Source organism: Kitasatospora sp. NPDC053308, assembly GCF_055585785.1.
Window position 1 is genome coordinate 1 of the sequence record NZ_JBVJJY010000020.1, and the last position, 56,422, is coordinate 56,422.

Below are 56,422 nucleotides of genomic sequence, written 5' to 3' on the forward strand. Positions count from 1 at the left end.
GCGGAGGCCGAGGTCATGACGGCTTCGGTGCGCAGGGGGTTGATCTCGGAGACGGCGCCGACGAGCGTGGTCTTGCCGACACCGAAGCCGCCCGCCACGACGATCTTGGCCGACGTCGTGGCGCGGGCGGGTCCGTTAGAGCTTGCGAAGTCCACTGAGGACCCTTTCGAGCAGCGTGACATCGGGCGTTCCGCCCGACTCGCCCGCGGCGGCGGGCTGGTGGATGGCGACGAGACCGGCTTCGGCGAGGTCGGCGACGAGGATGCGGGCGACCCCGAGCGGCACACCGGCCAGCGCGGAGATCTCCGCGATGGACTTGACCTCACGGCAGAGGTTGACGATCCGGGCGTGCTCGGGCAGCAGCCCGCCGGTGCGCTCGGCGGAGCCGGTGGTGGAGATCAGGGCCTCGATGGCGAGCTGGTAGCGGGGACGGGTCCGGCCACCGGTCATCGCGTACGGGCGGACCAGCGGCTGCTGCTCGTAGCCGTCGGACTGCTGCCCGCCGTAGCCGCTGCCGTACCCGTTGCCGTACGGGCCGGCGGGTGTCGAGGGCGGGGTCATGGGTCCTCCTTGTGCTGCAGCCTTGAGCAGCCGGTTCCAGCTGGGGCGGTGCCAGCTGAGGCGGGATCAGCTGCCTGAGGGTAGCTGAGGGTGAGACGCCGGGACCGGTCGGGTCGGACCCGGCGGGGAGGTGGGACGGGTTGGGTTGGTCCGTGCGGGCCCAGGTCAGTGCAGGAGACTGCCCTGGAGTTCCGCGCGAAGTGCGGGGGTGAGGACGGCGCCGGCGCGGTCGACGAGCAGGGCCATCTCGTAGCCGACCAGGCCGATGTCGGAGTCGGGGGCGGCCAGGACGGCGAGGGCGGAGCCGTCGCTGATGGCCATGAGGAACAGGAAGCCCCGCTCCATCTCGACGACGGTCTGGTTGACCTCGCCGCCCTCGAAGATCCGGCTGGCGCCGGAGGTGAGGGAGGTGAGGCCGGAGGCGACGGCGGCGAGCTGGTCGGCGCGGTCCCGGGGGAAGCCCTCGGACATGCACAGGAGGAGGCCGTCCGCGGAGACCACCACGGTGTGGGACACCCCGGGGGTGTTGTCCACGAAGTTGGTGATCAGCCAGTTCAGGTTCTGTGCGGCCTGGCTCATCTGGTTCAACTCAACGCTCCTGGTGTTCTGCGCCGTTGCCGTCGCTCCGGCCACCGAAACTATCGAATCCGGGCTGCTGGGCACCATGCTGGAAGCCCGGCAGGTTGGCGGCCTGCTCGGCCCCGGCCCGCCGGCCCTGCTGGATGCCGCGGCGCAGGTTGGTCAGCCGACCGCGGACCTCCTCGGGGGCCCGGGAGACCTGGGGACCGGTCAGCGGGGAGGCCTCGGCGGTGCCGGAGACCAGGTTCGCCTGCGGGGTCCGCCGGGGCAGGCCCGACATGGTGACACCGCTGGTCGAGGGCTCGCGCACCTGCTCGGCGCGGCGCCAGCGCTCGTCGTTCGCGGACGGGCGCCAGGGCGCCTCGCCGCCCGGCTGCGGCTGGTGCTGCGGGGCCTGCGGCTGCGGCTGGTGCTGCTGCGGAGCCTGCTGGTGCGGGGCCTGCTGCTGCGGGGCCTGCGGGGCCTGGCCCTGCTGGAACTCCGGCGCGGAGGTGCCGGGCCGGCGTGGCTGGTACGCCTGCGGCCGGCCGTCGGCCTGCGGGTGCCAGGCCTGCTGGTCGGCGGCCGCCGACGGGCCGGTCGGCAGCGCCATCGGCTCCTGGTGCGTCAGCGGCTGCGGCTGCTGCGGGGCCTGCTCCTGGCGCACCGGCTCCGGCCGCGCCGGGTTCGGCACGTTCGGCAGCACCGGCTCGACCAGGCCGAGGCCCAGCGGGTCGCGCGGGTCGATCTGGCTGGCCTCGAAGCGCGGCCGGGCGAACTGCTGGGTGCTCTCCACCGGCGCGGGCTCGGCCGACGGCAGCGGCTGGGGCTGGGCCTGCTGGGCGTGCTGCTGGGCCTGCTGCGGCGGCAGCTGCGGCTGGCGGTCGCGCTGCGGCGCGTCCGGGCCGGGACGCTGCGGACGGCGCTGGGCCTGACCGGCCGGGCCACCCGGGGCACCGGGGCCCTGGCGGCCGGGGGCGCGCTGCGGCAGCCCGTCCTGCGGACGGCTGCCCGGACGGGCACCCTGCTGCGGGGCGCCCGGACCACCGGGACGGCCGTGCTGGGGCTGCTCGCCGGTCCGGGGGCCCGGACCGCCGTCGAACTCGCCACCGGGGCGCGGCCGGTCCTGGCCGGGCTGCTGCTGGCCGGGCCGGGGCTGGCCGGGCTGCTGCGGGGCCTGCTGGCGGCCGCGGCGGGGCAGGCCGTTCGGGCCGCCCTGCGGCGGTCCGGCCTGCGGCGGGCCCTGGCGGCCGGGCGTGCGCTGCGGCAGGCCGCCCTGCGGGGCCTGCTGCGGAGCCTGCTGCTGGGGGGCCTGCTGCTGGCGCTGCGGGGCCTGCTGCGGCTGCGCGGGCTGTCGGCCCTGGGCCTGGCCCTGCGGGACCGGGTTCTCCTGGAGCGACCTGCCGACCTGGCGGGTCGGCAGACCGCCGGCGCGGCCGCCGGGAGCGCCCGGACCGGCCTGCGCGCCCGGCCCGGCCGGACCGCCCTGGCCCAGCTGCGGGCGGCCGCCCTGCGGGGCACCGCCGGCCGGGCCCTGGCCGAGCGCGGCCGGACCGCCCTGGCGGCCGGGCGCCACCTGGCGCTGCTGACGCGGCGTCGGGGCGGCCCCGCGCTGCTGCTTGCCCTGCGCGGCGCCGGGGCGGCCGGCGCCGCGGCGGTCGCCGGAGTTGGTGACGTCCACCGGGAGCATGACCAGCGCGGTGGTGCCGCCGGAGTCGCTGGGGCGCAGCTGGATGCGGATGCCGTGGCGCAGCGACAGACGACCGACCACGAAGAGGCCCATGCGGCGGGAGACCGAGACGTCCACCGTCGGCGGGTTGGCGAGGCGCTCGTTGATCTCGGCCAGGTCGTCGGGGCTCAGACCGATGCCGGTGTCGTGGATCTCGACCAGCACGCGGCCGTCCGGCAGCGCGTGGCCGGTGACCCGGACGCGGGTCTGCGGGCTGGAGAACGAGGTCGCGTTCTCCAGCAGCTCGGCGAGCAGGTGGACGAGGTCGTTGACGACGCGGCCGGCGACCTCGGCCGACGGCACGGCGGCGAGCTCGATGCGCTCGTACTGCTCCACCTCGGAGGCGGCGGCGCGGAGCACGTCGACCAGCGGGACGGGCCTGGTCCAGCGGCGGCCCGGGTCCTCACCGGCGAGGACGAGGAGGTTCTCGCCGTTGCGGCGCATGCGGGTCGCGAGGTGGTCCAGCTTGAAGAGGTTGGCCAGCTGGTCCGGGTCCGCCTCGCGGCTCTCCAGCTCGGAGATGAGCGACAGCTGGCGCTGGATGAGGCCCTGGCTGCGGCGCGAGAGGTTGGTGAACATCGCGTTGATGTTGCCTCGCAGGAGGGCCTGCTCGGCGGCGAGGCGGACGGCCTCGCTGTGCACCATGTCGAAGGCGTGCGCCACGTGGCCGATCTCGTCGGCGGAGTCGACGGCGACCGGCTCGACCGTGGTGTCGACGTCGTGCGGGTCGCTCTCGGAGAGGGTCTTGACCAGCTCGGGCAGACGGCGCTCGGCGACGTCCTCGGCCGCGGCCTGCAGACGGGTCAGCGAGCGCACCATCGAGCGGGCGATCAGACCGGCGCCACCGAGGGCGACGAGCAGCACCAGGGCGACCGCGACACCGATGATCAGGGCGTCCGTGTCGGCCTGGGACTGGAGGTCCTGGGCCTTGCCGTCGAGGTTCTCGATCAGCTTGGACTCGATCCGCTTCTCGGCGCTGATCTTGGCGCTGGCCTTCTCGTACCAGTCCTTGTAGCTGACCGGCTCGGTCTGGTGGATGCCGCCCTGGGTGAGGATCGTCTGCGCGTAGCGGTCGGCGTCGGCGACCACGCCGTTGTAGCTCAGCTGGCTGCGCAGGTTGTCCAGGTCGTGCGCGGTGTAGATGTTGTTGAAGCTGGCGATCGCGTTGTCGTACGACAGGCGCAGGCGGATGCCGAAGGACTCGTCGCTCAGGCTGAGGTCGGGGGCCTTGGGGTTGGCGAGCGCGGCGCTGATCAGGGCCCGCTGCTGCGAGGTTGCGTTCTTGGCGAGCGAGAACTGCTGCAGCGCGCGGGTGGAGACGACCAGGTCCTTGTTGTTCGAGGCGAGCGCGATGTCCTGGGTGATGGACAGCAGGTCGCGGATGATCACGTCGTAGGCGGTGATCGTCGACTGGATGTTCTGGTTGTTCTGGTACGGCGCGCCGCGGGTGTCCGCGACGGAGTTCAGGTCGCGGCGGATCTGCAGCAGCAGGGCCTTCCCGCCGGACAGTTCGAGGTTCTCGAACCTGTCGGAGGACGCGGTGAAGGTGCGGCTGAGGTCGTCCGTGGCCTTGCGGGCGGCGACGATGTCGTCGTCCAGCTGGCCGTTCGGATCGTGGGTGATCGGGCCGGCGCTGATGTCGCGCTCGGTCTGCAGCGCGTCGGCGAGGTTGGTCGCCTTCTTGGCCAGGTCGGACAGGTTGGCCATCTGCGCGAGTTGCTGCGAGTTCTCCATCGAGGTCTGGATGCGCAGGCCACCGAGGACCAGCGAGACCAGGACGGGGAGGGCGAGCAGGGCGATCAGACGGGTGCGGATGCGCCAGTTGCGCATCGCGAGCCGGTTCAGACCGGTGGCCCGGCGCCGGGTCAGGGAGGTCCGGAGCTTGTCCCGGGCGGACTTCCGCTCCTGGCCGTCCTCCTCCGGTCGGCCGACGGCCTCGGGCGTCACCGGCTCGGCCGGGCCGCCGGGCGTCGCCGCCTGCTGGGGGCCTGTCACGGGCTCGCGCGACTCCGGGTTCCCCGCGGCGCCGCTACCCCTTTTGAAACGTCCCTGCACTGGCGTCGCAACCTCTGGACCGGGCGTCCCGCCGCGTCGCCGCGGCCTGGACGGTGTCGAGTTTCCATCCGCTCCCCGGCCGGTCCGGGAGAGCGGGTCACCGGGGTGGACCACTCCCTACCCACGGTCCGTCGCATTCCAGCACAGCCGGGGAATCCCAACAAGGGCCGCAGGACGCGGGCGCCCGGCGCTACCGACCGCGTGCGGGATCTCACTGACTGTGCGGTAACCGGACCGGAATACCGCCTTTTTCGGACACTCGCCGGATACATGCCAACCGGACCCTAGATCGACAAGAGTCACAGACCGTCCGGAATGACCGTTACCGGCCGAATGTCGGAAAATTCCGATGCGGCGATATGTCGGATATCCGTGTTTTGCTCGGGATTTTGTGAGCAAAATCACAGACTAATGTGTAGCTTTGGTCACGGTCTCTGTGGAAAGAGATCTCGTAATCTGGCTGTCTCCGGAGCACGGCCGCGATCAGCCTGCCCAGAACCCCTCCGAATCAATCGGAATCACTCAGGCCGGTGCCGATCCGCCGCGGATCCGCCCGGCCACGACCACGAGGTGCTCTCGATGTCCCAGGCGAAGAAGGCCACCAAGTCCACGCTGTCCTGCCGCCCGACGGCGAACCCGCGCCGGACGACGCTGGCCTCGGTCGAGGACTTCAGCAAGATCCCCGGCGCCCGCAAGCCCGAGGACGTCGTGACCTACGGCACCGAGCTGCCGGCCGTCACGGCCAACCCGCGCCGCACCCAGCTGATGGTCGCCCCGGTCGTCGTGGTGCGGGACTGACCCCCGGCGCGTTCCCGTCGAGGGCGCCGTCGTCACCCGGTGACGACGGCGCCCTCGTGCTGTCGCCCCGACCGGGCCGAGCGCTGTCGCCCCGACCGTGCTGAACAGGGGCAAAGCGGTCGGCCGAGGCCCCACGCGATAGCCTGGAGGCCGATTGACGGGGCCGCGCCCACCCGTGGCGAGGGCCCACCAGCGCCCGGGCGCGCCCCGGGCGGCCGACGAAGCGAGGGGTAGCCCAGCCGTGCGCATTGCCAGGTTTTCCGTCCGGGAAGGGAGCCCTGCCGCCGGCAGCGTCTCCTTCGGTGTGGTGGAGGGCGACCCTTCCCAGCCCGACTCGCTGGTCGTCCACGCGCTGGCCGGCCACCCGTTCGGCCAGCCCCAGCCCACCGGCGAGAGCTACCGGCTCCAGGACGTGCGGCTGCTCAGCCCGATGCTCCCGAACAAGATCGTGGCGGTCGGCCGCAACTACGCGGCGCACGCGCAGGAGCTGGGCAACGAGGTCCCGGACGTCCCGCTGACCTTCTTCAAGCCGTCCACCGCGGTGATCGGCCCGACCGAGAACATCGCGTACCCGCCGTTCTCCTCGGACGTCCAGCACGAGGCCGAACTGGCCGTGGTGATCGGCCGGATGTGCCGCGAGGTGCCGCTGGACCGGGTGCCCGAGGTGATCCTCGGCTACACCTGCGCCAACGACGTCACCGCGCGGGACGTCCAGCAGCGCGAGGGCCAGTGGGCCCGGGCCAAGGGCTTCGACACCTCCTGCCCGCTCGGCCCGTGGATCGAGACCGACCTCGACCCGAGCGACCTCGCCGTCACCTGCACGGTCAACGGCGAGCTCCGCCAGACCGGCCGCACCTCCCTGATGGTCCGCTCGGTCGCCGAGCTGATCGTCCACATCTCCGAGGCCATGACGCTGCTGCCCGGCGACGTCATCCTCACCGGCACGCCCGCAGGGGTGGGCCCGCTCAACGTCGGCGACGAGGTCGCCGTCTCCATCGAAGGCATCGGCACTCTCACCAACAAGGTGATCAAGCGTGGCTAACACTGACCCGGCCGTCCGGGTTCGCTTCTGTCCGTCCCCCACCGGCAACCCCCACGTGGGCCTGGTCCGCACCGCCCTCTTCAACTGGGCCTTCGCCCGCCACAACGGCGGCACGCTGGTCTTCCGGATCGAGGACACCGACTCCGCCCGCGACTCCGAGGAGTCGTACGGCCAGCTGCTCGACGCCATGCGCTGGCTCGGCTTCGACTGGGACGAGGGCCCGGAGGTCGGCGGCCCGCACGCGCCGTACCGCCAGTCGCAGCGGATGGACATCTACGCCGACGTCGCCCGCCGCCTGCACGAGGCCGGCCACGCCTACCACTGCTACTGCAGCACCGAGGAGCTGGACGCCCGCCGCGAGGCCGCCCGCGCGGCCGGCAAGCCCTCCGGCTACGACGGCCACTGCCGCGAGCTGACCGAGGACCAGGTTGCCGTCTACAAGCTGGAGGGGCGCGAGCCCATCCTGCGCTTCCGGATGCCCGACAAGACGATCTCCTTCGACGACCTGGTGCGAGGCACGCTCACCTTCGAGCCGGAGAACGTGCCGGACTACGGCATCGTCCGGGCCAACGGCGCCCCGCTGTACACCCTGGTCAACCCGGTGGACGACGCCCTGATGGGCATCACCCACGTGCTGCGCGGCGAGGACCTGCTGTCCTCCACCCCGCGGCAGATCGCGCTGTACGCCGCGCTCGCCGAGATCGGCGTCGGCAACGGCACCACCCCGCGCTTCGGCCACCTGCCGTACGTGATGGGCGAGGGCAACAAGAAGCTCTCCAAGCGCGACCCGCAGTCCTCGCTCAACCTGTACCGCGAGCGCGGCTTCATCCCCGAGGGCCTGCTCAACTACCTGTCCCTGCTGGGCTGGTCGCTGGCCGAGGACCGCGACATCTTCGGCATGGACGAGATGGTCGCCGCCTTCGACATCGCCAAGGTGAACGCCAACCCGGCCCGCTTCGACCTCAAGAAGTGCGAGGCGATCAACGCCGAGCACGTCCGCAAGCTGGCCCCGGAGGACTTCGCCCGCCGCCTGGTGCCGTTCCTGCAGGCCGCCGAGCTGCTGCCGGCCGAGCCGACCGCCGAGCAGCTGGACGTGCTCGCCAAGGTCGCGCCGCTCACCCAGGAGCGGATGGTCGTGCTGAGCGAGATCGTCAACATGGCCGGCTTCCTGTTCGTGGCGCCGGAGAAGTTCGCCGTGGACCCGGACGACGCGGCCAAGGCGCTGACGGCGGACGCCCGCCCGGTGCTGGAGGCCAGCATCAAGGCGCTGGAGGAGCTCGCGGACTTCACCCCGGAGCCGATCCAGGCCGCGCTGCGCGAGGCGCTGGTGGACGGCCTGGGCATCAAGCCCAAGTTCGCCTTCACGCCGCTGCGGGTGGCCGTCACCGGCCGCCGGGTCTCGCCGCCGCTGTTCGAGTCCATGGAGCTGCTGGGCCGCCCGGAGACGCTGCGTCGCCTGCGGGCCGCCCTGGACGCCCTGCCGGCCGCCTGAGCGGGCCGTCGAGCAGGCCGCGGGCCCGGCTGCGTGCCGGGCCCGCGGCGTACCCGGAGGTCATCCGCCGGCCCCCCGCGCGCTGCCTGGGGTTATCGATTTTGGAGCCGGGGCCGACGTCGGGTAATGTTCTTTCTGCGCCGCCCGGGAGGGAACGGACGAGGGAGCGAAAGCCCCCCGGACCGGGACCGACCGAGAGGCGCAACGCCTGAGAAGGGCCCGCAGGGGTTCAACTCTGGTGGGGTATGGTGTAATTGGCAGCACGACTGATTCTGGTTCAGTTAGTCTAGGTTCGAGTCCTGGTACCCCAGCGCAGTACGCGAGTACGGCACACAAAAGAAGATCAAGCCCCCGTTGTGTAGCGGCCTAGCACGCTGCCCTCTCACGGCAGTAGCGCCGGTTCGAATCCGGTCGGGGGTACTGATCCCGCAAGGGATCACCTGGAAAGCCCCCGTTGTGTAGCGGCCTAGCACGCTGCCCTCTCACGGCAGTAGCGCCGGTTCGAATCCGGTCGGGGGTACTGATCCCGCAAGGGATCGCCAGGAAGCCCCCGTTGTGTAGCGGCCTAGCACGCTGCCCTCTCACGGCAGTAGCGCCGGTTCGAATCCGGTCGGGGGTACGTCAGAGCAGGAAGCCGGTGGCTGTGTTCTTCCCAGGACATGCCCATCGGCCCTTGCTTTGTGTTGGGGTATGGTGTAATTGGCAGCACGAGTGATTCTGGTTCATTTAGTCTAGGTTCGAGTCCTGGTACCCCAGCCAGAAAAGAAAGGCCCCGGTTCCCGGGGTCTTTTTCGTTTTCCCGGCCGTTATCCGCTCACCGGAACCCCGAAGGGCCCCGCTCGGAATCGAGCGGGGCCCTTCCGGTTCATCGGTGGGGGAGGGGTGGGTGGGGGATTTCGCCGGGGCAGCGGGGGTTCAGCTGCGGCGGAGGGCCTCGGTGAGCCGGTTCGCGGCCTCGATGATGGCCTGGGCGTGCAGGCGGCCGGGGTGGCGGGTCAGGCGCTCGATCGGGCCGGACACCGACACGGCGGCCACCACGCGGTTGGAGGGGCCGCGGACGGGAGCGGAGACGGACGCGACGCCCGGCTCGCGCTCGCCGATCGACTGGGCCCAGCCGCGCCGCCGGACGCCGCTCAGCGCGGTGGCGGTGAAGCGGGCGCCCTGCAGGCCGCGGTGGAGCCGCTCGGGCTCCTCCCAGGCCAGCAGGACCTGGGCGGCCGAGCCGGCCTTCATCGGCAGGGTGCTGCCGACCGGGACGGTGTCCCGCAGGCCGGAGAGCCGCTCGGCGGCGGCTACGCAGATCCGCATCTCGCCCTGGCGGCGGTAGAGCTGTGCGCTCTCGCCGGTGACGTCGCGCAGGTGGGTCAGGACCGGGCCCGCGGTGGCGAGCAGCCGGTCCTCGCCCGCCGCGGCGGAGAGTTCGGACAGGCGGGGACCGAGGATGAAGCGTCCCTGCATGTCCCTGGTGACCAGACGGTGGTGTTCGAGTGCGACGGCGAGTCTGTGGGCCGTGGGGCGCGCCAGACCGGTGGCGGCGACCAGCCCCGCCAACGTGGCGGGGCCCGACTCCAGTGCGCTGAGCACCAGAGCGGCCTTGTCGAGAACGCCGACGCCGCTAGTGTTGTCCATGCCCTAAGACTGCAGTCTCATTCCGCGAGACGCAAGTTCAATCTTCCGAGAAAAGCGCCACTCTGGATGCAGCAGCCCGGGAGACATCCAGGATGTGGCCTCGTCCGAGTGTCCGCATCGTGGACAGCGATCCGGCGTGCAGGTCGCGCGGACGCGCCCCGCCCGCAGGGCGGCGCACGTATTCGACCTCGACGACACGAGAAGGCCGGCAACGCGGCCGGCTGGAGGGAATCCGATGGGACGGACACTCGCAGAGAAGGTCTGGGACGACCACGTCGTGCGGCGCGCGGAGGGCGAGCCCGACCTCCTGTTCATCGACCTGCACCTGCTCCACGAGGTCACCAGCCCGCAGGCCTTCGACGGGCTGCGACTGGCCGGCCGCAAGGTCCGCCGCACCGATCTGACGATCGCCACCGAGGACCACAACACCCCCACCCTGGACATCGACAAGCCGATCGCCGACCCGGTCTCCAAGGTGCAGCTGGAGACCCTGCGCAGGAACGCCGCCGAGTTCGGCGTCCGGATCCACTCGCTCGGCGACGTCGAGCAGGGCGTCGTGCACGTCGTCGGCCCGCAGCTCGGCCTCACCCAGCCCGGCATGACCGTGGTCTGCGGCGACTCCCACACCTCCACCCACGGCGCCTTCGGCGCGCTGGCGTTCGGCATCGGCACCAGCCAGGTCGAGCACGTGCTGGCCACCCAGACCCTGCCGCTGGCGCCGTTCCGGACCATGGCGGTCACCGTCGAGGGCGAACTGCCCGAGGGCGTCACCGCCAAGGACCTGATCCTGGCCGTCATCGCCAGGATCGGCACCGGCGGCGGCCAGGGCTACGTCCTGGAGTACCGCGGCTCGGCGATCCGGAGCCTGTCCATGGAGGCCCGGATGACCATCTGCAACATGTCGATCGAGGCCGGCGCCCGGGCCGGCATGATCGCCCCGGACGAGACCACCTTCGCGTACCTCAAGGGCCGCCCGCACGCCCCGAAGGGCGAGGACTGGGACGCCGCCGTCGCGTACTGGAGCACCCTGGGCACCGACGAGGACGCGGTCTTCGACCACGAGATCTTCATCGACGCGAGCGAGCTGAGCCCGTTCGTCACCTGGGGCACCAACCCCGGACAGGGCGCCCCGCTCGGCTCGAACGTGCCGGACCCGGCCTCCTTCGCCGACCCGCAGGAGCGCCTGGCCGCCGAGAACGCCCTCGCGTACATGGGCCTGGAGGCCGGCACCCCGCTGCGCGAGGTGAAGGTCGACGCCGTCTTCGTCGGCTCCTGCACCAACGGCCGGATCGAGGACCTGCGGGCCGCCGCCGCCCTGCTGGAGGGCCGCCGGATCGCCGACGGCGTACGGATGCTGGTGGTGCCCGGCTCGGTCCGGGTCGCCCTGCAGGCCGTCGAGGAGGGCCTGGACAAGGTGTTCACCGCGGCCGGCGCCGAATGGCGCCACGCCGGCTGCTCGATGTGCCTGGGCATGAACCCCGACCAGCTGGCCCCCGGCGAGCGCTGCGCCTCCACCTCGAACCGCAACTTCGAGGGCCGGCAGGGCAAGGGCGGCCGCACCCACCTGGTCTCGCCGCAGGTCGCCGCCGCGACCGCCGTCCTGGGCCGCCTCGCCGCCCCCGCCGACCTGAACCCCGCCGCCCCGGCGGACACCGACGTTGCCGTGGAGGCCTGAGCCATGGAGAAGTTCACCACCCACACCGGCCGGGCCGTCCCGCTGCGCCGCAGCAACGTGGACACCGACCAGATCATCCCGGCCCACTGGCTCAAGAAGGTCACCCGATCCGGTTTCGAGGACGGGTTGTTCGAGGCCTGGCGCAAGGACGAGTCGTTCATCCTCAACCGGCCCGAGCGGCAGGGCGCCACCGTCCTGGTCGCCGGCCCGGAGTTCGGCACCGGCTCCTCCCGCGAGCACGCCGTCTGGGCGCTGCAGAACTACGGCTTCCACGCGGTCATCTCGTCCCGCTTCGCCGACATCTTCCGGGGCAACTCGCTGAAGAACGGACTGCTGACGGTCGTCCTGCCGCAGGAGACCGTGGAGCGGCTCTGGGCGCTCACCGAGAGTGACCCCACGGCCGAGATCACCGTTGACCTGGAGGCGCGCGAAGTGCGGGCCGAAGGGGTCACGGCACCCTTCGAACTGGACGACAACGTGCGGTGGCGCCTGCTCAACGGCCTGGACGACATCAGCATCACGCTGCAGAACGAGGCCGACATCGCCGCCTTCGAGGCGACCCGCCCGGCGTTCAAGCCGCGTACTCTGCCGGTCGCCTGAGTTCCCCTCAGAACAAGCATTCTGACGATCCGCCGGATGGCCCGCGCTCCCCTCGGGGGGGCCGGGCCATCCGGCGTTCCGGAGCACGAGTTAGCGCCGCGGCCCGCCCCGGATTGCCCATTTGGCTTTGCGGAAGAGGGCCCCGCGCAAGTACAACTGCGGGTAGATGGCACAATCAGTACATGCACCGGCACCATGAACCTCCGTACGCGGGCGGCGAACCCGCGGCTGAGGACTCCGTGGGCCGGCCATCCGAACGCCGAATTGACGATCGGCCGGACGTCACCTCCGCGCCAGCTGAGGGGCCGGACGACCAGGAAGTCGCAGCGCTCTACGCGCTCGTGGCCGAGCGGTTGAAGCAAGCTCACGCCCGCGTGCATGCGCTGAACGTGTCTGCCGATGCAAAGACCGCTCTCACCCGTCAACTCCTCATCGTCACCGAGACCGCCAAGCGCGATCTTCCGGAGGCGGCAAGGCGGTTGAGTCGCTTTGTACATGACCTCGACGAGGGGCCCCCGCCGCTCGACTGAGGTCGCCGACGCGCAAATCCATTGCGACACTAGGGTGATTCGCGCGTTTGGTAATTGAAAGTCCGCAGATACATACCTAACGTGCGAAAAGAACGGATGGAATCATCCGGCGCCCGTTTCCGAAGGGGAAGACGTGAACAAGGCTCAGCTTGTCGAAGCGGTGGCCGAGCAGCTGGGCGGTCGCAAGGCTGCCGCAGAGGCCGTCGACGCAGTGCTCGACACCATGGTCCGTGCCGTCGTGGCCGGTGACCGGGTTTCGGTCACCGGTTTCGGCACCTTCGAGAAGGTGGAGCGCTCCGCGCGCTTCGCCCGCAACCCGCAGACCGGCGAGCGGGTCAAGGTCAAGAAGACCTCGGTGCCCCGCTTCCGCCCGGGCCAGGGCTTCAAGGACCTGGTCAGCGGCAGCAAGAAGCTGCCGAAGGAAGGCCCCTCGGTGAAGAAGGCCCCCAAGGGCTCCCTCACCCCGGGCAAGAGCGGCGTGGCCGCCACCCCGGCCGCCAAGCGCGCCGCCACCAAGCGCGCCGCCACCGCCGCTGCCGCCGCCGCTCCGGCCACCAAGAAGGCCGCCGCCAAGAAGACGGCCACCACGGCTGCCGCGAAGAAGACCACGGCCACCCCCGCGAAGAAGGCGACCGCCACCGCGAAGAAGTCCGCGGCGAAGACCACCGCCGCGAAGACCACCGCCGCCAAGAAGACCACGGCGGCCGGGAGCAAGAAGACGGCCGCCGCGAAGAAGGCGACCACCACGGCTGCCGCCAAGAAGACCACGGCGACCGCCAAGAAGGCGACCGCCACGGCCAAGAAGACGGCCCCGGCGAAGAAGACCGCCACCCGCAAGACCACCGCGCGCAAGACCACTGCCAAGTAGGTCCCGCGCGACCGTCCTCGGACGGCCTTCGGCGAAGAGCCGCGGCGCCCCTCCCCGCATTGCGGAGACCGGTCGCCGCGGCTCTTCGGATTTCCGGGCGCTTAGTCAGGATTCGAGGGCAGTCACTCGCCCGCTCGCCGATCCGAGGGGGCTCGGGGCGGGGTCGCCCGCCCGACTGTGGGCGGTGGGGCGGTCGGTCCGTGGGCGGAGGAGCCCGGCGGGGTCAGCCCTCGGCGGGGTCGGGGAAGGTCTGCAGCGTCACGAAGACCACGCGGCGGGCCTCGCCGGTGCCCTCGGTGCGGATCCGCACCCGCTGGCCGGGCCGCAGCAGCCGCAGGCCGCCGGCGTCGAAGGCGGCCGCGTCGAACGGCACCGGGGTCCCGTCGTCGAGCAGCACGGAGCCGGCCCGGGTGGCGGGGTCGAAGGTGAACGCGGTGGCCTGCATGTCAGCAGCATAGCGAGCGGGCCGGTGCGGGCCCGGGCCGCGGTCGGCCCGTGGACGGCCCCGCCACCGGGCCGCGGCCGGAGCGCCGTCAGGACTGGTTCAGGCGGGCGAACAGCGCGCTGGTGTGCGGGCCGAGGCCGAGCGCCGAGGCCGCGCCGAGGTCCGTACCGGTGTCGACGTCCCGGCGCACCGACTCGACGTCCGCGAGGCGCAGTTCGAACGCCCCGCCGGCGGCGTGCCGGGCGCGGGAGCCGTCCCCGAAGGCGGGGGAGAGCGGACGGCCGGGGGTGCAGGCGAGCAGGGTGGTGCCGAGGCCGGGGGAGTCCGGCAGGAAGGCCCGGCCGTTCGGCGGCACCGCGCCCAGCACCCGGGCCAGTTCGGTCGGGCGCAGCGCCGGGAGGTCCGCCGACAGGACGGCCAGGGGAGCCCGCGGGGCGAGCGCCCGGGCGGTCGAGGCGCCGTGCGCCAGCGCCGGGTTGAGGCCGCCACCGGGTTCGTCGGCGACCACCAGCGCGCCCAGGGCGGCCAGTCGGGCACCGGCGTCGGCGTCCCGGGTGACCACCAGGACGCGGGCGACGCCCGGGGTGGCCAGCGCCGCGGTGACGGTGTCGAGGGCGAAGGCCAGGGCCAGGGCGGCCCGGTGCGGCCCGGCGTAGGGGGCGAGTCTGCTCTTCGCCAGCGCGAGCGGCTTGAGCGGGAGCACCAGCGACCAGCCGGCGGTGGGTGCGGCGGGCGCGACGGGCCCGCTGGGGCGTACGGTGTCCTGGGTCATCGGCGTCATTGTGTCGCCGGTCCCGGAGCCCTCGCCAGGCCGTCCGAGCTGTGCGGACGTGCGTTTGATCACGCCCGCCCGGCGGGTTGGCGCGGCCGCTCGACAGCCGGTGAGCGGGCGGGCGACACTGTTCCGCGCCCCGTGGCCCGGGCACCGGTGGCACCGGTGGCCGGCACCGGGAGGCCATGAGCGCGGCACTCCGAGTGCCGCATCGGATGAGAAGGAGCTGGGGTGGCCCGCCGCTCGTACGCCAAGTTCGGCAACGCCGACTACGGCATCTGGTACCGCTTCGCGGCCGTCCTGGTGAAGCCGGTGACGACCGCCCTGGTGAAGCCCGACTGGCGGGGCTGGGAGCACATTCCGAAGGAAGGCGGCTTCATCGCCGCGGTGAACCACAATTCGATCATCGACCCGGTGATCTACGCGCACTGGCAGTACAACAGCGGCCGCCCGCCGCGCATTCTCGGCAAGTCCTCGCTGTTCTCGATTCCCTTCATCGGATTCATGCTGCGCAAGACCGGGCAGATTCCGGTGTTCCGCGAGTCGACCGACGCGGCGCAGGCGTTCCGGGCCGCGATCGACGCCGTCAACAGCGGCCAGTGCGTGCAGTTCTACCCGGAGGGCACGCTCACCCGGGACCCGGACCTGTGGCCGATGACCGGCAAGAGCGGCGTCGCCCGGGTCGCGCTGATGACCGGCGCGCCGGTCATCCCGGTCGCCCACTGGGGGGCCCACGAGATCATCCCGCCGTACGGCCGGCCCGGTTACGGGAAGGGCAAGTTCAACCTGTTCCCCCGGCACCGGGTGACCGTCGCGGCCGGCCCCGCGGTGGACCTGAGCAAGTACCGGGGCCAGGAGCTCACCGCGCAGGTGCTCGCCGACGCGACCGAGGACATCATGGCGGCGATCACCGCCGTGCTGGCCGAGGTCCGCGGCGAGCAGCCGCCGGCCGAGCGCTACGACATGCGCAAGGCCGCCCGGGAGCGCGCCGCGGCGGCGCTGGCCGAGCGCCGGCGCGCCAAGGGCGAGCAGCCGGGCACCGGCGCCGGGGAGGCGGACCGGTGACGCGCTGCGCCGTGATGGGGACCGGCTCCTGGGGCACCGCGTTCGCGATGGTGCTCGCCGACGCGGGCTGCGAGGTCGTGCTGTGGGCCCGCCGCCAGGAACTGGCGGACGCCGTCAACTCCACGCACGAGAACCCGGACTACCTGCCGGGCGTGCGGCTGCCCGACACCGTGCGAGCCACCACCGACGCCGCCGAGGCGCTGGCCGGCGCCGACTTCGCCGTCCTGGTGGTGCCCTCGCAGACGCTGCGCGACAACCTGGCCGCCTGGACGCCGCTGATCGAGCCGCAGACCGTGCTGGTGAGCCTGATGAAGGGCATCGAACTCGGCACCGCCAAGCGGATGAGCGAGGTCATCGACGAGGTCGCCAAGGTCGGACCGGAGCGCGTCGCGGTGGTCAGCGGACCCAACCTGGCCAAGGAGATCGCCAACCGGCAGCCCGCGGCCAGCGTGGTGGCCTGCACCGACGAGGCGGTCGCCAAGCGGCTCCAGGCGGCCTGCCACACGCCGTACTTCCGGCCGTACACCAACACCGACGTGGTGGGCTGCGAACTCGGCGGCGCGGTCAAGAACGTGATCGGCCTGGCGGTCGGCATGGCGGCCGGCATGGGGCTCGGCGACAACACCAAGGCCACGCTGATCACCCGGGGGCTGGCCGAGACCGCCCGGCTCGGCGAGGTGCTGGGCGCCGACCCGCACACCTTCGCGGGGCTCGCCGGGATGGGCGACCTGGTCGCCACCTGCTCCTCGCCGCTGTCCCGCAACAACACCTTCGGGATGAACCTGGGCCGGGGCATGTCGCTCGCGGAGACCATCGCGGCCACCCGGCAGACCGCGGAGGGCGTCAAGTCCTGCGAGTCGGTGCTGGACCTGGCCCGGCGCAACGGGGTCGACATGCCGATCGTCGAGGCCGTGGTGGACGTCGTGCACAACGGGCGGCCGACCCAGGAGGCGCTGCAGACGCTGATGTCGCGCTCGGCGAAGGCGGAGCGGCGGCGCTGAACGGCGGCGCCGACGGCGCCGCGAGGGTGTGGGCGCCGGGGCGGTTGACGTCCCGGAAACACGTCGCACGGTAGTCTCAAACCCGATATGAGCATCGAACAGTCCTCCCCGAACCCGTCCGCCCCGAAGCCGCGCGTCGCGCTGGTCTTCGGCGGGCGCAGCTCCGAGCACGCCATCTCGGTCTCCACCGCGGGCAGCGTGCTCAGGGCGATCGACCGCGACAAGTACGACGTGCTGCCGATCGGCATCACGCACGAGGGCCGCTGGGCGCTGACCAGCGACGAGCCGGCCCGGATGGCCATCACCGACGGCAAGCTGCCGGACGTGGCGCAGGTCGCCGAGTCCGTCGACGCGCAGGTCTCGCTGCCCGTCGCCCCGGGCAGCCGGGAGGTGCTGCTGAGCGAGCCGGGGAGCACCCCCAAGGCCCTCGGCGAGGTCGACGTGGTGTTCCCGCTGCTGCACGGCCCCTGGGGCGAGGACGGCACCCTGCAGGGCCTGCTGGAGCTCTCCGGCGTCCCGTACGTCGGCAACGGCGTGCTGGCCAGCGCGGCCGGCATGGACAAGGAGTTCGCCAAGCGGATCCTGGCCTCGCACGGGCTCGGCGTCGGCCGCTACACCGTCGTGCGGCCGCGCGACTGGGAGACCGAGGCGGGCCGCGCCGCGGTGCGCGAGCGGGCCGCCGAGCTCGGCCTGCCGCTGTTCGTGAAGCCCTGCCGCGCCGGGTCCAGCATCGGCATCACCAAGGTGAAGGACCTGGCCGACCTCGACGCCGCGATCGAGGAGGCCCGTCGGCACGACCCCAAGCTGATCATCGAGGCGGGCGTGACCGGCCGCGAGATCGAGTGCGGCGTGCTGGAGTTCGAGGACGGCCCCCGCGCCAGCGTGGCCGGTGAGGTCCTGGTCGGCGAGGGCTACGACTTCTACGACTTCGAGGCCAAGTACATCGACTCCTCGGACGTGCAGATCCCGGCGCGGCTCACCCCCGAGGAGCTCGCCGAGATCCAGCGCCAGGCGATCGCGGCCTTCGAGGCGCTCGGCTGCGAGGGCCTGGCCCGGGTGGACTTCTTCCTGCTGGAGGACGGCACCTGGATGATCAACGAGGTCAACACCATGCCCGGCTTCACCCCCATCTCGGCGTACCCGAAGATGTGGGAGGCCAGTGGGGTCCCGTACCCGGAGCTGATCGACCGGCTGCTGCAGGCGGCGCTGCGGCGCTCGACCGGGCTGCGCTAGCGGTTCGTACGGCGAGGGCGGGCCGGGACGCTCCCGGCCCGCCCTCGGTCCGTCGGTGCCGGGCGGCCGCGCCGGGGACGCCGTCAGCCGGGGACGTCGACGGTAGGGACGCCGTCAGCCGGGGATGTTGGCCTTGACCAGCGGCGTCAGTGCGGCGGCCGGGTCCAGCGGGCTGCCGTAGACACCGGGCGGGGAGATCACCTCGACGTAGGCCGCGCGCATCGTCGCGACCAGGCGGTAGCTGCCGTCGTCCCGCTTCGTCGACCACCAGGTGAGGTCGTCGACGGTGGGGGACAGGTCCTGGGCGTGCGGCCCGTTCAGCTCCTCGGGCCGGTCGATGCCGCACCGCATGACCGTCCTGGGCGAGCTGCCCCAGACGGCCACGTACGGCGAGGCGGGCGACGGGTCCTCGCGGGGGTGCCCGAGCAACTCCCGCGGCAGCGCGGCGGCCAGGGCCCGGCAGTAGTCGGCCGCCTTGCCGCTCGGCTGCGGGACCTCGATGTCCTGGTCGCCCGGCCCCCAGCTGCCGACCAGCACGACGACCGTGCACGTCAGCGCGACGGGCAGGGCCAACCAGCGGATCGGCGCCGGCAGGGCGGACAGCGCCTTGGGGACACGGAGTTCTCGGGCCACCCGGTGATGGTAGCCGGGCCCCGGGGCGAGGGCCTCGCCGACGGCGGGGCCCGGGAGACGACCTACCGCGGAGCGGGCCTCAGAGGTGGACCACCGGACAGGTCAGGGTGCGGGTGATGCCCTCGACCTTCTGGACCTGGGCGACCACCATGCGGCCCAGCTCGTCCACCGTCCCGGCCTCGGCCTTGACGATCACGTCGTAGGGGCCGGTCACGTCCTCGGCGGTGAGCACGCCGGGGATCTTGGAGATCAGCTCGGCCACCGCGGTGGCCTTTCCTACCTCGGTCTGGATCAGGATGTATGCCTGTACCACAAGGACCTCCCGGCGGCCGGTTACGGGGATCGCCGCCGTGATCGCCCAGAGAAGGCGTCGGGTGGAAACGGGGTCACCGGCAGGCTGATCACCACGCTACCGCGCAGCGGGCCGGGGAGGGGAGACTTCGGCGCCCCCGAAGGGCGTACGCTGCGCGCGGGGGAGCGCGACGGGGACCGGACCGGATGGCGGCGCCATCCGGTAGGAAAGGCGAGAGGACGGCAGATGCAGGGGACCGTGGGCGAGCTCGGCGAGTTCGGCCTCATCAGGGAGCTGACCGCCCGGGTGCCGCTCACCGATGCGGTCGACCTCGGCCCGGGTGACGACGCCGCGGTGGTGCGGGCACCGGACGGCCGGGTGGTCGCGACCACCGACGTCCTGATCGAGAACCGGCACTTCCGCCGGGACTGGTCCACCGCCTACGACGTGGGCCGCAAGGCCGCGGCCCAGAACCTGGCCGACGTGGCCGCGATGGGGGCGGTGCCGACCGCGATACTGCTCGGCCTGGTCGCCCCCGCCGACCTGCCGACCACCTGGGCGACCGAGCTGATGGACGGGCTGCGCGACGAGTGCCAGGTCGCCGGGGCGACGGTGGTCGGCGGCGACGTGGTGCGCGGCGACACCGTCACCCTGGCCATCACGGCGCTCGGGGACCTGCAGGGGCGCGCGGCGGTGACGCGCTCCGGCGCGCAGGTCGGCGACGTCGTCGCGGTGACCGGCTGGCTGGGCTGGTCGGCCGCCGGGCTGACCGTGCTGCAGCGCGGCTTCCGCTCCCCGCGCGCCTTCGTCGAGGCGCACCGCAGGCCCGAGCCGCCGTACCACGCGGGCCCGGCGGCGGCCGAGTTGGGCGCCACCTCGATGATCGACGTGAGCGACGGACTGGTCGCCGACCTCGGCCACGTCGCCCGGGCCAGCGAGGTGGACATCGACCTCAAGGCCGCCGACTTCGACGTCCCGGCGCAGATGGCGGACATCGGCCAGGCGGTCGGGGTGGACCCGTTGGTCTGGGTGCTCTCCGGCGGCGAGGACCACGCGATCGTGGCGACCTTCCCGCGCGGCGTCCAACTCCCGGCCCGCTGGCGGGTGGTGGGCGAGGTGACCGGTCGCCCGACGGGCAGCCGCAGCGGCCGGGTGACGGTCGACGGCGCGCCCTGGGACCGGGTCGGCGGCTGGGACCACTTCGCCGAGTAGGAGCTACTCGCGCGCTCGCCTCGTCGCTCGCCTCGTCGCGGGGACTCGCGCGCTCGGCACGGGGGCACCGTCTGCCGTGCGGGGTGCGGGACATGACGCTCCGGGCGTGCGGCGGACGGGCTTCGCGGGTGCGTTTTGCGTACGCTTGCCGCATCCGAGCCCGCCCGCCCCTCCCCGGCGCGGGCGGCCCGAACCACTGCGAGCGGGAGCACACCTGACATGCGCATCGGTGTACTGACCAGCGGCGGCGACTGCCCCGGTCTCAACGCGGTGATCCGCTCGGTGGTGCACCGGGGCACGGACGTCCACGGTGACGAGATCGTCGGCATCCTGGACGGCTTCCTCGGCCTGATCGAGGGCCGCACCCGGACGGTCTCGCACGACGACGTCACCGGCCTGCTCACCCTCGGCGGCACCATCCTGGGCTCGGCCCGGGTGCGGCGCGACCGGATCGAGTGGGCGGTGGAGAACGCCAAGGTGCTGGCCCGGGACATCGGCATCGACGCGTTGATCGCCATCGGCGGCGAGGGGACGCTGACCGCGGCCAAGCTGTTCAGCGACGCCGGACTGCCGGTGGTCGGGGTGCCGAAGACCATCGACAACGACATCGACGCCACCGACGTCACCTTCGGCTTCGACACCGCGGTGCACGTCGCGACCGAGGCGATCGACCGGCTGAAGACCACCGCCGAGTCCCACCAGCGGGTGATGGTGGTCGAGTTGATGGGCCGTCACACCGGCTGGATCACCCTCACCGCGGGCATGGCCGGCGGTGCGCACGGCATCCTGATCCCGGAGAAGCCCTTCGACATCGAGGCGGTGGCCCGGATGATCGAGGACCGCTTCGCGCGCGGCAAGAAGTTCGCCATCATCGCCGTCGCCGAGGGCGCCACTCCGGTGCCCGGCACGATGCGCTTCGACCACGGCGCGGTCGACCAGTTCGGCCACCGGACCTTCGGCGGGATCGGCAACCGGCTCGCCCACGAGCTGGAGGACCTGCTCGGCAAGGAGGCCCGTCCGGTCATCCTCGGCCACACCCAGCGCGGCGGCACCCCGACCGCCCGGGACCGGGTGCTCGCCACCCGCTTCGGCTGGCACGCCGTGGAGGCGGTCCACCGGGGCGCGTTCGGGCACTTCACCGCGCTGCGCCGGACCGGGATCGAACTGCTGCCGATCGGCGACGCGGTGACCCGGCTGAAGACGGTGCCGGAGGACCGCTGGGTGGAATCCGAGGCCGTGCTGTGAACCGGCGCAGGTAGGTTGGGACCCATGGTTTTGACTGCTCCTCCCCGGCCGGCCCCGCCCCGCGTGCTCACCATCGCCGGCTCCGACTCCGGCGGCGGCGCCGGCATCCAGGCCGACCTGAAGGCGATGCTCGCCCTCGGCGTCCACGGCATGAGCGTGATCACCGCCGTCACCGCGCAGAACTCGCTCGGCGTCCAGGGCTACTGGGAACTGCCCGCCGAAGCCGTCCGGGCGCAGTTCCGCAGCGTGGTCGACGACATCGGGGTGCAGGCCGTGAAGACCGGCATGCTCGCGTCCGTCGAACTGGTCGAGACCGTCTCGGACCTGCTGGCCGGCGTGGCCGCCCCGGTGGTCGTCGATCCGGTCGGCGTCTCCAAGCACGGGGACGCGCTGCTGGCCGCCGAGGCCGTCGGCACCGTCCGCGCGAAGCTGCTGCCGGTCGCCACCCTGGCCACCCCCAACCTGCACGAGGTGACGCAGCTCACCGGCCGGACCGTCGAGGACGAGGGGCAGATGCTGGACGCCGCCAAGGCACTGCTCGACCTGGGCCCGCGCTGGGTGCTGGTCAAGGGCGGCCACCTGGAGGGCGAGGCCGCCGACCTGCTGTACGGCGGGCCGGGAGAGGTGCACTGGTACCGGGCGCCGCGTCACGACAACCGGCACACCCACGGCACCGGGTGCACCCTGGCCAGCTCGATCGCGGCCGGCCTCGCCAAGGGGGAGCCGCTGCCGGAGGCGGTCGGCTCGGCCAAGGAGTACGTCACCGGCGCGATCGCCGGGGGCTTCGCGCTGGGCGCCGGGATCGGGCCGGTCGACCACGCCTGGCGCTGGCGCTGATCGGCCCGGACGGCGCGGCGGCCCGGACAGGACACTGGTGGGCGGGTTCCCGAGGGAGCCCGCCCACCAGTGGTGAGTCCGGAAAGCGGCGTCGCCGGCCGTGGAAACAGCGAAGCCGGCCCATCCGAGGATGAACCGGCTCACTGGAGGACCGGCATGCCGGTCTGCGCGTCAGCGCGAGACCTTACCGGCCTTGATGCACGAGGTGCAGACGTTGAGCCGCTTCGGCGTCCGCCCAATCACAGCGCGCACCGTCTGGATGTTGGGGTTCCAACGACGGGGGGTACGGCGGTGAGAGTGGGAGATGCTGTTGCCGAAGCCCGGCCCCTTGCCGCAGACGTCGCAGTTGGCAGCCACAGGAGTCACTCCAAGACTTCAGATCAGATACTTTCGAAAACCCCGCTCACCCACCGGAGCACTCACGTGAACCAGACCGGACAAGGGGGTGAGCCTGGACGGTTCCAGGCAACCGGAAGAGCATACAACGCTTGCTTCCGTCCCACGAAACTACCATGACCGGCTGAGTGATCGCTCCGGTCGCCGGTCCGGACGGGCCTGCCCGTCCCCGATAACCTGCCGGTACCACCCCTCGCCGCAGCCGCGCGGGCACTGCCGTTCCCGCCGGCCGTTCCCACCGGCCATCGCGACGTCCCATCCGGAGGAGACCTGGTGCTGCACACGCTCGACGCCCCGGCCGTGCGCACCTGGTGCCAGCTCGCCCTGCGCGCGCTCGGCCAGGCCCGCGAGGAGATCGACGCGCTCAACGTCTACCCGGTCCCGGACGGCGACACCGGCACCAACCTCTACCTGACCGTCGAGTCCGCCGCCGCCGCGGTGGAGAGCCGCTTCGCCGATCCCGCCGCCGACCCGGCCCCCGGCCTGGCCGACGCCGTCCGGGCGATGGCCCGCGGCGCGCTGATCGGCGCCCGCGGCAACTCCGGGGTGATCCTCGCCCAGTGGCTGCGCGGCACCGCCGAGACGCTCGCCGGGGGCGGCGGCGCCGAACACCTGCGGGCCGCCCTGCAGCGGGCCGCCGACTCCGCCTACCAGGCCGTCGCGGAGCCCGTCGAGGGCACCCTGCTGACCGTCGCCCGGGTCGCCGCCCGGGAGGCCGTCGGGGCCGGGGACGGCCTCGCACAGGTCGCCGACACCGCCTACCGGGCCGCCCGGGACGCGCTGCGGCACACCCCCGAGCAGCTCGCCGTGCTGGCCGAGAACGGCGTCGTGGACGCCGGCGGGCGCGGTCTGGTGGCCGTCCTCGGCGCGCTCGCCGACGCCGTCGCCGGGCAGCAGCCGATGGGACCGGTGGCGCTGCGCGGGGACGTCCGGGCCGTGGAGAGCTGCGAGGCGCACGTCCGGCCGCCCGGCCCCGGGCACCCCGCCTTCGAGGTCATCTACCTGCTGGACGCGCCGGACGAGGCGCTGCCCGCCCTGCGCGAACGGCTCGCCGGGCTCGGCGACTCGCTGGTGATCGGCGGCGGCGACGGCCTGTGGAACGTGCACGTCCACGTGGACGACGCGGGCGCCGCGGTGGAGGCCGGGGTGGAGGCCGGGCGCCCGCACCAGATCCGGATCACGCACTTCGCCGAGGCCGCCGCCCGGGCCGACCGATCCGCCGAGCGCGGCGAGCGCGAGGAGCGGGCCCGCGCGGTGCTCTCGGTGGTCTCCGGGCGGGGCCTGGCCGAACTCTGCGAGCAGGCCGGCGCCCTCGTCCTGCACGCCGACCCGGACCGCCCGCCCGCCAGCGCCGAACTCGCCGCCGCGGTGCGCCGCTCGGCCGCCCGGGAGGTCGTCCTGCTGCTCAACGACCCGGAGCTGCGCGCCGCCGCCGGGGCCGCCGCCGACCAACTGCGCGAGGAGGGCGTCCGGATCGCCGTCCTGCCCACCCGCTCGCCGGTGCAGGGACTGGCGGCGCTCGCGGTGCACGAGGGCGGCCGGCGCTTCGACGAGGACGTGGTCGCCATGACCTCCGCCGCCGGGGCCACCCGCTACGCCGAACTGGCCGTCGCCGAGGGCGAGTCCTGGACGATGGCCGGGGTCTGCCAGGCCGGGGACGTGCTCGGGCTGATCGACGGCGACGTCGCGGTGATCGGCGCGGGCCTGGCCGAGGTCGGCGAGAGCGTGCTGGACCGGATGCTCGGCGCGGGCGGCGAACTCGTCACCCTGATCCTCGGCGAGGGTGCGGACGAGGCGCTCGCCGAGCGGCTGGTCGCGCACGTGCGCCACCGGCGGCCCGAGGTGGACGCGGTGGTCTTCCACGGCGGGCAGGAGCCGGCACCACTGCTCATCGGGGTCGAGTAGCAGTCCGGTTTTGTCGGCCCGGTGGTGTAAACAGGGCGCTGATGGGCGCTCTCGATGAACCACTGACCAAGCTCGTCGGCGACCGCACCGCGAAGGTGCTCGCCGACAGCCTCAAGCTGCGCACGGTCGGGGACCTGCTGCACCACTATCCGCGCCGTTACGTCGAGCGCGGCCAGCTCACCAGCCTGGACGAGCTGGAGATCGACGAGCACGTCACCGTGCTGGCCCGGATCGAGAAGGTCACCCTGATCCCCTTCCGCGGCCGCAAGGGCGACCGCCTGGAGGTCGTCGTCACCGACGGCCGCAGCCGGCTCTCGCTGGTCTTCTTCAACCAGGGCTGGCGGCAGAAGGAGCTCAGGGCCGGCGCCCAGGGCCTGTTCGCGGGCAAGGTCGGCGTCTTCAACCGCACCCGCCAGCTGGTCTCGCCCGACTACCAGCTGCTGGACGAGGACGCCGGGTCGGACGCCGCGAAGCAGTTCGCCGGCCGGCTCATCCCGGTGTACGGCGCCAGCGCGCAGATGCCCAGCTGGAAGCTGTCGATCTGCATCGAGACCGCGCTCACCAAGCACCTCGGCGACGTCGGCGAGCCGTTGCCCGCCGAACTGCGCGCGCGGCACGACCTGATCCCGCTGCCCGAGGCCCTGGAGCTGATCCACCGCCCGCGCAGCCACGCCGACCGCGAGCGCGCCCAGAGCCGGCTGCGCTGGGACGAGGCCTTCGTGCTCCAGGTCGCCCTGGCCCGGCGCCGGGCCGCCGACTCGGCGCTGCCCGCCAAGCCGCGGGTGGCCCGCGCGGGCGGCCTGCTGGACGCCTTCGACGCCCGGCTGCCGTTCACCCTCACCGAGGGCCAGCGGAAGGTGTCCGCCGAGATCGCCGCCGACCTGGCGACCGAGCACCCGATGCACCGGCTGCTCCAGGGCGAGGTTGGCTCCGGCAAGACCCTGGTGGCGCTGCGGGCCATGCTCGCCGTGGTGGACGCGGGCGGCCAGGCCGTCTTGCTGGCGCCCACCGAGGTGCTCGCCCAGCAGCACCACCGCTCGATCGTCGAGATGATGGGGGACCTCGCCGAGGGCGGCATGCTCGGCGGCTCGGACCTCGGCACCCGGGTGGTGCTGCTGACCGGGTCGATGGGCGTCCCGGCCCGCCGCCAGGCGCTGCTCGACATGGCCTGCGGGGACGCCGGGATCACCATCGGCACCCACGCGCTGATCGAGGACAAGGTCCGGTTCCAGGACCTCGGCCTGGTCGTGGTCGACGAGCAGCACCGCTTCGGCGTCGAGCAGCGGGACGCGCTGCGCGCCAAGGGCGAGCAGCCGCCGCACCTGCTGGTGATGACCGCCACCCCGATCCCGCGCACCGTCGCGATGACCGTCTTCGGGGACCTGGAGACCTCCGTCCTGGACCAGCTGCCGGCCGGCCGTTCGCCGATCTCCACCCACGTCGTCCCGGCGCTGGAGAAGCCCAACTTCCTCACCCGGGCCTGGGAGCGGGTCCGCGAGGAGGTCGGCAAGGGCCACCAGGCGTACGTGGTCTGCCCCCGGATCGGGGACGAGGAGCCCGCGGCCGACCCGAAGGGCGCGAAGAGGAAGCGGAAGCCGGCCGAGGAGGACTTCGAGGACGTCGCCGACCTCGGTGCCGCGAGCGACGAACGGCGGCCCCCGCTCTCGGTCGTGGAGACGGCCGAGATGCTGGTGAAGGGCCCGCTCGCCGGGTTGCGGGTGGAGATCCTGCACGGCCGGCTCGCACCGGAGGCCAAGGACGACGTGATGCGCCGGTTCGCGGCCGGCGAGGTGGACGTCCTGGTCGCCACCACGGTCATCGAGGTCGGCGTCAACGTCCCCAACTCCACCGCGATGGTCATCATGGACGCCGACCGCTTCGGCGTCTCCCAGCTCCACCAGCTGCGCGGCCGGGTCGGCCGCGGCAGCGCGGCGGGACTGTGCCTGCTGGTCAGCGACATGCCCGCGGGCAGCCCCGCCCGGGCCCGGCTGGACGCGGTCGCGGGCACCCTGGACGGCTTCGAGCTGTCCCGGATCGACCTCGAACAGCGCCGTGAGGGCGACGTGCTGGGCCAGGCGCAGTCCGGGGTGAAGTCCTCGCTCAAGGTGCTCTCGGTGCTGGAGGACGAGGACGTCATCCTGACCGCCCGGACCGAGGCCACCCGCCTGGTCGCGGAGGACCCGGAACTGGCCCACCACCCGGAGCTGCGCACCGCGCTGGAGAGCCTGCTCGACGAGGACCGCGCGGCCTACATGGAGAAGGGCTGAGCGGGCCGTCGGCCCCGGGAATTGTCAGACCCCCGCGAGAGAATGTCATTGTTCAGGGCGCACCCCCAAGGTGCGTTCCTGGCGCGACACTTGGGGGTCCTGCCATGGCATTCCGTCATCTCAACGAGCTCCCGCTGGGCGACAAGGTCTTCCGGATCGAACTCGCCAGCGACGACGACCGCGAGGTCACCCTCACCCTGACCGGCTGGCGCGAGGGGGCGGCCGCCGCGCCGCTCGCCTCGGGCAAGCTCCGCCTGCCGGTCGAGGACGTCGCCTCGCTGCGGATCGCGCTCAACCGCGCGCTGCGGGCGCTGGCGATCGTCGCCGACGTCTCCGAGCCCATCCCCGACCGCGACGTGCTGCGCGAGCTCTACCCCGGCCACGGCGCCCCCTGGGTGCCGCAGCACGAGGAGGAGCTGGTCCGGCGCTTCCACGACGGCGAGACCGTCGCCCGGATCGCCGCCCGCTTCGGCCGCACGCCCGACTCCGTCCGGACCAAGCTGCGCGAGCTCGGGCACGACCCGCGCCGCCCCGAGTTCTGCCCGCCCGACGGCTGCCTGTCCTGGTCCCGCTACGCCTCGCCGGCCCTGCTCGGCGCGGCCGTCCCGGCCCAGTCCGCGGGTTCCGAGGCGAGCTGAGCAGCTGAGTGCGCGGGCACCTGCGGCCCGGCGGGCCGCAGGTGCCCGGCGCGGGCGCGGCGGGCGGGCCGTCGGCACCGGCGCGCCCCTTCGGCTCGGGGCTGTGACTCGCCCGCTCGCCTCCGGGGCGCTCCTTGCCCGGTGCCGACGGTCGGCGCTCCAAGGCCCTCGTTCCTCGGGCCTCCTCGCTTCTCCCTTTCGGCACCGGCGCGCCCCTTCGGCTCGGGGCTGTGACTCGCCCGCTCGCCTCCGGGGCGCTCGTTGCCCGGTGCCGACGGTCGGCGCTCCAAGGCCCTCGTTCCTCGGGCCTCCTCGCTTCTCCCTTTCGGCACCGGCGCGCCCCTTCGGCTCGGGGCGGGATAGCGTGGTCGGGCAGCGACGAAAGGACCTCCCACCACCATGACCCGCGTGATCGCCGGGGCGGCCGGCGGCCGCCGACTGGCCGTACCGCCCGGCCGGGGCACCCGGCCGACCTCCGACAAGGCCCGCGAGGCGATGTTCTCCACCCTGGAGGCGCTGCGCGGCACCCTGCACGGGGCCCGGATGCTGGACCTGTTCGGCGGATCGGGCGCGGTCGGGCTGGAGGCGCTGTCGCGCGGTGCCGAGCACGTCCTGCTGGTCGAGGCGGACGCCCAGGCGGCCCGGGTGATCCGGGAGAACGTCCGCTCGATCGGCCTGCCGGGCGCCGAGGTCCGGGCCGCGAAGGCGGAGAAGGTGGTCGGCGGCCCGCCGCCGCAGAGCCCGTACGACCTGGTGTTCCTGGACCCGCCGTACGCGGTCACGGACGCGGAACTGCGCGAGATGCTGATCACACTCCTGGCCGGGGGCTGGCTCGCCGAGGACACACTCGTCACCGTGGAGCGCAGCACCCGTGGCGGCGAGTTCGACTGGCCCGAGGGCTTCGAGGGGCTGCGCTCCCGCCGCTACGGCGAGGGCACGCTCTGGTACGGTCGCGCCGCCGCCGCGGCCGACCAGCAGGAGTAGCGGGCCGAGGCCCGCCCGAGCCGTCACCCCACGAGGGAGCACACACGCCATGCGCCGAGCCGTCTGTCCCGGGTCCTTCGACCCGATCACCAACGGTCACCTGGACATCATCGAGCGGGCCTCGAAGCTCTACGACGTGGTGCATGTCGCGGTCGCGATCAACCGGAACAAGCAGGGCATGTTCACCATCGAGGAGCGGATCGAGCTCATCGAGGAGACCACGGCCAAGTACGGCAACATCGTGGTCGAGTCGCACCTCGGCCTGCTGGTGGACTTCTGCCGGGAGCGCGGCATCCCGGCGATCGTCAAGGGACTGCGCGCCGTCAGCGACTTCGACTACGAGCTGCAGATGGCCCAGATGAACCACGGGCTGACCGGCGTCGAGACGCTGTTCCTGCCGACCTCGCCGACCTACAGCTTCCTCTCCTCGACGCTGGTCAAGGAGGTCGCCTCGTACGGCGGCGACGTCTCGCACCTGCTGCCCGAGACGGTGCACCGCCGGCTGGTCGAGCGGATCGCGGAGCGCAGGGCCGCGCAGTAGGCGGTCGGCCGGCCGGTCGCCGCGGCGGGCTGTCCTTTTCTGCCGGTTCGTCACGACTTGTCCGGAGGCCGGGAGGTCGGCTCGGCTCGGGCGTTGTGACCCTGCCCCGGGGTGGCCGTACAGTCTGTATTCCTGCCCTGCGGTGAGGTCCACCGCGCCGGGCCTGCCTCCGCCGGAGCGTCGGCGGCACACGGAAAGACGAAGCCCCCGTGGACGTGCAGAACAAGGTCGACGAGATCGTGGCGGCGATCGAGAACGCCCGCTCGATGCCGATGTCCGCCTCCTGCGTGGTGAACCGGGCCGAGCTGATCGGCCTGCTCAACGACCTCAAGGCGGCCCTGCCCGCCGAACTCGCCCAGGCCCAGTCGGTGATGGCCGACCACGAGCAGGTGGTGGCCGGCGCCCAGGCCGAGGCCGACCGGATCATCCAGGGTGCGCACGCCGAGCGCGGCTCGCTGATCTCGGACACCGAGGTGGTCCGCCAGGCCCAGGCGCAGGCCGACCGGATCCTCGCCGAGGCGCGGGCCGAGGTCGAGGCCAAGCGGGCCGAGGCCGACGACTACGTGGACAGCAAGCTCGCCAACTTCGAGGTCGTGCTGACCAAGACCCTCGGCGCCGTCGGCCGCGGCCGCACCAAGCTGCGCGGCGACTCCAGCGTCTTCGAGACCGAGCACGAGGGCGACGGGGACGGCGAGGAGTTCCGGCCGCAGCGGACCACCCCCAGCCCCGAGGTCGACGAGTACGTCGATGTGAAGCTGGCCACGCTGGAGAACGTGCTCAGCGCCACCCTGGAGGCCGTCGGCAAGGGCCGCGACAAGCTGCTCGGCAAGCGGCCCATCGACGAGCTGGGCGCCTACCTGGCCGCCGCCGACGAGGCCCAGCAGGCCAAGGAGCGGGCCGAGGCCGTCGCGGCGGGCTTCGCCACCGACGCCGACGGCGATGACATCGCCTGGTACCGCGAGGACGTCCCGCAGCAGCAGACCTGGCCGGAGCAGACCCCGGCCGCGGCCGGCTGGCAGGAGCAGGGGAGCGACCAGTACGCGGCGGCGGCCCAGCAGCAGAACGGGCCGTACGTCGAGGTGTACGGCGGCGGCTTCGACCCGGCCGGCCAGGGTGACCCCTACAGCGCCCAGTGGGGCCAGCAGCAGGGCGGTTACCAGCAGCAGGGCTACCCGGCCCAGCAGCAGGACGGCTACGGGTACCAGCAGCAGCAACCGCAGCAGGGCTACGGCGCGCAGCCGTACGACGGCTACCACTACCCGCAGCCGCCCGCCGCCCCGCCGGCCGTGCCGCACCAGCAGCAGGGCCAGGGGCAGGGGCAGGGCCAAGGCCTGGACGAGACCAGCTTCTTCGACACCAGCATGATCGACATGACCAGGCTGCGGGAGCTCGGCGGCCGCTGACCGGATCGTCGCGGAGTCTCCTGACGGGACCGAAGTTGGGCCTGGCGGGAGACTCCGGTAGTCTGACCACTCCGGCATCCCCATGTCCGGCCGTCGGCTTGCCCGCGCAACGCCGACCGGCCCTGGGAGCCACCGATCACCTCCTCTGGAAGTCAGGACACCGTGAACCGCCTCGACCACCGCGACCCCCTCGTGTTCGACACGCACGAGCTCGGCCGTCGTCCCGGTGCGATGCGCAAGGTGAGCCGGACCCTGGAGGCCCCCGAGGGCTTCGGGATCATCGACGTGATCGGCGTTCCGGAGAAGAGCCCGATCGAGCTGGAGCTCCGCCTGGAGTCCGTGGTCGAGGGCGTGCTGGTCACCGGCACCGCCGAGGCCCACGTCGAGGGCGAGTGCGTCCGGTGCCTGGAGCCCGTCGACTTCGACGTCGACGTGGACTTCCAGGAGCTGTACTACTACCCGGAGTCCGACGAGCGCCACCGCGCCCGGACCGCCGGGGCCGAGGACCTCGACGAGGACTCGGAAGAAGAGACTTACCGCCTGGAGGGCGACTACTTCGACCTCCAGCCGGTGCTGCGTGACGCGGTGGTGCTCGCACTGCCGCTGCAGCCGGTGTGCCAGGAAGACTGCCTGGGCCTGTGCTCCGAGTGCGGAGCGCGCCTGAGCGACGACCCGGCGCACCACCACGACGCCGTCGACCCCCGGTGGGCGGCTCTGCAGGGACTCTCCGCCGCCCCCGGCGACGAGGGTGACGGGATCAAGACCAGCGACACCCGTGAGGGTCTCGCCGAGAACCAGGAGAAGTAGCCGTGGCTGTTCCGAAGCGGAAGATGTCGCGCAGCAACACGCGCCACCGTCGGTCCAACTGGAAGGCCGTCGTTCCGGCCCTCGTGGCGTGCGACCGCTGCCACGAGCCCAAGCTGGGCCACATCGCGTGCCCGAGCTGCGGCACGTACAACCGTCGCCAGGTCCTCTCGGTCTGATCGGCGGGGTGCACGGATCGATGTCGGACGGTAACTCCACCCGCAAGGCGTCCTCTGCCCCGAAGGGTTCCCCTTCGGGCGGCGGCAAGGCCGGCGGGCCGGCTTCGACCGAATACGACGTCCTGGAAGGGCGCCTCGGGTACACGCTCGAGCGCGCCCTTCTGGTACGCGCCCTGACCCACCGCTCGTACGCGTACGAGAACGGGGGGCTGCCCACCAACGAGCGCCTGGAGTTCCTCGGCGACTCGGTGCTGGGCCTGGTGGTGACCGACACCCTCTACCGCGTCCACCCGGACGTCCCGGAGGGCACGCTCGCCAAGCTGCGCGCCGCGGTGGTCAACTCCCGCGCGCTCGCGGACGTCGGCCGGGGCCTGGACCTCGGCGCGTTCATCCGACTCGGCAAGGGCGAGGAGGGCACCGGCGGCCGCGACAAGTCGTCGATCCTCGCCGACACGGTCGAGGCCGTGATCGGTGCCGTCTACCTGGACCAGGGACTGGACGCCGCCACCGAGTTCGTCCACCGCCTGTTCGACCCGCTGATCGAGGAGTCCTCTCAGCTGGGCGCCGGCCTGGACTGGAAGACCAGCCTGCAGGAGCTCACCGCCTCGGTGGGCATCGGGGTGCCCGAGTACGTGGTCATGGAGTCCGGCCCGGACCACGAGAAGACCTTCACCGCGGCGGCCCGGGTGGCCGGCGAGGACTTCGGCAGCGGCGTCGGCCGCTCCAAGAAGGAAGCCGAGCAGAAGGCCGCCGAGAGCGCCTGGCGCGCGATCAAGGAGAAGTACGCCGACCGGCTGCCCGCCGGGGCGTGACCGCCGAGTAGCCTTTCCCCTGCCGATCCGTACAGGTCGGTACGGAGCCGCACGGAGCCGTACAGGCCCGTACCGGTCCGTACCGAGGTCCGTACGGATCCGTACCGACGCAGGAGGTCCCTTCCCGTGCCCGAACTCCCCGAGGTCGAGGTCGTCCGCCGCGGTCTGGCGAACTGGGTGGTCGGGCGGACCGTCGCCGACGTCCAGGTGCTGCACCCGCGCGCGGTCCGCCGCCAGCCGGCCGGCGCGGCCGACTTCACGGCCCGTCTCGCCGGCACCACCCTCGGCACCGCGCAGCGGCGCGGCAAGTACCTGTGGGTGCCGCTGTCCGGTACCGGAGCGGGCTTCTCGCTGATCGGCCACCTCGGGATGAGCGGCCAACTCCTCGTCCAGGACCCGTCGGTGCCCGACGAGACGCACCTGCGCGTCCGGCTGCGCTTCACCGACGGCGGACGCGAACTGCGCTTCGTCGACCAGCGGACCTTCGGCGGCCTGGCGGTCGAGGACGCCGAGGCGGGCGACCCCGAGGGCACACCCGTCTCCATCGCGCACATCGCCCGCGACCCGCTCGACGTGCGCTTCGACGACGCGGCCTTCGTGGCCGCGCTGCGGGCCAGGCGCACCACCGTCAAGCGCGCGCTGCTCGACCAGACCCTGATCAGCGGTGTCGGCAACATCTACGCCGACGAGGCGCTGTGGCGCTCCAAGCTGCACTACGACCGTCCGACCGCGACGCTCACCCGCGCCCAGGCCGCCGTCCTGCTGGCCAACGCCCGGGACGTGATGACCGCGGCGCTCGCCGTCGGCGGCACCAGTTTCGACAGCCTCTACGTCAACGTGAACGGCGAGAGCGGCTACTTCTCCCGGGACCTGGACGCCTACGGCCGCGAGCACGAGCCGTGCCGCCGCTGCGGGACGGCGATCCGGCGGGCGGCGTGGATGAACCGCTCCAGCTACTTCTGCCCCCGCTGCCAGCGGGTGCCGCGGGCCCGCGCCGGGGGCTGAGGGCCAGCGGGTGCCGCGGGCCCGCAGCTGGGGCTGAGCCGGCACCGGACCGGCGTCGCCCCTCGGCCCACCGCGCCGGGCCGTTACGGCCGGCCGGCGAGTTCGGGCTGCCCGGCGTCCGCGTCGCCGGGTGCGCCGTGGGTGTCCTGGCCGAAGTAGGCGACCCCGACCGCGGACACCACCGCGAGCAGGAAGCCGACGACGCCGAGCCAGCCCAGGCCGGCCTTCGAGGAGTCGCCGAGCCAGAGCACGCCGACCGCGCCGGGCAGCACCGTCTCACCGACCACCAGGGCGGCCGTCGCGCCGTTCACCGAGCCGATCTGCAGTGCCACGGTGTGGATGTACATGCCGCCGAGGCCGCCGACCAGGATCGCGTACAGCGCCGGGTCGGAGAGCAGCGTGCCGAGGTCGAACGGGTCGACGCCGTTCAGGATGCGCACGCCGACGCCCAGGGCGCCGAAGCCGAGGCCGGACAGCAGGCCGGCGACGATCGCGCCGTTCGCGCCCATCCGCCGCACCAGCAGGCTGCCGCCGACCAGCAGCACGGTGGTGACGATCAGCAGCCACCAGTGGAAGGACATGTCCGCGTGGTGGCCGCCCTCCGGGCCGGCCGAGACGGCCAGCAGCACCAGCGCCGAGCAGAGCACGCCGATCGAGGCCCACTCCAGTCGCTTGAGCCTCATGCCCAGGAGCTTGATGCTGAGCAGCGCGGTGATCACCAGGTTGGCGCTGATGATGGTCTGGGAGAGGAACAGCGGCAGCAGCCGGGCGGCCAGCGCGCCGAGCCCGAAGCCGACCAGGTCGAGCACCGTGCCGAGGATGAACTCCCAGGTGACGGCGGCCTTCGCGGTCGAGGACAGGCTCGGTCCGCCGTGCTCGGTGGTCGAGGTGGTGGCGCCCTTGGCCGCCTCCTCCCGGGCGGAACGGCGGGATCCGACGGCCTGCAGGACCGAGCCGGTGCCGTAGCAGGCGGAGGCCGCCACGGCGGTGACGAGGCCGATGATCACCAAGTGCTCCGATCGGGAGTGGGGTCGAGAACGGGCTGGGTCCAGGACAGGCCAGGGGACCGGTGGCCCCGGACCAGTGTGCCCGCTCGCGCGGTACGGTCGGCACGCCCCCGTACGCCCCGGAACCGGGGCCGGACCTGCCGGGACGTACGTCCGGGCGGCTTCCGCGGTTCCCGCGCCCCGCCCGTGTCAGGGTCGGCTGGGGGGAACATCATCCCCGAGGACGGGTGCGGCCCCTGCGGACGGCGGGGAGTGCCGCCCCCACCAGTATGCGAAGGGTATGGCGTGCTCCGACGTCACTCGCGGTAGCGTCGGGGACATGAGAACCCTTGCACGACGTTCCCGGGGCGCCGGGCCACTTGCCCTGGTGGCGGCGCTGCTCGGGCTGCTGCTCCTGCTGGCACCGGCGGCCTCGGCCGACGGCGGGCTGAGCGACGCCTCCGCGACGCTGAAGAAGGGCAAGGTCTACGTCGATCCCGCGATGACCGGCCGTTTCAGTCAGGCCCAGGCCGACGCTCTGACCAAGAAGATCGACAAGGCCGACAAGCCGATCTTCATCGCGGTCGTCCCGGACTCCCCGGCGTACGCCAAGGAGACCGTCATCCCCGACCTGCGTGCCCTGGTGGGCATCGACGGCGTCTACGCGGTCTGGCGCGGGGACGGCTTCCTCGCCAAGGCGGACCAGGGCGCGATGGCCGCCGGCGCCGCCACCCGGATCTCCGGTGCCGTCGGGCGCGCCCACCACGGGGACATCGACGCCACCCTGAACGACTTCGTCGACCAGGCGGCCCCGCAGACCAAGGGCCAGGGCGTCAACCACAGCACCTCGATCGCCTGGGTGGTCATCCCGGTCGTGCTGATCGCGCTGGCCGGCGCCGGCGTCTTCCTCCTCTTCCGCCGCGCCAAGAAGCGCAAGGAGGAGCAGGCCCGGGCCGAGCTGGAGCAGCTGCGCCGGGTGGTGGACGAGGACATCACCGCTTTCGGCGAGGAGCTGGACCGGCTCGACTTCAACCCGGCCGCGGCCGACGCCGACGACACCCAGCGCACCGACTACACCCACGCCCTGGACTCGTACGAGAAGTCCAAGCGGCTGATGGAGGAGGCCAAGCGGCCGGACGACGTCAAGCAGGTCACCGAGGCGATCGAGGACGGCCGGTTCGCGCTGGCCACCCTGGCGGCCCGGCGCGACAAGCGCCCGCTGCCCGAGCGCCGCCCCCCGTGCTTCATGGACCCGCGCCACGGCCCGTCCGTCAAGGACGTCGACTGGGCACCGCCCGGCGGCACCGCCCGTAGCGTCCCGGTCTGCCAGGCCGACGCGGACCGGGTGGCGGCGGGCCTCGACCCGGCCGTCCGCACCGTGGACACCGACCACGGGCAGCAGCCGTACTGGAACGCCGGTCCGGCGTACGCGCCCTACGCGGGCGGCTACTACAGCGGCTTCGGCGGCGGCCTGCTGCCCGGCCTGCTGGTCGGCACCATGCTCGGCTCGATGATGAGCACCCCGGCCTACGCCGCGGCGCCCATGATGGACGGTGGCCACCACGGCTACCAGGACCAGTACGAGGGCGGCGACTACACCGGGGCCGACTTCAACGGCTCCGACTTCAGCGGCTCCGACTTCGGCGACTTCGGTGGCGGCGGCGGTGGCGACTTCGGCGGCGGGGACTGGTAGCCCCGAGCCGAGCGCCCGATCGGGGCGCCCGAACCCACGCGGCCCCGCCGGTTCACCGGCGGGGCCGCTCCCGTCCGCGGGAGCCGGGGTCCGAGCGGTGACCGGGTCCGAGCGGTGACCGTGAGCGCGGACGGCTAGGGTCGGGGCATGCACGGTCGCGACGCCCACAGTGAGGAACCGGTCCGGGTCACCGCCTGGGTCCGGGGGAAGGTCCAGCAGGTCGGGTTCCGCTGGTGGACCAGGGCACGGGCGCTGGAGATCGGCTTGACCGGCTACGCGAGCAACCTCGGCGACGGCCGGGTCCAGGTGGTCGCGGAGGGCCTCGCGCCCGACTGCGAGCAGCTGCTGGCCCTGCTGCGCGGCCCCGGGACCCCGGGCCGCGTCAGCGGCGTCACCGAGATCTGGACGGCCGTCGGCCCTGGTTACGAGGGTTTCGAGATCCGCTGAGCCGCCGCGCGCGACCCCTGCGCCCGGCCCGCCGGGAAAAGATCCGAACTGTCGGTGTCACGAGGTTGCCATCCGGGCAGACTCGTGGTTGACTCCGCATCGAACGATGATCCACGAGCACGTGGTGGACCCGTCCCGATGGACCCCCAGGCGTGACCACACCGCCGGGCAGGTGACAGGGGCGCGGTAGCGTGCGGTGATCGTGTTGACCCTTTCCGTCTTTGGTGAGACGCTGGAAGCCCGCGCACACGACCGCGTTTTCCCGGCCGGCGCATGCCCTCGTGAGCCCAGCTCACGGTGGTTGTGCCGGAGTGCCCAGCCAGCACTTCGGGAGGCGCGCCGCGCGTGCGTCCCCCTTCCCCCTAGACCTGTACCGTTCCGGTTCGGTCACTCAGCGTGGAGGACCATTCATCATGGCAAAGGCGCTTCTCGGGTACGTCGGCGGCCCCGACCCGCGAATGCTCTCCGAGATGCGACGGCTTCAGCAGCGCGTCCAGGACCTTGAAGCCGAGCTCCTTCGGATGCAGGCTGAGAACGACGCTCTCACCGCTGTCGCTGACGAGCACTCGCTGCTCAACAGCATCGATCTGGATCAGCGGGAGCCGGCTCTCACCTGAGTCCCGCCCGGTCTCGCAGATCGACGCCGCTGTGCACTGAGCCGCCCCGCAAGGGACGCAGCTTGCAAGGGACGCCCTGATGTGGCGTCCCTTCGTCGTGTCGGACTCCGGATACAGTCGCACGCTGGGGCCACCTGGCGAGCGATGAGGAGACCGGCCGCGTGCACCTGAAGAGTCTGACGCTGCGCGGGTTCAAGTCCTTCGCCTCCAGCACCACCCTGCGCTTCGAGCCCGGCATCACCTGTGTCGTCGGCCCCAACGGCTCCGGCAAGTCGAACGTCGTCGACGCGCTGTCCTGGGTGATGGGCGAGCAGGGCGCCAAGTCGCTGCGCGGCGGCAAGATGGAGGACGTCATCTTCGCCGGGACCAGCGGGCGCGCCCCGCTCGGCCGCGCGGAGGTCAGCCTCACCATCGACAACGCCGACGGCGCCCTGCCGATCGACTACGCCGAGGTGACCATCACCCGGACGATGTTCCGCAACGGCGGCAGCGAGTACGCCCTCAACGGCGAGACCTGCCGCCTGCTGGACATCCAGGAGCTGCTCTACGACTCCGGCATCGGCCGCGAGATGCACGTCATCGTCGGACAGGGGCAGCTCGACTCCGTCCTGCACGCCGACCCGATGGGCCGGCGTGCCTTCATCGAGGAGGCGGCCGGCGTCCTGAAGCACCGCAAGCGCAAGGAGAAGGCGCTGCGGAAGCTGGACGCGATGCAGGCCAACCTCAACCGGGTCCAGGACCTGGTCGCCGAGCTGCGCCGCCAGCTCGGCCCGCTCGGCCGGCAGGCCCGGATCGCCCGGCGGGCCGCCGGCATCCAGGCCGAGCTGCGCGACGCCCGGCTGCGGCTGCTCGCCGACGACCTGTCCACGCTCCGCCGGGCCGTCGAGGCCGAGGTCGCCGACGAGCTGGCGCTGCGGTTGCGCCGGACCACCGTCGAGCAGGAGCTGGCCCGCGCGGTGCAGCGCGAACGCGTCCTGGAGGCGCAGGTCCAGCAGCTCGGGCCGAGCCTGGAGGCCGCCCGGCAGACCTGGTACCGGCTCTCCGCGCTCGCCGAACGCACCCGCGGCACGATCGGACTCGCCGAGGCCCGCGCCCGGCACGCCGCCGCCGGGGAGCGGGTGGAGGAACGGCGCGGACGCGACCCGGAGGACCTGGAGCGCGAGGCCGAGCGGATCCGCGAGGAGGAGTCCGCCCTGGCCGAAGCGCTGGAGGAGGCGCAGTACGCGCTGGCCGAGGCGGTCGAGCGCAAGACCGACCTGGAACGGGAGCTGGCCGCCGAGGAACGCCGGCTGCGCGACGCCGCCCGGGCCATCGCCGACCGCCGAGAGGGGCTGGCCAGGCTGCAGGGGCAGGCCGCCGCCGCCCGCTCCAAGGCCGCCGCGGCCCGGGCCGAGACCGACCGGCTCACCGAGGCCTGGGACGAGGCGCTGCTGCGGGCCGAGGCCGCGCAGGCCGAACTGGACGAGCTCCGGCAGCAGGTCGACGCCCAGGCCGGGGACGACGAACGGGCCGACGCCGGGCTCCGGGAGGCGCGCGAGCGGCTGGCCGCCGTCGACCGGGAACTCGCCGACGCCCGCGAGGCGGCCGGCGTGGCCGAGCGCGAGCGGGCCGGGCTCACCGCGCGGCACGAGGCGCTCTCGCTCGGACTGCGCCGCAAGGACGGCACCGGCGCGCTGCTGGCGGCGGAGGACCGGCTGGACGGGCTGCTCGGCCCGGCGGCCGCGCTGCTGCGGATCGAGGCCGGGTACGAGGTGGCGGTGGCGGCGGCGCTCGGGGCCGCCGCCGATGCGGTGGCCGTCGCCACGCCGGCCGCCGCCGCGCGGGCGCTGCGGCTGCTGCGGGAGGACGACGCCGGGCGGGCCGCGCTGCTGATCGCGGATGCGACGACGGGGTCCGGTGCGGCCGAAGTGACGGACGGGGCGGGGGAGTTGCCCGAAGGCGCCCGATGGGCCGCCGAACTGGTCGACGGCCCTGCCGAGTTGCTCGGCGCCGTACGGCAACTCCTGCACGGGGTCACGGTGGTGGCGGACCTGGACGCGGCGCTGCGGCTGGTCGCCGAGCGCCCGGCGCTGTCCGCCGTCACCCCCGACGGGGACCGGCTGGGCAGCGGATACGCACACGGCGGCTCCGGCGGGGCGCCGAGCCTGCTGGAGACCCGGGCGGCGGTGGACGAGACGGCCCGGGCGATCGACGAACTCGCCGTCCGCTGCGCCGAGTCGGCCGGCCGGCTGGCCGAACTCACCGAGCGGCGAAGGGAGTCGGCCGCCGAGGTGGAGCGGCTCGACGTGCTGCGCCGGCAGGCGGAGAAGGAGCGGGCCGAGGTCGCGGGCGCGCTCGGCCGGCTCGGCGGACAGGCGCGCGCCGCCGCGGGGGAGGCCGAGCGGCTCTCCGCCGCCGCCGCGCGGGCGGAGCGGGGCCTCGCCGACGTGCTGGCCGCGGCCGAGGAGTCCGCGCGTCGCCTGGCCGCGGCCGAGGAGTCGGCGGACGCGGGGGAGGACGAGCCCGACCCGGCCGAACAGCAGCGGCTGGCGGAGGCCGCGAGCACCGCCCGGCAGGCCGAGCTGGAGGCCCGGCTCGCGGTCCGCACCCACGAGGAGCGGGTCCGCGCGCTGGCCGGCCGGGCGGACCAACTGGACCGCGCCGCCCGAGCGGAGCGCGAGGCGCGGGCCCGGGCCGCCGAGCGCCGTCGGCGGGCCGAGCGCGACGCCGGGGTGGCGAACGCCGTCGCGGCGGGCGCCCGGCAGCTGCTGGCCTGCCTCGAGGTGTCGCTGGCCCGCGCGGACGCCCGCCGGGCGGCCGTCGAACTGGCCCGCGCCGAGCGGGAGGAGGAGCTGCGGGAGCACCGCGAGCACGGCCGCGGCCTCAAGGACGAGCTGGACAAGCTGGTCGACGCCGGGCACCGGGACGAGGTGCTGCGGGCGGAGAAGCGGCTGCGGATCGAGCAGCTTGAGTCCCGCGCGCTGGAGGAGTTCGGCATCGACGGCGGCGAGCTGCTCGCCGGGTACGGACCGGACCAGCCCGTCCCGCCCGCCGCGCCGGAGGAGGGCCGGGAGCCGGGGGAGCCCCACCCGTACGTCCGGGCCGAGCAGGAGAAGCGGCTGAGGGCCGCCGAGAAGGCGTACCAGCAGCTCGGCAAGGTCAACCCGCTGGCCCTGGAGGAGTTCGCCGCGCTGGAGGAACGGCACAAGTTCCTCGGCGAGCAACTGGACGACCTCAAGCGCAGCCGGCGCGACCTGCTGGACATCGTCCGCGACGTGGACCAGCGGGTCGAGCAGCTGTTCACCTCGGCGTACCACGACACCGCCGCCCAGTTCGAGGGCGTCTTCGGACGGCTCTTCCCGGGCGGGGAGGGCCGGCTGGTGCTGACCGATCCGGACAACATGCTCACCACCGGGGTCGAGGTGGAGGCCCGCCCGCCGGGCAAGAAGGTCAAGCGGCTGTCGCTGCTGTCCGGCGGCGAGCGCTCGCTGACCGCGGTGGCGCTGCTGGTGGCGATCTTCAAGGCCCGGCCCAGCCCGTTCTACGTGATGGACGAGGTGGAGGCGGCCCTGGACGAGACCAACCTGCGCCGGCTGATCGGGATCATGGAGGAACTGCGGGAGAACTCCCAGCTGATCGTGATCACCCACCAGAAGCTCACCATGGAGTCCGCCGACGCCCTGTACGGCGTGACGATGAAGGGCGACGGCATCTCGCAGGTGATCAGCCAGCGGCTGCGGGAGACCCACCGGGAACGGCGCCCCGCAGCCACCCGTACCGCAACGGTCTAGGGCGGCTGCCGTCCATCCGGGCTCCGGTCGCGGATACTGGAGCGGTTATGGAATACGTGATCCTTGCCGTAGTCATCGCCGTGGTCGCCGTCGGTGCGATCGCGGGCCTCGTCGTTTCCGGCAGACGACGCCAGCAGCTGCCCCCGAAGTCGCAGGCGCCGGTCATCACGGCGCCGAAGCCCACCCCGGCGGAACCCCAGATCGGCGACGAGGCCGCGCCGCCGCGCGAGGAGCCCCGCCGCACCGTCGAGGAGGTGGAACTCCCGGCCGAGCCCGAGGCGCCCGAGGCCGTCGAGGTCGAGCCGGCCGAGGCCGAGGCGGTCCCCGCCGTCGAGGTGCCCGAGCCCACGGCCGGCCGGCTGGTCCGGCTGCGCTCCCGGCTCTCCCGGTCGCAGAACTCGATCGGCAAGGGCCTGCTCTCGCTGCTCTCCCGCGAGCACCTGGACGAGGACACCTGGGAGGAGATCGAGGACACCCTGCTCACCGCGGACGTGGGCGTCGCCCCCACCCAGGAACTGGTCGAGCGGCTGCGCACCCGGGTGAAGGTGCTCGGCACCCGGACGCCCGAGGAGCTGCGCGCGCTGCTGCGCGAGGAGCTGATCGAGCTGATCGGCAAGGACGCCGACCGCACCGTCCGCTCCACCAAGCACGAGGAGGGCCCGGCCGTGGTCTTGGTCGTCGGCGTCAACGGCGTCGGCAAGACCACCACCACCGGCAAGCTGGCCCGCGTCCTGGTCGCCGACGGCCGTACGGTGGTGCTCGGCGCCGCCGACACCTTCCGCGCCGCCGCCGCGGACCAGCTGCAGACCTGGGGCGAGCGGGTCGGGGCGCGCACCGTTCGCGGCCCGGAGGGCGGGGACCCGGCCTCGATCGCGTTCGACGCGGTCAAGGAGGGCATCGCCGAGGGCGTCGACACCGTGCTGATCGACACCGCCGGCCGCTTGCACACCAAGACCGGCCTGATGGACGAGCTGGGCAAGGTCAAGCGGGTCGTCGAGAAGCACGGCCCGGTGGACGAGGTGCTGCTGGTGCTGGACGCCACCACCGGCCAGAACGGCCTGATCCAGGCCCGGGTGTTCGCCGAGGTGGTGGACATCACCGGCATCGTGCTGACCAAGCTGGACGGCACGGCCAAGGGCGGCATCGTGGTCGCGGTCCAGCGCGAGCTGGGCGTGCCGGTCAAGCTGATCGGTCTGGGCGAGGGCGCGGACGACCTGGCGCCGTTCGAGCCGGGTGCGTTCGTGGACGCGCTGATCGGGGACTGAGGCTCTCCCGGCGGATTCCCGCCGGTCCGTCGTCGAAGGGTCCGCTCCGCCCGGGGCGGGCCTTTCGTATACCCGGGAACGGGTGGGCCGCCGCCTTGTCCCGCCCCGAGCCGCAGGGGCGCGCGGTGCCGAAAGGGCGGGCCCCTCCTGCCCGAGGGCGGGCCAGGACGGCGAGCGAGGAGGCCCCGAGGTGGGGGTGCCTCCCGGCCGAAGGCCGGGGGAGAGGGGCACGGGAGCGACGACCGTCGGCACCGGGTCAGAGCGCCCCGGGGGCGAGCGGGCGAGTGTTACGAGGCGATCCAGGCCGGTTCGGCGGTGCGCTCGCGGCTGCGGTGGCAGGCGTAGGCGAGGGTGCCGAGCAGCAGCCGGGCCTCGGGCGGGCAGCCGGCGTTGTCGCGGGTGGGGCGGCGCAGCCAGCGGACCGGGCCGAGGCCGTCGAGGACGGTGGGCGGGGCGGCGACGTAGCTGCCCTCGCCGTGGCAGGTGAGGTCGAGCGCGGCGTCGTCCCAGCCCATCCGGTACAGCAGGTCCGGCAGGCGGCGGGCGGTGCCGGCGGCGACCAGGAACTGCAGCCGGCCGGTGGGGGCGGCGAGCACCGGGCCGACCTGCGTGCCCATCCGCTCCAGCCGGACCAGCGCCTGCAGGCCGGCCTGCTCGGGGACGTCCAGGACGTCGAAGGCACGGCCGGTGGGGAACAGCACCGCGCCCTCGGCGCGGGGGGCGCGGGCCCGGACCTCGGTGCCCGGCACGGGGTGCAGGCCGGGCGCGCCGCAGCGGGCGGCGCCGCAGGGACAGCGGGTCGGGGCGGTGGCGCCGGTGACCGGGGTGCCGGTGGCCGGGGCGCCGGCGGCGACCGCCCAGCCCCAGCGGCCGGTGTACTCCGCGGCGGCCTGGGACGCGGTGACCTTGGTGCGGCGGCGCGCGCCCAGCGGTGCCAGCCGCAGGTGCCCCAGTCGAAGTTCGCCGAACAGGTTGTCCATGCCTCCCCCAACAGGTTCTCGTTGCCGATGGTTACGGGACGGTGACTGTGTGTCGATTTTCAGGTGTGTGGTGCGTAGTGCGGTGGCGGCGCGCAGCGCGTGGCGTGCGCCTGTTCCGATGGTGCGCCTCGGGCGCCGCCTTGTGGGGGCGGCGCGGATGCCGGATCGTCGTGTGCGCGAGACTGTTGCCGCCCCGAGTGGGTGGTGAACTCGCCTGTGACTGAGGTGGATTGCGGGTTCTGCCGGGTCTTCCGGGATGAGACCGGGGACTTGGCGGCCCGCATATGCCGGACCGTCGGGACTACCTAGTGAAGCGTGTGCCCCCTGTCTTCGGTTCACTCCTGGGGGTGGCGAAAGGTGGCGTTTCGCCAGGGCCGCTCCCGCGGGTACCTCGCGGGGCGTTACGTTCAGCATGCGGATGTCGTCGGTGATCCCGCTCCGGGCCGTCGGAGAACGGGAGTTGGGAATCTGACGGCCCGTCCGTGACGATGGCACACCAGTGCGAGGACACGGTACGGCACGACCTCAGGCACGGCACGTCTGGCAAGAGCCCGCAACCGTCGGGCGGTCACGATCGGGGGCCCCGCGAGGGGCCGGGCGGGATGGGACGTTCCCCATGGCAGAGAAGCAACCCAACGAGAAGCTGACCACGTGGTTCGCCCGGAGCGGCTGGTCCAAGGGCGAGTTGGCCCGCCAGGTCAACCGGAGGGCCCGGCAGATCGGCGCCCACCACGTGTCCACCGACACCTCCCGGGTGCGTCGCTGGCTCGACGGCGAGCAGCCCCGCGAGCCGATCCCCAAGATCATGTCGGAGCTCTTCTCGGAGCGCTTCGGCTCGGTGGTCTCGATCGAGGACCTCGGCCTGCGCGCCGCGATCCCGGTCTCCACCGTGGGCGGCGGCGTGGACCTGCCGTGGAGCGGCCCGCAGACCGTCCAGCTGATCAGTGACTACTCCCGCAGCGACCTGATGCTCAACCGCCGGGGCTTCCTCGGCACCTCGCTGGCGCTGACCGCCGGCGCCGCCCTGATCGAACCCATGCAGCGCTGGCTGACCCCCGGCCCGACCGGCGTGCCCACCCCGATCCTCACCGCGGCCAACGGCGGTGAGGCGTTCACCGGACGGCTCTCCGAGCCCGAGCTGGAACTGCTGGAGCAGACCACGGTGATGTTCCGCCAGTGGGACGCGCAGAACGGCGGCGGGCTGCGCCGCAAGGCGGTCGTCGGCCAGCTGCACGAGGTCACCGACCTCCTCCAGGAGACCTACAACGAGGACACCACCCGACGGCTGTTCCGGCTCACCGCCGAACTCGCCCACCTGGCCGGGTGGATGTCGTACGACGTCGGGATGCACCCGAGCGCGCAGAAGTACTACGTCCTGGCCCTGCACGCGGCCAAGGAGGCCGGCGACCGCCCGTTCGGCGCGCTGATCCTCACCGACATGAGCCGCCAGATGATCCACCTCAACCGGGGCGAGGACGCCCTGGAGCTGATCCACCTGGCGCAGTACGGCAGCCGCGACACCGCCACCCCGCGCCAGCAGTCCCTGCTGTACGCGATGGAGGCGCGCGCCTACGCCACCATCGGGGAGATCAACCGCTGCGCCCGGGCGATCCGGCTGGCGGAGGACACCTTCACCGACATCCGCGAGGGGGACGACGAGCCGGACTGGCTGAAGTTCTTCTCGCCGGCCGAGCTCAACGCCGAGAACGCGCACTCCTTCCGCGACCTCGCGTACCACTCCGACAACGCCCAGCTGTACGCCTCGCTGTCGGCGCCGGTGATGGAGCGCGCCGTCGACCTGTTCCGCCAGGACGGCGACCACGTGCGCTCGTACGCCTTCAACCTGATCGGCATGGCCAGCGTGCACCTGCTGCAGAAGGAGGCCGAGCAGGCGGTGGTGATGGCCGAGCAGGCGGTGGACATCGCGACCAAGGTGCGCTCGGAGCGGTTGAACTCCCGGGTGCGCAAGACCACGGAGGCCGCGGCGGCCCGGTTCAAGGGCGTGGACGCGGTGAGCCGGCTGAAGGAGCGCGTGGTTCAGGACATCCCCGAGTACGTCTCGGTGGTCTGAGCGCCGCTCCCGGGCGACTCCACCGGTCGTGACGGCCGCCGCCGTCACGGCCGGTGGCTCTTTCGTGTCCGGAGCGGCACCGCGCGGCGGAACGGTAACCCGTCCGGGGGAGCGCGGGGAGGCGGTTCACGTGGCCGTAACCCGCGCGTCGCACGCGTCACGGCCGTGAAACAACGGGCCGCACTGGCCGAAACCAGCCTTCGGCACGCTCCTCTTCATCGCCGACACCCCGGGGGCACGGGACAGGTACCCGGGGGCCGATCGGCCTAGGACGCAGAGGAGACGCCGATGCCGGACGGCTTCAGCGCGGGCGACACCGCCTTCGTGCTCATCAGTGCGGCCCTGGTCATGCTGATGACCCCGGGCCTGGCCTTCTTCTACGGGGGCATGGTCAGGGCCAAGAGCACACTGAACATGCTGGCGATGAGTTTTCTCTCGCTGGGCATCGTCAGTGTGCTCTGGGTCCTCTACGGGTACTCGCTCAGCTTCGGACCCGACGCCTTCGCCGGTCTGATCGGCAACCTGGACTTCCTCGGGATGCGCGGCATCGGCCTGAACGAGCTGACCGGGACCATTCCGGTCACCGCCTTCGCGATCTTCCAGCTGATGTTCGCGATCATCACACCGGCGCTGATCAGCGGCGCCATCGCGGACCGGGCCAAGTTCGCCGCCTGGGGCCTGTTCATCGCGCTCTGGGTGACGATCGTCTACTTCCCGGTCGCGCACTGGGTCTTCTTCTTCGACGGCGGCAACGGCGGCTGGCTGGGCGACCGGAACGGCGTGATCGACTTTGCCGGCGGCACGGCCGTGCACATCAACGCGGGTGTCGCGGGCCTCGCGCTCTGCCTGGTGCTGGGCAAGCGGGTCGGCTTCAAGAAGGACCCGATGCGCCCGCACAGCCTGCCGCTGGTGATGCTCGGCTCCGGGCTGCTGTGGTTCGGCTGGTTCGGCTTCAACGCCGGCTCGGCGCTGGCCGCCAACGGGGTCGCCGCGATGGCCATGGTCAACACCCAGGTCGCCACGGGTGCGGCGCTGGTCGGGTGGCTGGTCTACGAGAAGCTCAAGCACGGGGCCTTCACGACGCTGGGTGCCGCCTCCGGCGCGGTGGCCGGACTGGTCGCGATCACCCCGGCCTGCGGCTCGGTCAGCCCGCTCGGCGCGGTGGCGATCGGCCTGGTCGCGGGCGCGGTGTGCGCCGCCGCCGTCTCGCTGAAGTACCGCTGGGGCTTCGACGACTCGCTCGACGTGGTCGGCGTGCACGCGGTGGGCGGGGCGATCGGCTCGCTGCTGGTCGGCCTGTTCGCCACCGGCGGGGTCGGCCAGACCGCCAAGGGCCTGTTCTACGGCGGCGGGCTCGGGCAGCTCGGCAAGCAGGCGATGGGCGTGGCCGTGGTCGCGGCGTACTCCTTCGTGCTGTCCTGGCTGCTGGCCAAGGCGGTCGACAAGCTGGTCGGCTTCCGGGTCGCCGAGGAGGTCGAGGTCGCCGGCATCGACCAGGCCGAACACGCGGAGTCCGCCTACGATTTCAGCGCAGTCGGGGCAGGCCTGGCCCGGGCGCTGCCGGGACTGGCCGCGGCCGCCCCGTCGGCCGGTCCGTCCGTCGGCTCGTCCGCCGGTCAGTCCGCCGCGAAGCCCGCGGACCAGTCCGCCGGGAAGCCCACCGAGCAGGCCGCCGGAAAGGCCGCCGAGAAGACCGAGGTCGACGCCTGATGAAGCTCATCACCGCCGTGATCAAGCCGTACCGCCTGGACGAGGTGAAGGCCGCCCTGCAGGCCTTCGGGGTCCACGGCCTGACCGTCACCGAGGCCAGCGGCTACGGCCGCCAGCGCGGCCACACCGAGGTGTACCGGGGCGCCGAGTACACCGTGGACCTGGTGCCGAAGGTCCGGATCGAGGTCCTGGTCGAGGACGAGGACGCCGACGACCTGATCGACGTCCTGGTGAAGGCCGCCCGGACCGGGAAGATCGGCGACGGCAAGGTCTGGAGCATCCCGGTCGACACCGCCGTACGGGTCCGCACCGGAGAGCGCGGCCCGGACGCCCTGTAGCCCCCACCGCCGGCGGGCCCGTGACCCCCAGGGGACCGCGGGCCCGCCGACGGCGTACCCCCGCTCGGCCGAACCGCGGCGCACCGCAACCCCGGCGCACCGCGGGACGGCTCGGCCGCACGACGGACGGGACCCAGCGCATGACCACCGAGACCAGGCCTTCCGACCCCGCCGACCCCGCCGCCGCCCGGGCCGCGCTGATCGCCGACCCCGGCCCGGTCGGCCGCCGCCGGCGCGAGGGGCTCGCGCGGCTCACCGACGACTGGCTGGCCGGCCTGCTCGCGGCCGCCGGCGCCCCCGCCGGCGTCGCCCTGGTCGCCGTCGGCGGCTACGGGCGCGGCGAGCTCTCCGCGCGCAGCGACCTGGACGTCCTGCTGCTGCACGAGGGCCCGATCGACCGGGAGCTGCCCGAGAAGATCTGGTACCCGGTCTGGGACGCGGGCGCCAAACTCGACCACTCGGTGCGCACCGTCGCCGAGGCCCGGGCGGTCGCCGCCGCCGACCTCAAGGCCCAGCTCGGCCTGCTGGACGCCCGCCACCTCGCCGGGGACCCGGCGCTCACCGCCGAGCTGCGATCCGCGGTGTTCACCGACTGGCGCGCGAGCGCCCCCGCGCGCCTGCCCGAGCTGCGCGAGCTGGGCCGCGAGCGGGCGGAGCGGCACGGCGAGCTGTCCTTCCTGCTGGAGCCGGACCTCAAGGAGGCCCGCGGCGGCCTGCGCGACGTGGTCGCGCTCAACGCCGTCGCCGCCACCTGGCTGGCCGACGCGCCCCGGGACGGCCTGGACGCCGCCGCGCTGCGGCTCGCCGACGTCCGGGAGGCGCTCCACCTGGTCACCGGCCGGGCCACCGAGCGGCTCAGCCTGCAGGACCAGGACCAGGTCGCCGAGCGGCTGGGCGTGCTGGACGCCGACAGCCTGCTGCGCCAGGTGTACGAGGCGGCCCGCACCATCGCGTACGCGAGCGACGTCACCTGGCGGGCGGTGGACCGGGTGCTGGCCGCCAGGGCCGGCCGGGGCCGCCGGGCGGTGCGGCGCGCGTTCCCGTTCACCGGGTCCTTCACCGCCCCGTTCACCGGGGCCGGGCGCGGCTCGGGCGCGGTGGCCCGGGGCGACGTCGAGCGCCGCCCGCTGGCCGAGGGCGTGGTCGAGCAGGACGGCGAGGCGGTACTGGCCCAGGGCGCCCGCCCGGCGGCCGATCCGGTGCTGCCGCTGCGCGCCGCGGCCGCCGCCGCGCAGAACGGGCTGACCGTCTCGTACGCGACGGTGCGCCGGCTGGCCGCCGAGTGCCGTCCGCTGCCGGTGCCCTGGCCGGACGAGGCGCGCGAGCAGCTGGTCACCCTGCTGGGCGCGGGGGAGGCGGCCGTCCCGGTGTGGGAGGCGCTGGAGGCGGAGGGGCTGGTCACCCGGCTGCTGCCGGACTGGGAGCGGGTGCGCTGCCGTCCGCAGCGCAACGCCGTGCACCGCTGGACGGTGGACCGGCACCTGGTGGAGACCGCCGTGCGGGCCGCCGCGATGACGCGCCGGGTGGCCCGGCCGGACCTGCTGCTGGTGGCCGCGCTGCTGCACGACATCGGCAAGGGCTGGCCCGGGGACCACAGCGAGGCCGGCGAGGTGATCGTCCGCGACCTCGCGCCCCGGATGGGCTTCGGCCCCGAGGACACCGAGACCCTGGCGGTGCTGGTGCGCCACCACCTGACCCTGGTCGACACCGCGACCCGGCGCGACCCGGACGACCCGGCCACCGTCGAGGCGATCACCAAGGCGGTCACCACCCTGCCCGAGCTGGAGCTGCTGCACGCGCTCACCGAGGCGGACGCGCTGGCCACCGGTCCGGCCGCGTGGAGCGCCTGGCGGGCCTCGCTGGTGGCCGGACTGGTGGCCCGGGCGGCCGACCGGCTGGCCGGGGCGGGCACCGCGCCGGTGGAGGCGGCGCCGACCGCCGAGCAGGAGCGGCTCGCGGTCGAGGCCGCGCGCACCGGCGAGCCCGCGCTGTCGCTGCGGGCGCAGGCCGAGGGCGCCGACCCGGGCACCGAGCCGATGGGCGTCGAGCTGACGCTGGCCGTCCCGGACCGTCCCGGCCTGCTCGGCACCGCCGCCGGGGTCCTCGCGCTGCACCGGCTGACCGTCCGCTCCGCCGGGCTGCGCGAGCTGGACCCGATCGGCGCCGGTGCGGTGCTGCTGCTGTCCTGGCGGGTGGCCGCCGAGTTCGGCGAGCTGCCCGAGGCGGCCCGGCTGCGGGCCGACCTGCGCCGGGCCCTGGACGGCTCGCTCGACGTCGCGCGCCGCCTCGCCGAGCGGGACGCCGCCGCCCCGCGCCGCCGGGGCATCCCCACCCCGCCGCCGGTGGTCGCGGTGGCTCCGGCGGTGGCCTCGGCGACCGCGACCGTGCTGGAGGTCCGGGCGCACGACGCCCCCGGGCTGCTGCACCGGATCGGCCGGGCGCTGGACGGCGCGGGCGTACGGGTGCGCACCGCGCACGTCTCCACGCTGGGCGCGGAGGCCGTCGACTCCTTCTACCTGACCGACGAGGCGGGCCGCCCGCTGGCCGCCGGACGGGCCGGGGAGGTGGCGGCGGCGGTCCGGGCGGCACTGAGCTGAGGGGCGCCCCGAGCTGCGGCCGAGGTCTCCGGGCACAGGGGTGGAGACCGTACCCGGGGCGGCCGGATACCCTGGGGGACGACGACCGTACCGATACCGATGCCGCAGAGGACCCGCGACGACGTGTTCGACACCCTTTCCGATCGCCTCGCAGCGACGTTCAAGAACCTCCGGGGCAAGGGCCGCCTGAGCGAGGCGGACATCGACGCCACCGCCCGCGAGATCCGCATCGCGCTGCTGGAGGCGGACGTCGCGCTGCCGGTCGTCCGGGCCTTCATCAAGCAGGTCAAGGACCGGGCGCTCGGTGCCGAGGTCTCCGGCGCGCTGAATCCGGCGCAGCAGATCATCAAGATCGTCAACGAGGAGCTCATCGCGATCCTCGGTGGCGAGACCCGCCGGGTGCGGTTCGCCAAGAACGGCCCGACGGTCATCATGCTCGCCGGTCTGCAGGGTGCCGGTAAGACCACCCTCGCGGGCAAGCTCGGCCACTGGCTGAAGCAGCAGAAGCACACCCCGCTGCTGGTCGCCTGCGACCTCCAGCGCCCCAACGCGGTCAACCAGCTCCAGGTCGTCGCCGAGCGCGCCGGCGTGGCCTTCTACGGCCCGCAGCCGGGCAACGGCGTCGGCGACCCGGTGCAGGTGGCGAAGGACTCGATCGAGTACGCCAAGCAGAAGCAGTACGACGTCGTCATCGTCGACACCGCCGGCCGCCTGGGCATCGACGCCGAGCTGATGCAGCAGGCCGCCGACATCCGCGCCGCGGTGAACCCGGACGAGGTCCTGTTCGTCGTCGACGCGATGATCGGCCAGGACGCGGTCACCACCGCCCAGGCCTTCCTCGACGGCGTGGACTTCACCGGCGTCGTGCTCTCCAAGCTCGACGGCGACGCCCGCGGTGGTGCCGCGCTGTCCGTCGCGCACGTCACCGGCCGCCAGATCATGTTCGCCTCCAACGGCGAGAAGGTCGACGACTTCGACGCCTTCCACCCGGACCGGATGGCCTCGCGCATCCTCGGCATGGGCGACGTCCTCTCGCTGATCGAGAAGGCCGAGCAGACCTTCTCGCAGGCCGAGGCCGAGAAGATCGCCGCCAAGCTGCGCGGCGGTCCGAAGCAGTTCACGCTGGACGACTTCCTGTCGCAGCTGGAGCAGGTCCAGAAGATGGGCTCGATCTCCAAGCTGCTCGGCATGCTGCCCGGCATGGGCCAGATCCGGGACCAGATCAACAGCATCGACGACAAGGACGTCAACCGGGTCGGCGCGATCATCAAGTCGATGACCCCGGCCGAGCGCGCCGAGCCGGAGCTGATCAACGGCTCCCGCCGGGCCCGCATCGCCAAGGGTTCGGGCGTCCAGGTCGGCGAGGTGAAGAACCTGGTCGAGCGGTTCTTCGAGGCCCGCAAGATGATGTCCGCGATGGCCTCCGGCAAGGGCGTGCCCGGCATGCCGGGGATCCCGGGCATGGGCGGCGGCGCGAAGAAGTCCGGCAAGAAGGCCCCGCAGGCCAAGGGCAAGCGCAAGAGCGGCAACCCGCTGAAGCGGGCCCAGGAGGAGGCCGCGGCCGCCCAGCGCCGCGCGCTCGGCCCGGGCGCCGGCCAGGCCCCGGCGGACGGCGGGGCGTTTGGCCTCGGCGCGGGCAAGGGCCCGGCCGACTTCGAGCTGCCCAAGGAGTTCAGGGACATGCTGTAGTCCTCGGAGCCGCTGCTGTTCTCGACCGTTCACACGTGATCGCTTGAGATCCTCGCGGGATCGACCTTGATCGATTCCGATCGGCCCGTCGTCCGGTGTTTCCGGGCGGCGGGCCGATCGCGTGTCCGATGATGGGGGCATGCGAGTGATGATCAGGGCCCCGAGGCCCGAGGACGCGGTTGCGTACGCCGAGGCCGTCCGGCGGTCCGCCGAGCACATCGGGCGGTGGAACCCGGTCGAGCCGGACGGGCTGCCCGAACTGCTGGAACGCCAGGGGGCGGGCCTGCGCACCTTCCTGATCCTCGACGGCAGGACCGGCGGGCTGGTCGGCAAGGTGAACGTCGCCAACATCGTGATGAGCCGGTTCTGCAACGCGGCACTGGGCTACGACTCGTACCTGCCGTTCGCCGGCACCGGACGGATGACCGAGGGCATGCGGCTGGTCGTGGACCGCTGCTTCGCCCCGCAGTCGGCCGGCGGCCTGGGGCTGCACCGGCTGGAGATCAACGTGCAGCCGGACAACGAGCGCTCGGTCGCGATGGCCAAGCGGCTGGGCTTCCGGCACGAGGGCTTCTCGCCGCGGATGCTGTTCCTGCAGGGCGACTGGCGCGACCACGAGCGGTTCGCGCTGACCGCCGAGGAGTGGCCGGGCGCTTCGGCATAGCCGCTGGTGGGAGGGCGTCGGCGGGGCCGTCCGGGCGCCCGGGCGCGGCGTTGCGGTTGGCCCGCCCGAGCACGTGTCCGTATCGTCCGATGGGTGACCGAACCCGTGCCGCCGCGTCAGACCCCCGACCAGCCCTGGCGCTCCGAGGGCGCCCCACCCCCGCCGCCGCCCCGTCGGCGGATGCCCGGCGGCTGGACCGGCCTCGTCCTCACCGCGCTCGTGGTGTTCCTGATCTCCGACGTGCTGCTGTCGTTCTTCGGGAACGAGGGCGCCACCACGATCTCGTACACCGAGTTCAACAACCAGCTGAACAAGGGCAACATCACCAAGATCTACTCCAAGGGCGACGCGATCGAGGGCACCCTCAAGAGCGCGCAGCCGAAGCCCGACGGCGGCAAGGGCGACTACACCGAGTTCGACACCCAGCGCCCCTCCTTCGCGGGGGACAACCTGTGGGGCACGCTGCAGCAGCAGGGTGTCGAGGTCACCGCCACCTCGCCCGTCCAGCAGCGCAGCTTCCTCACCAACCTGCTGCTCTCGCTCGCCCCGATGCTGCTGCTGATCTTCATCTGGGTGCTGCTCGCCCGACGGATGGCCGGCGGTCTGGGCGCCGGGCCGCTGGGGCGCAAGACGCCGCCCAAGCCGGTCACCGCCGAGCAGGGCAAGCGCACCACCTTCGCCGACGTGGCCGGCATCGACGAGGTCGAGGCCGAACTCACCGAGGTGGTCGACTACTTGAAGAACCCCGACCGGTACCGCAGGCTCGGCGCCAAGATGCCGCGCGGCGTGCTGCTGAGCGGCCCGCCCGGGACGGGCAAGACCCTGCTGGCCCGGGCCGTGGCCGGCGAGGCGGACGTGCCGTTCTTCTCCGCCTCCGCGTCCGAGTTCATCGAGATGATCGTCGGCGTCGGTGCCAGCCGGGTCCGCGAACTCTTCGCCGAGGCCCGCAAGGTCGCCCCGGCGATCATCTTCATCGACGAGATCGACACCATCGGACGCCAGCGCGGCGCGGGCGGCGGGATGGGCGGGCACGACGAGCGCGAGCAGACGCTCAACCAGATCCTCACCGAGATGGACGGCTTCACCGGCTCCGAGGGCGTCATCGTGATCGCCGCGACCAACCGGGCGGACGTGCTCGACCCCGCGCTGTTGCGCCCCGGCCGCTTCGACCGGCGGATCACCGTCAGCCCGCCCGACCGGGACGGCCGCGCCGCGATCCTGCGCATCCACACCCGCACCGTCCCGCTGGCCGGCGACGCCGACCTGCGGCAGCTGGCCAAGGCGACCCCCGGGATGACCGGCGCCGAACTCGCCAACCTGGTCAACGAGGCGGCCCTGCTGGCCGTCAAGCGGGACCAGGACGCGGTCGGCGAGCGGGACCTCTCGGACGCCCTGGAGAAGGTCCAACTGGGCGCCGTGCGGCCGCTGGTGATGCCGCAGGAGGAGCGCGAGCGGACCGCCTACCACGAGAGCGGGCACGCGCTGCTGGGCATGCTCCAGCCCGGCGCGGACCCGGTCCGCAAGATCACCATCGTGCCGCGCGGACGGGCGCTCGGCGTCACCCTCTCCACCCCGGAGAACGACCGCTACTCGTACACCGAGCCCTACCTGCGCGGCCGGATCATCGGCGCGCTCGGCGGCATGGCGGCCGAGCAGGTGGTCTACGGGGTGATCACCACCGGCGCGGAGAGCGACCTGGAGCAGGTCACCGGCATCGCCCGCGGCATGGCCGGGCGGTGGGGGATGAGCGAGCGGGTCGGCCGGCTCACCGCCGTGCCCTCCGACCCGCAGGGCGCGTACGGGCTCTCCGCCGCGCCGACCACGCTGGACGCGGTGGACGAGGAGGCCCGGCGGATCGTCTCCGAGTGCTACGACGACGCGGTGCGGCTGCTGACCGAGCAGCGGCACCGGCTGGACGCGCTGGCGGCGGCGCTGCTGGAGGCGGAGACGCTGGACGAGGAGCAGGCGTACCGGGCGGCGGGGGTGCCGCGGGAGGGGGCTTCCGAGGGCTCGGGTGGCTCCGAGGGCTCCGGCGGCTGGGGTGGTCCGGGTGCTCCGGGTGCTCCGGGTGCTCCGGGTGGTTCGGGGGGTCCGGGTGGCTCGGGTGGCTCGGGTGGTCCGGGCGGTTCGGACGGATCGGACGGGAAGTCGCTCGACCAGGCGTGAGACCGAGGCCGGGGGGCGCTCGCCGTGGTGGCGGGCGCCCCCGGTTCGCGTCGCTAGCGCGGCCGCTCGGCGACCAGGTAGCGGAACACGTTCTCCATCCGGACCGAGCCGTCCGCGCGCAGGTACGGCTGCAGCGCCTCCTCCAGCTCCTTGGCCACCAGCGAGGCCCCGGAGAACTCCTCGGCCGCCTCGAACAGGCCGGTGGAGAGCAGTCCGCGCACCGCGCTGTCGAGGTCCGCGTAGGCGAACGGGCAGCTCACCCGGCCGCTGCCGGCCGGGCGCAGGCCGGCCGGGGCGAGCAGGTCCTCCAGCGCTCCGGGCGCGCTCAGCGCGAACGGGTCGCGGGCGGTGGTGCGGCCCGCCATCCGCCGGGACACGTCCAGCACCGGCGCGCTCTCGCAGCGCTCCGGCGGGCCCCAGGCGGCGAGCACCACGTGCCCGCCGGGGAGGGTGAGCCGGGCGGCCTCGGCCACCACCGAGCCCGGGTCGGCGGCGCCGGGCAGCTGCTCGAAAACGGTGACCAGCGAATGGGCCGAGCGGGGGACTCCGGTAGTCGGCCGGGCCCCGGCGCACACCCGTAGTCGGCGCCCGTGCGCCAGCTCGCGCAGCTCGTCCCGCGGCTCCTGCCCGGAGACCTGGGCGCCCCGCCCGGCGGCGAGCAGCAGGGCCAGTCCGGACCGGCAGCCCAGGCCCAGCACGCTGCTCGCCGGCCCGACCTCCAGCCGGTCGTGGACCGCCTCGTAGAGCGGCACCAGCATGCGTTCCTGGATCTCCGCCCAGTCGCGCGCCCGCGCGGACCCGGTGGCGCCGGGCCGCTGGTGGTGCGCGCGTGCGCCGGTCGGTCGTACGGTCGTGCCGGTCGTCCGAGCTGAAGCCATCGCGGCCTCCCATCCGGTCCTTCGGTGTGCTGCTACGGCTCCCCCAAAGTCCCGCCCCACTCCAGCGAACAGCGGGTCGGGCCCGGCGTCCAGAGGGGTGCAGGGTGGTGCGCGCGTGTCGCGGTGGTGCGCCCCCCGCTCCGTGACCCGTCCGCGGTCCGTGCGGCCCGGCCGCCGTCCCGGTGCGGGCCGCACGTGCCGTTCTCGGTTTCGTGGGCCGGGGGTGGCGCCGTCCGCGGGTGTGATACCGATTCGAAGTCAGGGGGTCGGTCCCCGTACCATTCGGCCCATGGCTAAGGCACCCGTTCTCACCCCTCAGGCGGAAGACTTCCCGCGCTGGTACCAGGACCTCATCAACAAGGCCGAGCTGGCCGACAACGGTCCGGTGCGCGGCACCATGGTCATCCGACCGTACGGCTACGGCCTGTGGGAGCGGATGCAGCAGGAGATGGACGCCCGGATCAAGAAGGCCGGCGCGCAGAACGCCTACTTCCCGATGTTCATCCCGCAGTCCTACCTGACCAAGGAAGCCGAGCACGTCGAGGGCTTCGCGCCCGAACTCGCGGTGGTCACCCACGGCGGCGGCAAGCAGCTGGAGGAGCCGGTCGTCGTCCGGCCCACCTCCGAGACGATCATCAACGAGTACTTCTCGAAGTGGGTGCAGAGCCACCGCGACCTGCCCCTGCTGATCAACCAGTGGGCCAACGTGGTCCGTTGGGAGCTCCGCCCGCGCGTCTTCCTGCGCACCACCGAGTTCCTCTGGCAGGAGGGCCACACCGCCCACGCCACGTACGAGGACGCCCGCGCGTACGCGTCGATGATCCACACCCAGGTCTACGGCGACTTCATGACCAACGTGCTCGGCATCGACGTCGTGCTCGGCCGCAAGACCGCCAAGGAGCGCTTCGCCGGCGCCATCAACACCCTCACCCTCGAAGGCATGATGGGTGACGGCAAGGCGCTGCAGATGGGCACCAGCCACGAGCTGGGCCAGAACTTCGCCAAGGCGTTCAACACCACCTACCAGCTGCAGGGCGCCGAGCGCGAGCACGTCTGGCAGACCTCCTGGGGCGTCTCGACCCGCATGGTCGGCGGCCTGATCATGTCCCACGGCGACGACAACGGCCTGCGGGTCCCCCCGCGCCTGGCCGCGGTCCAGGCCGTCGTGCTGGCGATCAAGGGCGACGACGCGGTCATCGCCAAGGTCCGTGAGATCGGCGCCCAGCTGGAGGCCGCCGGCATCCGCGTTGTGGTCGACGACCGCACCGACACCCCGTTCGGCCGCCGCGCCGTCGACTGGGAGCTCAAGGGCGTCCCGCTGCGCATCGAGGTCGGCCCGCGCGAC

Annotated in this window: 48 protein-coding genes, 5 tRNA genes and 1 pseudogene (1 of these 54 cut by a window edge); 41 read left to right on the top strand and 13 right to left on the bottom strand. The window is 73.2% G+C overall.

Annotated elements, in window-relative coordinates:
• The 4 genes and pseudogenes from ACZ6Y7_RS31365 to ACZ6Y7_RS31380 all read right to left on the bottom strand — a co-directional run.
• Nucleotides 1-155 (bottom strand): annotated as a pseudogene (locus tag ACZ6Y7_RS31365) (ATP-binding protein); the annotation flags it as partial.
• Complete coding sequence (locus ACZ6Y7_RS31370; RefSeq protein WP_045706034.1) at nt 136-561, bottom strand: DUF742 domain-containing protein; 426 nt, start codon at nt 559-561, stop codon at nt 136-138. The pseudogene ACZ6Y7_RS31365 and the gene ACZ6Y7_RS31370, both read right to left, overlap by 20 nt.
• Nucleotides 562-726: 165 nt before the next feature.
• Nucleotides 727-1,140: a roadblock/LC7 domain-containing protein gene (locus ACZ6Y7_RS31375; protein WP_030291361.1), complete on the bottom strand. Its 414-nt coding sequence runs from the start codon at nt 1,138-1,140 to the stop codon at nt 727-729.
• 10 nt (nt 1,141-1,150) lie between these two features.
• Complete coding sequence (locus ACZ6Y7_RS31380; RefSeq protein ID WP_465761331.1) at nt 1,151-4,843, bottom strand: nitrate- and nitrite sensing domain-containing protein; 3,693 nt, start codon at nt 4,841-4,843, stop codon at nt 1,151-1,153.
• 639 nt (nt 4,844-5,482) lie between these two features.
• Between ACZ6Y7_RS31380 and ACZ6Y7_RS31385 the strand changes: the two genes are divergently transcribed.
• The 8 genes from ACZ6Y7_RS31385 to ACZ6Y7_RS31420 all read left to right on the top strand — a co-directional run bounded on the left by ACZ6Y7_RS31385 (nt 5,483) and on the right by ACZ6Y7_RS31420 (nt 8,994).
• Nucleotides 5,483-5,701 carry a hypothetical protein gene (locus tag ACZ6Y7_RS31385; RefSeq protein WP_465761332.1) on the top strand — a complete coding sequence of 73 codons (219 nt, stop codon included), beginning with the start codon at nt 5,483-5,485 and terminating at the stop codon, nt 5,699-5,701.
• A 241-nt stretch (nt 5,702-5,942) separates the two neighbouring features.
• Nucleotides 5,943-6,743 (top strand): fumarylacetoacetate hydrolase family protein, encoded by an 801-nt coding sequence (locus ACZ6Y7_RS31390; protein ID WP_465761333.1) that lies wholly within the window; start codon nt 5,943-5,945, stop codon nt 6,741-6,743.
• A complete protein-coding gene (gene gltX / locus ACZ6Y7_RS31395) occupies nt 6,736-8,235 on the top strand; it encodes a glutamate--tRNA ligase (protein WP_465761334.1) in 1,500 nt (499 codons plus the stop codon). Before ACZ6Y7_RS31390 ends, gltX begins: the two co-directional genes overlap by 8 nt.
• Nucleotides 8,236-8,474: 239 nt before the next feature.
• Nucleotides 8,475-8,546 (top strand) — tRNA-Gln (locus tag ACZ6Y7_RS31400).
• A 36-nt stretch (nt 8,547-8,582) separates the two neighbouring features.
• A tRNA-Glu gene (locus ACZ6Y7_RS31405) sits at nt 8,583-8,655 on the top strand.
• 27 nt (nt 8,656-8,682) lie between these two features.
• Nucleotides 8,683-8,755: transfer RNA gene (locus ACZ6Y7_RS31410), tRNA-Glu, on the top strand.
• A gap of 26 nt (nt 8,756-8,781) precedes the next feature.
• Nucleotides 8,782-8,854, top strand: a tRNA-Glu gene (locus ACZ6Y7_RS31415).
• A 65-nt stretch (nt 8,855-8,919) separates the two neighbouring features.
• Nucleotides 8,920-8,994: transfer RNA gene (locus ACZ6Y7_RS31420), tRNA-Gln, on the top strand.
• A gap of 156 nt (nt 8,995-9,150) precedes the next feature.
• On the opposite strand, the gene ACZ6Y7_RS31425 is transcribed toward ACZ6Y7_RS31420, so the two are convergent.
• Nucleotides 9,151-9,864: an IclR family transcriptional regulator gene (locus tag ACZ6Y7_RS31425; protein ID WP_030246527.1), complete on the bottom strand. Its 714-nt coding sequence runs from the start codon at nt 9,862-9,864 to the stop codon at nt 9,151-9,153.
• A 235-nt stretch (nt 9,865-10,099) separates the two neighbouring features.
• On the opposite strand from ACZ6Y7_RS31425, the gene leuC reads away from it, so the two are divergent.
• The 4 genes from leuC to ACZ6Y7_RS31445 all read left to right on the top strand — a co-directional run bounded on the left by leuC (nt 10,100) and on the right by ACZ6Y7_RS31445 (nt 13,537).
• A complete protein-coding gene (leuC, locus tag ACZ6Y7_RS31430; RefSeq protein ID WP_465761335.1) occupies nt 10,100-11,539 on the top strand; it encodes a 3-isopropylmalate dehydratase large subunit in 1,440 nt (479 codons plus the stop codon).
• 3 nt (nt 11,540-11,542) lie between these two features.
• A complete protein-coding gene (leuD, locus tag ACZ6Y7_RS31435) occupies nt 11,543-12,139 on the top strand; it encodes a 3-isopropylmalate dehydratase small subunit (RefSeq protein ID WP_465761336.1) in 597 nt (198 codons plus the stop codon).
• Between the two features lie 182 nt (nt 12,140-12,321).
• Nucleotides 12,322-12,669, top strand: a complete 348-nt coding sequence (locus tag ACZ6Y7_RS31440; RefSeq protein WP_263455706.1) for an SCO5555 family protein — start codon at nt 12,322-12,324, stop codon at nt 12,667-12,669.
• A gap of 133 nt (nt 12,670-12,802) precedes the next feature.
• Nucleotides 12,803-13,537 (top strand): HU family DNA-binding protein, encoded by a 735-nt coding sequence (locus ACZ6Y7_RS31445; protein WP_465761337.1) that lies wholly within the window; start codon nt 12,803-12,805, stop codon nt 13,535-13,537.
• Nucleotides 13,538-13,760: 223 nt separating this feature from the next.
• Here the strand turns inward: ACZ6Y7_RS31445 and ACZ6Y7_RS31450 are convergent, their stop codons facing one another.
• On the bottom strand, nt 13,761-13,982 hold the full coding sequence (locus ACZ6Y7_RS31450; RefSeq protein ID WP_030257846.1) for a hypothetical protein: 222 nt from the start codon (nt 13,980-13,982) through the stop codon (nt 13,761-13,763).
• Between the two features lie 88 nt (nt 13,983-14,070).
• Entirely contained in the window at nt 14,071-14,754 is a 684-nt protein-coding gene (gene cofC, locus ACZ6Y7_RS31455) for a 2-phospho-L-lactate guanylyltransferase (RefSeq protein ID WP_465761338.1), read from the bottom strand.
• A gap of 231 nt (nt 14,755-14,985) precedes the next feature.
• Here cofC and ACZ6Y7_RS31460 point away from each other — a divergent pair, with 231 nt between their 5' ends.
• The 3 genes from ACZ6Y7_RS31460 to ACZ6Y7_RS31470 all read left to right on the top strand — a co-directional run bounded on the left by ACZ6Y7_RS31460 (nt 14,986) and on the right by ACZ6Y7_RS31470 (nt 18,053).
• Complete coding sequence (locus tag ACZ6Y7_RS31460) at nt 14,986-15,819, top strand: lysophospholipid acyltransferase family protein (RefSeq protein WP_465761339.1); 834 nt, start codon at nt 14,986-14,988, stop codon at nt 15,817-15,819.
• A 14-nt stretch (nt 15,820-15,833) separates the two neighbouring features.
• Nucleotides 15,834-16,820, top strand: a complete 987-nt coding sequence (locus ACZ6Y7_RS31465) for an NAD(P)H-dependent glycerol-3-phosphate dehydrogenase (RefSeq protein ID WP_465761413.1) — start codon at nt 15,834-15,836, stop codon at nt 16,818-16,820.
• 87 nt (nt 16,821-16,907) lie between these two features.
• Complete coding sequence (locus ACZ6Y7_RS31470) at nt 16,908-18,053, top strand: D-alanine--D-alanine ligase family protein (protein ID WP_465761340.1); 1,146 nt, start codon at nt 16,908-16,910, stop codon at nt 18,051-18,053.
• Between the two features lie 114 nt (nt 18,054-18,167).
• Here the strand turns inward: ACZ6Y7_RS31470 and ACZ6Y7_RS31475 are convergent, their stop codons facing one another.
• Together ACZ6Y7_RS31475 and ACZ6Y7_RS31480 are read right to left on the bottom strand one after the other, a co-directional pair.
• Entirely contained in the window at nt 18,168-18,686 is a 519-nt protein-coding gene (locus tag ACZ6Y7_RS31475; protein ID WP_465761341.1) for a DUF3515 family protein, read from the bottom strand.
• Nucleotides 18,687-18,765: 79 nt separating this feature from the next.
• Nucleotides 18,766-18,999: an Lrp/AsnC family transcriptional regulator gene (locus ACZ6Y7_RS31480; RefSeq protein ID WP_402224647.1), complete on the bottom strand. Its 234-nt coding sequence runs from the start codon at nt 18,997-18,999 to the stop codon at nt 18,766-18,768.
• Between the two features lie 225 nt (nt 19,000-19,224).
• On the opposite strand from ACZ6Y7_RS31480, the gene ACZ6Y7_RS31485 reads away from it, so the two are divergent.
• The 3 genes from ACZ6Y7_RS31485 (at nt 19,225) to thiD (ending at nt 22,272) form a co-directional block, all read left to right on the top strand.
• Nucleotides 19,225-20,190, top strand: coding sequence for a thiamine-phosphate kinase (locus ACZ6Y7_RS31485; RefSeq protein ID WP_350634183.1), 966 nt, complete (start codon nt 19,225-19,227; stop codon nt 20,188-20,190).
• 219 nt (nt 20,191-20,409) lie between these two features.
• Nucleotides 20,410-21,435 carry an ATP-dependent 6-phosphofructokinase gene (locus ACZ6Y7_RS31490; RefSeq protein WP_465761342.1) on the top strand — a complete coding sequence of 342 codons (1,026 nt, stop codon included), beginning with the start codon at nt 20,410-20,412 and terminating at the stop codon, nt 21,433-21,435.
• A 24-nt stretch (nt 21,436-21,459) separates the two neighbouring features.
• The gene (thiD, locus tag ACZ6Y7_RS31495) at nt 21,460-22,272 is read left to right on the top strand and encodes a bifunctional hydroxymethylpyrimidine kinase/phosphomethylpyrimidine kinase (protein ID WP_465761343.1); all 813 of its coding nucleotides are present in this window, start codon (nt 21,460-21,462) and stop codon (nt 22,270-22,272) included.
• A gap of 171 nt (nt 22,273-22,443) precedes the next feature.
• On the opposite strand, the gene rpmB is transcribed toward thiD, so the two are convergent.
• Complete coding sequence (rpmB, locus tag ACZ6Y7_RS31500) at nt 22,444-22,629, bottom strand: 50S ribosomal protein L28 (RefSeq protein WP_014138233.1); 186 nt, start codon at nt 22,627-22,629, stop codon at nt 22,444-22,446.
• A gap of 312 nt (nt 22,630-22,941) precedes the next feature.
• Here rpmB and ACZ6Y7_RS31505 point away from each other — a divergent pair, with 312 nt between their 5' ends.
• From ACZ6Y7_RS31505 to mutM, 10 genes are all read left to right on the top strand, one after another.
• The gene (locus ACZ6Y7_RS31505; RefSeq protein WP_465761344.1) at nt 22,942-24,573 is read left to right on the top strand and encodes a DAK2 domain-containing protein; all 1,632 of its coding nucleotides are present in this window, start codon (nt 22,942-22,944) and stop codon (nt 24,571-24,573) included.
• A gap of 41 nt (nt 24,574-24,614) precedes the next feature.
• Nucleotides 24,615-26,840, top strand: coding sequence for an ATP-dependent DNA helicase RecG (gene recG, locus ACZ6Y7_RS31510; RefSeq protein WP_465761345.1), 2,226 nt, complete (start codon nt 24,615-24,617; stop codon nt 26,838-26,840).
• 104 nt (nt 26,841-26,944) lie between these two features.
• Entirely contained in the window at nt 26,945-27,478 is a 534-nt protein-coding gene (locus ACZ6Y7_RS31515; protein WP_355674667.1) for a hypothetical protein, read from the top strand.
• Between the two features lie 399 nt (nt 27,479-27,877).
• Nucleotides 27,878-28,462, top strand: a complete 585-nt coding sequence (gene rsmD, locus ACZ6Y7_RS31520; protein WP_465761346.1) for a 16S rRNA (guanine(966)-N(2))-methyltransferase RsmD — start codon at nt 27,878-27,880, stop codon at nt 28,460-28,462.
• A 49-nt stretch (nt 28,463-28,511) separates the two neighbouring features.
• On the top strand, nt 28,512-29,003 hold the full coding sequence (coaD, locus tag ACZ6Y7_RS31525) for a pantetheine-phosphate adenylyltransferase (RefSeq protein ID WP_465761347.1): 492 nt from the start codon (nt 28,512-28,514) through the stop codon (nt 29,001-29,003).
• 209 nt (nt 29,004-29,212) lie between these two features.
• The gene (locus tag ACZ6Y7_RS31530) at nt 29,213-30,406 is read left to right on the top strand and encodes an ATP synthase F0 subunit B (RefSeq protein WP_465761348.1); all 1,194 of its coding nucleotides are present in this window, start codon (nt 29,213-29,215) and stop codon (nt 30,404-30,406) included.
• Between the two features lie 162 nt (nt 30,407-30,568).
• Nucleotides 30,569-31,213, top strand: coding sequence for a YceD family protein (locus ACZ6Y7_RS31535; protein WP_465761349.1), 645 nt, complete (start codon nt 30,569-30,571; stop codon nt 31,211-31,213).
• Between the two features lie 2 nt (nt 31,214-31,215).
• Nucleotides 31,216-31,389 carry a 50S ribosomal protein L32 gene (gene rpmF, locus ACZ6Y7_RS31540; protein ID WP_030056747.1) on the top strand — a complete coding sequence of 58 codons (174 nt, stop codon included), beginning with the start codon at nt 31,216-31,218 and terminating at the stop codon, nt 31,387-31,389.
• Nucleotides 31,390-31,409: 20 nt separating this feature from the next.
• Nucleotides 31,410-32,201 (top strand): ribonuclease III, encoded by a 792-nt coding sequence (rnc, locus tag ACZ6Y7_RS31545; protein WP_465761350.1) that lies wholly within the window; start codon nt 31,410-31,412, stop codon nt 32,199-32,201.
• 126 nt (nt 32,202-32,327) lie between these two features.
• Nucleotides 32,328-33,206, top strand: a complete 879-nt coding sequence (mutM, locus tag ACZ6Y7_RS31550) for a bifunctional DNA-formamidopyrimidine glycosylase/DNA-(apurinic or apyrimidinic site) lyase (protein ID WP_465761351.1) — start codon at nt 32,328-32,330, stop codon at nt 33,204-33,206.
• 83 nt (nt 33,207-33,289) lie between these two features.
• Here mutM and ACZ6Y7_RS31555 read toward each other — a convergent pair whose 3' ends face one another.
• The gene (locus ACZ6Y7_RS31555) at nt 33,290-34,213 is read right to left on the bottom strand and encodes a DMT family protein (protein WP_465761352.1); all 924 of its coding nucleotides are present in this window, start codon (nt 34,211-34,213) and stop codon (nt 33,290-33,292) included.
• Between the two features lie 319 nt (nt 34,214-34,532).
• On the opposite strand from ACZ6Y7_RS31555, the gene ACZ6Y7_RS31560 reads away from it, so the two are divergent.
• The 5 genes from ACZ6Y7_RS31560 (at nt 34,533) to ftsY (ending at nt 41,984) form a co-directional block, all read left to right on the top strand.
• The gene (locus ACZ6Y7_RS31560) at nt 34,533-35,885 is read left to right on the top strand and encodes a hypothetical protein (protein WP_465761353.1); all 1,353 of its coding nucleotides are present in this window, start codon (nt 34,533-34,535) and stop codon (nt 35,883-35,885) included.
• 147 nt (nt 35,886-36,032) lie between these two features.
• Nucleotides 36,033-36,332 carry an acylphosphatase gene (locus tag ACZ6Y7_RS31565; protein WP_465761354.1) on the top strand — a complete coding sequence of 100 codons (300 nt, stop codon included), beginning with the start codon at nt 36,033-36,035 and terminating at the stop codon, nt 36,330-36,332.
• Nucleotides 36,333-36,745: 413 nt separating this feature from the next.
• On the top strand, nt 36,746-36,949 hold the full coding sequence (locus ACZ6Y7_RS31570; protein ID WP_045702518.1) for a hypothetical protein: 204 nt from the start codon (nt 36,746-36,748) through the stop codon (nt 36,947-36,949).
• 161 nt (nt 36,950-37,110) lie between these two features.
• The gene (gene smc, locus ACZ6Y7_RS31575; protein ID WP_465761355.1) at nt 37,111-40,719 is read left to right on the top strand and encodes a chromosome segregation protein SMC; all 3,609 of its coding nucleotides are present in this window, start codon (nt 37,111-37,113) and stop codon (nt 40,717-40,719) included.
• Nucleotides 40,720-40,766: 47 nt separating this feature from the next.
• On the top strand, nt 40,767-41,984 hold the full coding sequence (gene ftsY / locus ACZ6Y7_RS31580) for a signal recognition particle-docking protein FtsY (RefSeq protein ID WP_465761356.1): 1,218 nt from the start codon (nt 40,767-40,769) through the stop codon (nt 41,982-41,984).
• A 287-nt stretch (nt 41,985-42,271) separates the two neighbouring features.
• Here the strand turns inward: ftsY and ACZ6Y7_RS31585 are convergent, their stop codons facing one another.
• Nucleotides 42,272-42,964 (bottom strand): bifunctional DNA primase/polymerase, encoded by a 693-nt coding sequence (locus ACZ6Y7_RS31585; RefSeq protein WP_465761357.1) that lies wholly within the window; start codon nt 42,962-42,964, stop codon nt 42,272-42,274.
• Nucleotides 42,965-43,580: 616 nt separating this feature from the next.
• Here ACZ6Y7_RS31585 and nsdA point away from each other — a divergent pair.
• The 7 genes from nsdA to ftsH all read left to right on the top strand — a co-directional run bounded on the left by nsdA (nt 43,581) and on the right by ftsH (nt 54,199).
• The gene (gene nsdA, locus ACZ6Y7_RS31590; RefSeq protein ID WP_465761358.1) at nt 43,581-45,035 is read left to right on the top strand and encodes a transcriptional repressor NsdA; all 1,455 of its coding nucleotides are present in this window, start codon (nt 43,581-43,583) and stop codon (nt 45,033-45,035) included.
• A 288-nt stretch (nt 45,036-45,323) separates the two neighbouring features.
• The gene (locus ACZ6Y7_RS31595; RefSeq protein ID WP_465761359.1) at nt 45,324-46,745 is read left to right on the top strand and encodes an ammonium transporter; all 1,422 of its coding nucleotides are present in this window, start codon (nt 45,324-45,326) and stop codon (nt 46,743-46,745) included.
• Nucleotides 46,745-47,083, top strand: a complete 339-nt coding sequence (locus ACZ6Y7_RS31600) for a P-II family nitrogen regulator (protein ID WP_350524594.1) — start codon at nt 46,745-46,747, stop codon at nt 47,081-47,083. Before ACZ6Y7_RS31595 ends, ACZ6Y7_RS31600 begins: the two co-directional genes overlap by 1 nt.
• A 140-nt stretch (nt 47,084-47,223) precedes the next feature.
• A complete protein-coding gene (locus ACZ6Y7_RS31605; protein ID WP_465761360.1) occupies nt 47,224-49,680 on the top strand; it encodes a [protein-PII] uridylyltransferase in 2,457 nt (818 codons plus the stop codon).
• Nucleotides 49,681-49,803: 123 nt separating this feature from the next.
• Nucleotides 49,804-51,369 (top strand): signal recognition particle protein, encoded by a 1,566-nt coding sequence (gene ffh / locus ACZ6Y7_RS31610; RefSeq protein WP_465761414.1) that lies wholly within the window; start codon nt 49,804-49,806, stop codon nt 51,367-51,369.
• A gap of 139 nt (nt 51,370-51,508) precedes the next feature.
• A complete protein-coding gene (locus tag ACZ6Y7_RS31615; RefSeq protein WP_465761361.1) occupies nt 51,509-52,033 on the top strand; it encodes a GNAT family N-acetyltransferase in 525 nt (174 codons plus the stop codon).
• A 93-nt stretch (nt 52,034-52,126) separates the two neighbouring features.
• The gene (gene ftsH / locus ACZ6Y7_RS31620; RefSeq protein WP_465761362.1) at nt 52,127-54,199 is read left to right on the top strand and encodes an ATP-dependent zinc metalloprotease FtsH; all 2,073 of its coding nucleotides are present in this window, start codon (nt 52,127-52,129) and stop codon (nt 54,197-54,199) included.
• A 53-nt stretch (nt 54,200-54,252) separates the two neighbouring features.
• Here the strand turns inward: ftsH and ACZ6Y7_RS31625 are convergent, their stop codons facing one another.
• A complete protein-coding gene (locus ACZ6Y7_RS31625) occupies nt 54,253-55,077 on the bottom strand; it encodes a class I SAM-dependent methyltransferase (RefSeq protein WP_465761363.1) in 825 nt (274 codons plus the stop codon).
• A gap of 289 nt (nt 55,078-55,366) precedes the next feature.
• Between ACZ6Y7_RS31625 and proS the strand changes: the two genes are divergently transcribed.
• A protein-coding gene (proS, locus tag ACZ6Y7_RS31630) for a proline--tRNA ligase (protein ID WP_465761364.1) crosses the window boundary here: on the top strand, nt 55,367-56,422 show its 5' portion. The gene runs 357 nt beyond the window's last position; the window shows 1,056 of its 1,413 coding nt (coding positions 1-1,056); it begins with the start codon at nt 55,367-55,369; the stop codon falls past the right edge of the window.

Excerpts from the sequence above, each read along its gene's own strand:
- ACZ6Y7_RS31370 (WP_045706034.1), bottom strand. The coding sequence starts at position 561 with ATGACCCCGCCCTCGACACCCGCCGGCCCGTACGGCAACGGGTACGGC.
- ACZ6Y7_RS31375 (WP_030291361.1), bottom strand. The coding sequence starts at position 1,140 with ATGAGCCAGGCCGCACAGAACCTGAACTGGCTGATCACCAACTTCGTG.
- ACZ6Y7_RS31385 (WP_465761332.1), top strand. The coding sequence starts at position 5,483 with ATGTCCCAGGCGAAGAAGGCCACCAAGTCCACGCTGTCCTGCCGCCCG.
- ACZ6Y7_RS31425 (WP_030246527.1), bottom strand. The coding sequence starts at position 9,864 with ATGGACAACACTAGCGGCGTCGGCGTTCTCGACAAGGCCGCTCTGGTG.
- leuC (WP_465761335.1), top strand. The coding sequence starts at position 10,100 with ATGGGACGGACACTCGCAGAGAAGGTCTGGGACGACCACGTCGTGCGG.
- leuD (WP_465761336.1), top strand. The coding sequence starts at position 11,543 with ATGGAGAAGTTCACCACCCACACCGGCCGGGCCGTCCCGCTGCGCCGC.
- ACZ6Y7_RS31440 (WP_263455706.1), top strand. The coding sequence starts at position 12,322 with ATGCACCGGCACCATGAACCTCCGTACGCGGGCGGCGAACCCGCGGCT.
- ACZ6Y7_RS31450 (WP_030257846.1), bottom strand. The coding sequence starts at position 13,982 with ATGCAGGCCACCGCGTTCACCTTCGACCCCGCCACCCGGGCCGGCTCC.
- cofC (WP_465761338.1), bottom strand. The coding sequence starts at position 14,754 with ATGACCCAGGACACCGTACGCCCCAGCGGGCCCGTCGCGCCCGCCGCA.
- ACZ6Y7_RS31465 (WP_465761413.1), top strand. The coding sequence starts at position 15,834 with ATGGGGACCGGCTCCTGGGGCACCGCGTTCGCGATGGTGCTCGCCGAC.
- ACZ6Y7_RS31470 (WP_465761340.1), top strand. The coding sequence starts at position 16,908 with ATGAGCATCGAACAGTCCTCCCCGAACCCGTCCGCCCCGAAGCCGCGC.
- ACZ6Y7_RS31485 (WP_350634183.1), top strand. The coding sequence starts at position 19,225 with ATGCAGGGGACCGTGGGCGAGCTCGGCGAGTTCGGCCTCATCAGGGAG.
- ACZ6Y7_RS31490 (WP_465761342.1), top strand. The coding sequence starts at position 20,410 with ATGCGCATCGGTGTACTGACCAGCGGCGGCGACTGCCCCGGTCTCAAC.
- thiD (WP_465761343.1), top strand. The coding sequence starts at position 21,460 with ATGGTTTTGACTGCTCCTCCCCGGCCGGCCCCGCCCCGCGTGCTCACC.
- recG (WP_465761345.1), top strand. The coding sequence starts at position 24,615 with ATGGGCGCTCTCGATGAACCACTGACCAAGCTCGTCGGCGACCGCACC.
- ACZ6Y7_RS31515 (WP_355674667.1), top strand. The coding sequence starts at position 26,945 with ATGGCATTCCGTCATCTCAACGAGCTCCCGCTGGGCGACAAGGTCTTC.
- rsmD (WP_465761346.1), top strand. The coding sequence starts at position 27,878 with ATGACCCGCGTGATCGCCGGGGCGGCCGGCGGCCGCCGACTGGCCGTA.
- coaD (WP_465761347.1), top strand. The coding sequence starts at position 28,512 with ATGCGCCGAGCCGTCTGTCCCGGGTCCTTCGACCCGATCACCAACGGT.
- rnc (WP_465761350.1), top strand. The coding sequence starts at position 31,410 with ATGTCGGACGGTAACTCCACCCGCAAGGCGTCCTCTGCCCCGAAGGGT.
- ACZ6Y7_RS31560 (WP_465761353.1), top strand. The coding sequence starts at position 34,533 with ATGAGAACCCTTGCACGACGTTCCCGGGGCGCCGGGCCACTTGCCCTG.
- ACZ6Y7_RS31565 (WP_465761354.1), top strand. The coding sequence starts at position 36,033 with ATGCACGGTCGCGACGCCCACAGTGAGGAACCGGTCCGGGTCACCGCC.
- ACZ6Y7_RS31570 (WP_045702518.1), top strand. The coding sequence starts at position 36,746 with ATGGCAAAGGCGCTTCTCGGGTACGTCGGCGGCCCCGACCCGCGAATG.
- ftsY (WP_465761356.1), top strand. The coding sequence starts at position 40,767 with ATGGAATACGTGATCCTTGCCGTAGTCATCGCCGTGGTCGCCGTCGGT.
- ACZ6Y7_RS31585 (WP_465761357.1), bottom strand. The coding sequence starts at position 42,964 with ATGGACAACCTGTTCGGCGAACTTCGACTGGGGCACCTGCGGCTGGCA.
- nsdA (WP_465761358.1), top strand. The coding sequence starts at position 43,581 with ATGGCAGAGAAGCAACCCAACGAGAAGCTGACCACGTGGTTCGCCCGG.
- ACZ6Y7_RS31595 (WP_465761359.1), top strand. The coding sequence starts at position 45,324 with ATGCCGGACGGCTTCAGCGCGGGCGACACCGCCTTCGTGCTCATCAGT.
- ACZ6Y7_RS31600 (WP_350524594.1), top strand. The coding sequence starts at position 46,745 with ATGAAGCTCATCACCGCCGTGATCAAGCCGTACCGCCTGGACGAGGTG.
- ACZ6Y7_RS31605 (WP_465761360.1), top strand. The coding sequence starts at position 47,224 with ATGACCACCGAGACCAGGCCTTCCGACCCCGCCGACCCCGCCGCCGCC.
- ACZ6Y7_RS31615 (WP_465761361.1), top strand. The coding sequence starts at position 51,509 with ATGCGAGTGATGATCAGGGCCCCGAGGCCCGAGGACGCGGTTGCGTAC.
- ACZ6Y7_RS31625 (WP_465761363.1), bottom strand. The coding sequence starts at position 55,077 with ATGGCTTCAGCTCGGACGACCGGCACGACCGTACGACCGACCGGCGCA.